We start from the raw sequence: 55852 nt of genomic DNA, 5'->3' as shown, positions 1-55852 counted from the left end.
CGCGGCCGTCGCGCTGGCCGCGACGGGTGAGCGCGCGACATCGCTGAAAGCGATATCGCCGGGCATGCTGCCGGTGCTCGGTATCATCTTCGGCCTGTTCGTCGCCTTTACCGCCGCGCAGGTCTGGGGCGACGGTGACCGCGCCGGCGCCGCGGTCAGCCGCGAGGCCAGCGCCCTGCGAGGCACCGTGCTGCTGGCCGCCGGCCTGCCGGCGGAGCAGGAAACGAAGCTGCGCGGCCTGGTGCGCGCCTATGTCGAACAGGCCGTCGCGCTGGAATGGCCGATGATGGCGCATCAGGAGGTGTCGCTGAAGGTGACGCCGCCGCCGCTCGCCGAAGCCCTGCAGCTCGTCGTCACGATGACGCCGCAGGGTACGGGTCAGGCGAATGTGCAGCGCGAGCTCATCGCCACGCTGGAGCAGGCGCTGGATGCGCGGCGGCAGCGGATCATCGTCAGCCTCGCCGCCGTGAATCCGGTCAAATGGTGGTGCCTGTATCTCCAGGCGGCCTGCGCGCTGCTGGTGATCGGCCTCGTTCATTGCGACAACCGCCTGGGGTCGGCGATTGCGATGGGCCTGTTCGCGACCGGCGTCGCCACCTCGGTCCTGCTGATCGCCGCGCATGACCGGCCGTTCGCCGGCCAGATTTCGATCCGGCCGGAGCCGCTGCTCCAGATCATGCCGGAGCCGGCGGCGAAAAGCTGAAGCGCGCGCGCCTCGTCCGGGCCTCAGTAGCAATACCGCGGATCGACCGGGACATAGCGGCCGTCGGGACGCTGCATGTAGCAGCCGCGCTGATAGGCGTAATAGCCGGAGCGGCGGCGCTCGCCCTCGGAGGCGATTGCCGCGCCCGTGCCGGCACCGACGACGGCACCGATTGCGGCGCCGCGGCCGCCGCCCAGCACGCCGCCGACGATCGCTCCGCCGACACCGCCGATGATGGCGCCGCCCACGGCATCCTGGGCGACCGCCTCATGCACCGGCATCGCCATCGCTACCGCCAGGCATGCCGCGATTCCAGATCCTCGAAGCATCCGCAACCCTCCTGTCCACCGCGGCCACCATAGCCGCGGCGGATCAGGCGAACCAGAACAATCGCCGATGGCCGGCGGAGCCGCCCCTGCCCGACGGAAGATGCCCGCTAGCCGCCTCGGGTCAGATGCTGCTGCAACGCCGTCATGTAGCGGATGGCGAGGCTGCGCGCGTGCGCGATCTCCACGACGAAGCCTCGATCCCGGCAGGCGGCCTTGTCGTTCATCAGATCGACAAGCTCGGGACAGCGAAAGACCGCTTCGTCGTACCAGGGGAAGAACTCGGAATTTGCAAGCTGATCGGCTTCGGCCAGGCCAAGCGTCCGGGCGTGATTTCGCGCCGTGTTGGCGGCATAGGCAAAGCAGCATTCGGCGAAGTTGGCGTCATCCTGCGTGACGACGAAGGATCTGGTTTGCAGGCCGGGCAGCAGCCATTCCGTCATCGTCACGGAGCCGGCCTCGATCGCCGCGCATCGCTCGCGCAGGCCCTTGGGGCCGATGACGAACTCGGCAAGCGTCGGTTGTGACGGTGCCATGCGGGCCAAACGTCCCGGCTCGCGCTCGCAGATGTATTTTCGCCACGCCCAGCGCTTGAGCGGCGGCGCGGCGAGATAGAGCTGCTCGGTGAAGACGCCGAGATGAACCACGACGACCGGCCGGTGCAGAACAGCGACCGGCGGCTTGTAGGGTCCTTCGACGATGCGCAGCTCGAAATCAATCCCTCGCGCGTTGCAGATGCCGGTCCATTGCTCACGCAGCCCGGCCAGGGGTTGGCCGGTAGCGTCATTCATCGCCGCGACGAAAACAAAAGCGTCGAAATCCACCATCAATCCGGGCGTCGATGGATATTGCCCGCTGGTGTTTCCGATGAAGGCGACGTCGACGCAGGCGGGGTGGATGGAATAGGCGCGAAACCAGTCCTTGAGATCGGCGATGACGCTCGCAAGATCGCTCCGCGCCGGCTCGGACATCACCATCTCCGCTGGTCCGCAACGCCGTCGTCATCGCCGGCGCGACGTCCCTCGCTGCCGATCGAGACCGCGATCAGATCCTCGATCTGATCGACGAGGGTGGTGTCGACATAGGCCGGCAATGCCCCGGGCGCGACCGCATCGAGCTCCTCGTTGACCTTTCGGACCAGGCTGGCGACCTTCGGATCGGAATACGTCACTCCGAGGTTGCCCATCATCTCCGCTTTACGCCGCGCGGCGCTTCCACCGGCCTGCTTGAGAATGACGACTGGGATCGACCGGTCCAATGCCATGTTGATCTCGGTCTCCGTCCCGGATGGTTTTCCCTCGCGCGACGGCCCGCCCATGACGACGAGCACGTCGAGCTCGCTGACGAATCGTTCCCGCATGCGACCGAACTCTCCGTCGGGACGACCGGCATCTCCGTCAGACACCACCACCGCCGGCGCGGTGCGACTGAACTGGCTGCTGCCGCGTTTGCGCAGGTAGAATCGCGCGGCGCTTGGGTTTTCCTCGAAGGCCGCCTCGACCACGGGAATGCCCACGCCGGGGCCATGGCCGGACGTCACCCGGAAGTCGCGCCGCACCAGGGCGCGTCCCATCCGTTCACAGAGCGTCCCGATGTCGGACGTCGTGATGGTCCCGCCATCGAGGACACCATCCGGCACCAGCACACCGTCCTCCTGCTTGGCGGTGCCGCCGAATCCGACGATCGGCCTGTTCGCGATCACGGCGATCTGCCGCACCCAGCGTTCGATGTCGGAATACTCCTTGAAGAGGTGCGTCTCGATGCGCATGCGTCTCAAATTCTCGACATACATGGCCTCGACGATCCGGTCGGCAGGATGCTCGGCCGCCTTCACCAGAAGGTGGTGCCAGAAACGGGTACGGGGCACCGCCTTGGCGGCGCTGGACAAAAGCCGGCGCAGGGCCGGGTCGGTGAAGGAGGTGCCGACAAACACCATGCAGCTGCTGCGGTAATCGTCCTCGAACAGGCGCCATATCTCCCGGCGGTGGCGTTCGGCCAGATCGAACTGCTCCTCCAGGAAAACGAGATCCCAGTCGAGATTGTTGGCGTACCGGGAGTGCTCGAAGTCTCCGTTCATCTTGACGATCAGATGGCTGTTGGCAAAATTCTCCAGCAGCGTGCCGTCGTCCGTCACGACGGAGTGCGGGAAATTGCCGCTCGCCAATGCGGCTTCGAACAACTGATCATAATTGGTGGTCCAGATCCGCGACGCACCAGACCGCATCATCGCATAATGATAGGCGTTCGGCCGCTTTTGCTTGCGGTTCGCAAAGCTCTGCTTGAAGCGCTCGTAAACGTCTTGCGAGCGCGCCGATTCGGCGGCGACCAGTTGCAGCAATTGCGGGAGGCTGTACGTCGTTTGCCCCGCCCACAGGCTCATTTTCAACTGTTGCAGGATCGGAAAGTAGTGATCATTCCAGCCGCCGACGCCGGATTGGACGGAAACTCCGGCGCCGGCATAGAACACCAGGCGATCGACCCGGATGGCGCCCTTCAGGGTCGAGGGCATGTTCCGGTGCGACCCGAGCTGTGGGGCGGGCGTGTCGCGCAGAACAGCTTCGAGATCAGCGACGTTGCGTAGCAAGGCACGACAGCCGGTGTAGGCGCGACTGCTCGGCTCGCCGGTCCAGGCGGCATGGTAGTAAGCGACGCCGGTGCCTTGGGTGACGTCGTAATCGCGATCGGAATCGCCGATGTAGACCAGTTCATTCGGCGCGACGTTCATTTTTCCGGCCAGGGCCCGAACCGCCTCGGGGTTTGGCTTGGCGCCCGACGGCGCATCTTTTCCCCAGATCTCGTCGATGACGCCGTGCAGACCGAAATGGGTCACCAGATCGACCAGTTCGGCCGTCTCGCGCGACGAGAGTATCGCGCATTTGATGTCACGCCCCTTGAGATCCTGAAGAAGCGTCTGAACCCCGCTGACGATCTTGCCCTGACGTTCGCAGGCTTTGACCGTCTTGCGATAGAAGTCGCAGATTTCCGTAAGTTTCGCGGCAGCTGCGGGAATATCTGCGTAGGCAAGCGCGATCAGTGCATTGGGACCGTAAAGCGGCAACGTATTGACCGCGATGTCGGGCCGTCCGACCGTCGGCTCATACAGATCGAAAGTTGTTGTCAGCGCCTTCTGGCTGGCGGCGCGGCCGTCGAAGACCGGCCCGTCGAAATCAAGGATGACGCCCCGCAGCGATGCTGGCATGAGACACCCTACCTTCGCGGAATGACCGTACGCAAAATGCCAAGGCTTCTCACGGCAGGATCATGCCTGGATGACACTGGCAAGAAGTTGCCCGACGACCGCATTGGTGACGTTGTTGTGAGCGTCCGTTTGGTTCGTCTTGAGGATATATGCGTCGGCCAGGAACGTGTTGACCTTGCCTCGCTTGGGCGCGAACACTTGGGTGATGTTGTCGGGCTCGCTTGCGCCCGGCTCGAGTTTCTGGGGCCCGTTTGCACCCATCGCGCCGAACTCGTCGCTCGCATCTCCGACGCCTTGGGTGGTGTCACGCGAAAAACGCGATGCGATCGCATAAGCGAGCGTACACGCAAGGTCGTTGTGGGTGTGCGTGATCGCGATTGGCCCGGTCGGCTTGCCGACCACGTTCGGAAACGCTCCCGCGACCTGATGAGACATGGCATTGTGGGAATAGGCGCCCTGCAGGATCGTGAGCGAAAACAGCTCCAGATTCGGCACCGCAGCCCAGCGATTGGCGGCCGCCGTGACCAATCGCCCACCAAAGCTGTGGCCGACCAGATGCACCCTGATCGGATGCGAAGGCGTGAGCTTTCCAAGAACCTTGTCGATCAGGCTGACACCGATGACGCCGGCACGCTTTTTCATCTCGTAGTAGGTGAGCTGGTTGAGGAAGCGGCCGACAGCAGCGCGCGCGCCGGTGAAAAAGCCATGCACGGCACTGCTGAGACCCATGGCACCGCCGACCTTCGGCGCGAGCTTCAGCACGGGTGGCGTGGTAAGGCTGCCGAGCAGAAACTGTGCCTCGGTACGATCGGCGGCGGCGCGCGCTATACGGGTGGCATCGCCCCGAAGTTCCTTGTCGGGCGAGTGTGCATCTACCCCGGCCGCTGCTGCGGCTTGCTTGGCAAGATCGTGCGAGGCGTCGGGGTTCAAGTGCTGGGCAGCGGTGCGCGCGGCGGCGATGGTCTGCGCCGCGGACGGCCCCATGAAACGGGCGAAGTCCGCCAATAACGCGTCGAACTCCTGCTGAGGCAGGTCTGAAGCCGAAGTGCCTCCGGAAGCGGAAAGCGTGCCTGGCGTGCCGACATCCGTGATCGCAGCGGCATCGAAGTCGGTCTGAAACGCCTTGGCGGGCCACAGCACGCCGGCGACGACGATCTTGTCCGCGCGGCCAGCCGGCAGATTGCCGGCGGCGTTCGCCCAGAGGGTCCCGTACAGCTTCGTCGCATCGTTCTTGTCGTTCTTCCAGCCGTGGGACATCACCACCAGGTCCTCGATTCCCGGCTTGCCGAGCAATGCCGTGAGCTGCGCTGCGATGCCCGCGTCGATTGCACCATTCTCGTCAAACTCCAGCCAAATCGACGGAACATTGCTCATGGGCGTCCTCCCTAGACGGATTGCAAAGCGCGCAGCAGATCGAGCAGGCCGGCCCCCTGGAATTCGGGCCGGCGCTTTATATTGGTCGCAGCCGCGACGAAGATGTCCTTCACCTGTTCGGGCTGCCCGAGGAACTCGTTGCGGACCGACAGAAAGGCCGCGATCGCGCCCGAAACGTGGGGGGCGGCCATGCTGGTCCCGGAATCCTCTCGAAACAATGCCTCGTTCGCGGCAGCGCCTTTCATCAAAGCGCAGGAGACGATGCGCTCGCCCGGCGCGACCAGATCGGGCTTCATCCGGCCGTCCGAGGTCGGGCCCTTGGCCGAGAAGAACGAAACACCGAACGTGTGGGGCATGTCGCGATGGGTCGATCCCACCGTGATCGCAAGGCTCGCATTGCCGGGATCCGCGATCGTCCCCATGTGCGCCGCGCGCTCGGCCGCCCCGTAATAGCCGCTGACGACACCGTATCCACCATTGCCGGCCGCGACGACCACGCAGACCCCCGAGTGCACAAGGCGGTCGACCTCGACGCAAAGAGGGCTCTGCCCGGCCGCAAACCATTCGGGATCGAACGGATAGCCGAGGCTGAGATTCACGCCGTGAATCTTCAGGCTCCGTCCGTTGTCGTTGCAGCGCTGAATATAGCCGAGCGCGGCCAGCAGGTTGCTGAGATCGCCCGACTCACCATCGGCAAGCACTTTCAGACTGACGAGCTTGCAGTCGCGCGCCAATCCCGCGATCGGCTTCTTATGCTCGACATTGACCTTGCTGACATTCCCCTTGCTGTCCCGGACCTCCGTCCTGATGCTTATTGTCGCGATTGCCGTCTCGATCCCGGGCAGGTTGTCCTGCTTGCGGCATGTCAGCCCGGCGATGATGCCGGCGACATGTGTGCCATGCCCGTCCTGATCGGTCAGAGCTGCGGCCTGGGACGCATCGGGATCATTCGGATGCGGCTCCGTAAAATCCTTGTGCAGGAGCCCATCCGGAAGCTTGGTGGTTTCGAGCGACTGGAAGTGCGGATGAGTTGCGTCGATGCCGGTATCGGCGACCGCCCAGACAATCCCCTTTCCGCCTGCTTGAAAGGTATTGAACGCCGCGTCGCACTTGATCGTTCGCACCGACTCATAGACGCAACGCTTGATCTCGTGATCTCGCCAGATCTTGTAGATCAGCGCGATCGGCTTCTCAGCCGCTGCCGACGATTGGGAACTGCTCACATCCGCCGGCTTGCAATCCGAGAGAGTGCCGATCGTCTTGCTGGTCAGCCTTGCGAAAACGTAATTATCCGTCCACATCGACTTCTCGATGTCGATATCGTCGGACGGATCGAACATGGCCATCAGCGACGGATCGAAGCGGGATGCGGCGGGCCCGAACGCGGGAAGAAGCTTCATCTGGACCGCCGGGTCCGCCAGCCCGCGCGCCTTGCTGTAGGCCCACAGCAAGACAAGCCGTGCGCCGCCGATTCCCCCCGGAAAACTCCGGTTGAATTCGATGATCACCTTGAACGTAGGCTCCGCGGCAGCGGCTCTTGCTGCGGTCTTCCTCTTCGGGCCGCCATCCATGACGGCGAGCAGATCGGGCGCGATCGAGGTCTTGGTCAGGACTCGCCTGACATCGCCCGCATTAGCCTTTGTCTCGCCAGCCCTTGTGTCGCTAGCACTCGTGTCGCTAGCCTTTTCGCTCGCCGGCTTCTTGCGCACCATACGGAAACTACTCCCGCATCCAGACACGTGCTCGCATCACATGCGGAGCGCGCGCTTTTTGAAATTCATCAGGCTTCCGGCGCTTCGGCGACCGAAAGCAAAAACCGCTTATGTCAATTCGGATGTCGCGACGCTCAATATCCCGTCGTGATACACGCTACAATTGCACGGACGCCAAGTCGTTTCAATCCTGTTTTCGGGAACCAACGCTGTCGCTGCAAGGATGTGAATGCCGTGCTCCATCACGTGTAGATCCAGCGCTGCACGGCTTCGGCGGTGTCGGCGGGCGAGGTGTTGAAGCAGATCGCCGCATTCGGCGCCAGGCGATGGACGAGGTTGAGCACCTTCTCGAATAGCAGCAGGCGCTCCCTCGGCTCACGCAGACCCGCGCCGATCAGGATGCAGCCGAAGCTCTCGTCGCGCAGCGCCGCCGTGACTCCGGCTTCCGCCGTGGCGTCGAGATCGATCAGGCAACTCGTGACCTCGTAGCCGAGATCGCGCAGGCGCAGCAATTGCGCATCGATGTAGGTGCGCACTAGCTCGGGCGTGACTTTCGGGAATGCGCTGTAGTCCGCATTGCCCGGTTCGATGCCGATCGCGAGGACGCGCCTGCTCATGCAAAACTCCTTGCCGGACTTCCCGCATCGCTAACGGAAGGAGCCTTCCTCCCGGTTCCCTCGCGCGCGGTCGCCCTGCGGTCCCGATCCTGCCCTGATTTTCCTGCCGACGCTGTAACCCACTTCACATGTGCCGAGCCGACGACATAACCTGCGGCCATCCTTCGAGACGCCCGCCTCCGGCGGGGCCCTCAGGATGAGGTCGCGTTTCGCGGCGAGATATCAGACCCTCATGGTGAGGAGCCCGCCAAAGCGCGCGTCTCCGGACGATGCTCTGCATTGCCGGGCGAACCGTGGCAGGCCGAGCACGCTCGCGGCGCCTACTGACGCAGCATGATCAGGGGATCGGCGGTGTCGGGGACGCGCCGCCACTGCGCGTTGTCGTCGGCCTCGAACTGCCAGACATCGCCGGACTTCGACAGCAGGATGATCTGGCCGCGTTCGAGCCGCCATTGCGTCGGATTGAACTGTGCGATGGCCGCATCGCATTTCGGCTTGAGGAAGACCTGGAAATTGTCCTGGCCGGCTTCCGTGTTGGTCAGCGTCAGCCCGCACACCGGCTGGCCGTTGCCGCGCACCATCGCCCAGTCCCCGATCATCTGGTCCATCGACTTGGCCATCGACCGTGCGGCGGCAAGATCCTGCAGGATGTAGACGCCCTCGCCCTGGCGCAGGCCTTCGAAGATGCCGGCCTCGACCTCGGTGAAGTCGATCACGGCTTCACCGGTTGCATCCTGCAAACGGACGATGTCGAGACCCCTGACGCTCCAGGCGACGATGTCCTTGGTGAAAGGCAGCGTGGCCTTGCAGGCCGGCTCCAGTTCGAGCTTGAAGCCTTGTGCGGCGGCGTCAGCCTTGAGCGTGACGACACAGGTCTTGCTGCGCTCGGTGGTCGAGAGCTCCCACTGCCCGGGCATCTCCTTCTTCAGGGTCGTCGTATCCTGCGCCAATGCAGGGCTCGTCCGAGCAAGGCTGATCGCGGCAATACATGCCGCGATAGCCAGTGCGACGACCCGAAGAACTCTCATCAGCGTCCCTTGAACGGCGTTTCCGCCACCGGCGTCAACGGCGCCTTGCCGCCGAACCAGGCCTTGAGGTTGTCGACCACGAGTTGGTCCATCGCGTTGCGCGTCACCACCGAGGCCGAGCCGATATGCGGCAGCAGCACGACGTTCTGCATGGACTTGAGCTCGTCCGGCACGGTCGGCTCGGCCGCGAACACGTCGAGACCGGCGGCGAGAATGGTGCCGGACTTCAGTGCCTGGACCAGCGCCGCCTCGTCGACCACAGAGCCGCGCGCCACGTTGACCAGCACGCCGCGCGGGCCGAGCGCCTTGAGCACCTCGGCGTTGATCATCTTTTCGGTCGCGGCGCCGCCGGGCACGATCACCATCAGCGTGTCCACCGCCTTCGCCATCTCGATCAAATCGGGGTAGTGCTTGTAGGAGACGTCCTTCGACGGATTGCGGGAGTGATAGACCACCGGCACCAGCGAGGCATCGAGCCGGCGCGCGATGGCCTGGCCGATCCGGCCCATGCCGACGATGCCGACCTTGCGGTCGCGCAGCGAGCCGACGCTGAGCGGATAGTTCTGGGTCTGCCAGAGGCCTGAACGCACGTAACGGTCGGCCTTGATGAACTCGCGCACGGTGGAGATCAGAAGGCCCATCGCAACGTCGGCGACCTCCTCGGTCAGCACGTCGGGCGTGTTGGTGACGATGATGCTGTGCTCGGCCGCGTATTTGGCGTCGATGTGGTCGTAGCCGACACCGAAGCTCGCCACCATCTCGATCTTCGGCAATTGCGACAGCGAATCCTTGTCGGCGCGCACCGTGTGATAGGTCACCGCCACGCCGCGGATCTTTTCGCGGATCGCCGGCGTCAGCCGCTCGAGGTCACCGCGCGTCTCGGCCTTGTGCACGACGAAATGATCGGAAAACCCGTTCTCGAGGATCGGCCGCACCGGCCCATAGATCAAAAGGTCGATCTTTTCGGACGAAATCGAACCGGTGGTCATCAGTTTTCCTTTCCAAGCGCGCTCTCATGCCAGCGCCGTAAAACGAGGTGGGAAACTAGCGCCAGCACCCCATAGATGACAATCCCGGCCAGCGATAACAGCAGCAGCGCCGCGAACATGCGGGGTATGTTCAATCGATAGCCGGATTCGGCGATCCTGTAGGCGAGCCCGGAGCCCGCGCCGGCCGTTCCCGCCGCGATCTCGGCCACGACCGCGCCGATCAGCGACAGGCCGCCGGCAATGCGCAGGCCGCCGAGAATGTAGGGCAGCGCCGCCGGCAGCTTGAGAAAGCGCAGGGTCTGCTGTGGCGAGGCGCCATAGAGCTGGAACAGGCCGGCGAGATTGCGGTCGACCGAATTGAGCCCGAGCGTGGTGTTGGACAGCACCGGGAAGAAGGCGACGATGAAGGCGCAGACGACGACCGCGGTCTGCTGCTCCAGATAAATCAGGAGCAGCGGCGCGATCGCGATCACCGGTGTCACCTGGAGAACAACGGCATAGGGGAATAGCGAATATTCCACCCATTTCGACTGGTTGAACAGCAGCGCCAGCGCGACGCCGCCGATGCTGGCAGCGACGAAACCCTCAAGCGTGGTCAGGAGCGTGGCGCCGAGCGATTGTGACAACACCGCCCAGTCCTTGATCAGCGTCAGGAAGATGATCGAGGGCGCCGGCAGCACGTAAGGCGGGATCTCCTTGATGCGGACCACGAGTTCCCAGGCAAGAAGCCCCGCCGCGAACACCATGACGGGGAGCACGAAGCGGATCGCGCGTCGTGCGCCGGGCGGTTTCGGGGTGACGGTCGCTTGCGCGTTCATAGCACCAGTTGCCCCGAATAGGACGGCGCCAGCGCGGCCGACACCCGCCGGCAATAGTCGGAATAGGCGGCCGAGGTGCGAAATTCCTCGCCGCGCGGCTCGACCGTCTCGATGCGGATGTCGGCCTGGATGCGGCCGGGCCGCATCGTCATGACCACCACGCGCTGCGACAGGTAGACGGATTCGAACACCGAATGGGTCACGAAGATGACGGTCTTGCCAAGGCTGCGCCACAGCGCGAGCAAATCGTTGTTGAGGCGGAAGCGCGTGATCTCGTCGAGCGCGGCGAACGGCTCATCCATCAGCAGGATGTCGGGATCGGTGACGAGCGCGCGCGCCAGCGACACCCGCATCTTCATCCCGCCGGAGAGCTCGCGCGGAAACGCGTCGGCGAAATCGGCAAGCCCGACGCTGGCGAGCGCCACATCGGCACGCGCGCGCGCGTCCGCCTTCGCCACGCCTGCGAGCCTCAGCGGCAATCGCACGTTCTCGCGTACGCTGGTCCAGGGCATCAGGGTCGGTTCCTGAAACACGAAGCCGATGCCGTGGCCCGGCTGCGGTACGCCCTCGTGACGCCCCAGCCTCACGATTCCCGACGACGGCGCGCTGAGCTCCGCGATCAGCCGCAGCGCGGTCGACTTGCCGCAACCGGACGGACCCAGCAGCGAGATGAACTCGCCCTTGCGCACGGCAAGATCGAGCGGGCCGAGCGCCATGATGCCGTTGTCATAGGTCTTGGTCACGCCGCGCAGGCTGACGGCCAGGGCCGTCAGGCCGGTCTCGACCCCCGTCGAAGTCTTGGCTGACGACATCGACCTTGCGCTACGGCTTGCCGGGGCGCAGTTCGGCGCCGACGCCTTTGTTGACGAAGCGCAGCGTATAGGATTTGCGGAAATCGAGGTCCGCCTTCACCACGCCCGCCTTCACCATCTTGTTGAAGAAGGAGGTGTAGCGCTCGTCGCTCATGGCGCCGATGCCGTCCTTCAAGCTGTCGCCGGAATCGACGATGCCGTATTGCTTCATCTTGGCGACGGAATAGGCGAGCAGTTCGTCGGTCATCTCCGGATTGAGCTTCTTGATCATGGCGTTGCCGGCGGAATTGTCGCGGTAGATGTAATTGTACCAGCCGACCATGGAGGCATCGACGAAGCGCTGCACCAGGTCCGGCTTCTTCTCGACCACGTCGCGGCGGGTCTCGATCAGGGTCGAATAGGTGTTGAAGCCGTAATCGGCGAGCAGCAGAACGTTGGGCTTGAAGCCGGCAGCCTTCTCGACCGCGAAGGGCTCGGAGGTGACGTAGCCCTGCATCGCGCTCTTCGGATTGGCAATGAAAGGCTGCGGATTGAAATTATACGGACGGACGTTCTTCTCGCTGAAGCCGTATTCGGACTTCAGCCACTGGAAATAGCTGGTCATGCCTTCCTTGGAGACGAACAGCGTCAGCGGCTTGAGATCCTCGATCTTGGCGACCTTGGCGTCGGGCTGCGTCAGCATCACCTGCGGATCCTTCTGGAAGACCGCGGCGATGGTGACGACCGGGACGTTGTTGGCGACCGCGTCGAACGACATCAGCGTGTTCGCGGCCATGAAGAAATCGATCTTCCCGGCGATCAGCAGCATCCGGTTGTTCTCGTTCGGCCCGCCGGGAACGATGGTGACGTCGAGGCCGTATTTCTTGTAGGTGCCGTCGGCGACCGCCTGGAAGAAGCCGCCATGCTCGGCCTCGGCGACCCAGTTGGTGCCGAAGCTGACCTTGTCCAGGGTCTCGGCGCGCGCCGCGACGATCGAAACCAAAGCGGCCATCAAGCCCGCTGTTAACGCTCGCCGCAGATGAGAGGGGCTCATGATGGGACTCCGTCGATCGTGGCTGGTCGATGTCGAACCAACGCGATAAAACCGCAAGAAGTTCGGGGACGCGAGCCGGCCGGGCCCGCGTCCCCTGATACCCCAAATTACGTGACAAATTCGGGCAAAGAAACCTCCAAGAAAAATTCCAAGGAAAACTTGATGATGCCGTCCCGCGACTGGACCGAGATCCACTGGGCCGATACCGGCCCAGCGGACGCGTCACGCTGGATCGCGGTGCTGCCGCTGGCGGCGACCGAGCAGCACGGCCCGCATCTGCCGCTCGCAACCGACGTGCTGATCGCGGACGCCTATCTGGCGCGCGTGCGCGAGGTTTTGCCCGCGGACGTTCCGGCGACGTTCCTCCCCGTTGAAACGGTCGGGATTTCCACCGAGCATCTCGATTATCCGGGCACGCAGACGCTGCCGACTGACATTGCGCTGAAGAGATGGACGGGGATCGGCGAGGACGTCGCCGGGCGCGGCGTGAAGAAGCTCGTCATCATCACCAGCCATGGCGGCAACAGCGCGGCCATGATGCTGGTCGCGCAGGATCTGCGCGCGCATCACAAACTCTTTGTGGTGACGACGTCGTGGTCGCGGCTGTCGGGAGCTGACACATTGTTCCCGGCTGATGAAGTGCGCCACGGCATCCACGGCGGCGCGGTCGAGACCTCGATCATGCTGGCACGCTATCCCGATCAGGTGCGCATGGATGCGATCGCGGATTTTCCCGCGAGCAGCATCGCGATGGAGCAGCAATATCGCTGGCTGTCGACGCAGCGGCCGGCGCCGTTCGCCTGGCAGGCGCAGGACCTCAACCCAAGCGGCGCGGTCGGCAATGCGACGCTGGCCGTGGCCGCGAAGGGCGAGCAGCTGATCGACCAGGGCGCCCGCGCCTTTTGCGAGCTGCTGGCCGAGGTCGATAACTTCGACGTGAACAGGCTCGCCAAGGGACCCCTCGGCTAGCTCCCATCCTCCTGGAATCGTTCGGGAAAGAGCCGGATTCCACCCCCGCTTTTGCCGGTTTCGAACCGGACGCGAGGAGCCTCCGTCCAACTGGGCACGCGGGCCACAACGGACCGCCTCAACCCGGATGGAGTTTTACATGTCGATCAAGACCAAGATTTTCGCTGTTGCCCTCGCCGCGCTCACCCTGACCGGCAGCGTCGTGGCCACCACCTCGCAGGCGCAAGCCAAGCCGCTCGGCTGGGGTGTCGGTGTCGGCCTGGGCATTGCTACCGCCGCCGTCGTCGGCTCCGCGATCGCCGCCAGCAACGACCCCTATTACTACGGCTATCACCGCTGCGGCTGGGTCGCCCAATACAACGCTTTCGGCCAGTACATCGGCCGCGTTCGCAGCTGCTACTGATTTGAGTACCTGAGGCCGATCTCAAGTGGATCCGCGTCCGACACGGGCGCCTCATCCACCCCGTGTCGTGCCCCCGACCCCGCCCGGATGTCCCCCGGGCGGGGTCATCCGTTTTGGGGCCCGGGAAATTGTTGCAGTCCCGTCACACCGAGGTGCGAACCATCACCTGCGGCAATCCGCACTAGTTGCTATTGCGAATTAATCGCAATAAGGTTCGCAACAAGCTCAGGGGCTTGGAAGAAGTCGGGTCGGATCGAGGTCATCTCGCTCGATCCCGGCAGCAACCGAGGCCTGATGACAGGGCCGCCGCGAATCGGCAGGGATACATCGCGGCGGGTGGGACACATTCGCTTTTGGGGGCGTGCGTTTTGACGTTGAGAAATCACCGACACCGGTATTTGCGGACGGCCGCGGCGATTGCCTCGGGCGTGCTGGCTCTTCCCGCCGCCGGCCGTGCGGCCGACCTGCCGCTGAAGGCACCGGCCTTGAAGGCGGTCTACGATTGGACCGGCCTCTATATCGGCGCGCATTTCGGTGCCACCCGCGGCACGTCCTCGGCGACACTGACCGATCCCACGCTCGCGACCGACAATCACGTGTTCACCGGCGCGACCGGCGGCGTGCAGGCGGGCTATAACTGGCGCCTCAACTCAGGGCTCCTGCTCGGCGTCGAAGGCGACATCTCGTTTCCGAACTATCTGCCGTCCAACCACGTCGTGTCATCGGCGGCGACCGTGCTGTCGAGCACGGAGGAGCGCTGGGACTATGTCGCAAGCCTGCGCGCCCGGCTCGGCTACACCAGCGGCAACTGGCTGTTTTACGCAACCGGCGGCGCGGCCTTCACCGGCGAGCGTTTTCTTTCGACACCGACCGGCGGCAATGAAGAGAAGGTACTGCACACGCGGTTCGGCTGGACTGCCGGGGGCGGAGTCGAATATGCCTTCGCGCCGCACTGGAGCGCGCGGCTCGAATATCTCTACAGCAAGTTCGACAACGCCAACATCACCTTCCCCTCCGGCGCGCAGTATTCGTCGTCGATGGATTTCCAGAGCCTGCGCATCGGCCTCGATCGCAAGATCGATTGGCCGGGCGTGCCGACCTACAACCCGAAGTCGGATGTGACGGACACCGAGTCTAGCCGCTGGGAGATTCACGGCCAGTCGACCGTGCTGGGGCAGGGCTACCCCGCGTTCCACGCGCCCTATACCGGACCGAACAGCCTGCTCCCCTCCCCGGATTTCCAGCAGACATGGAGCAATTCGCTGTATCTGAATGCGCGGCTGTGGGACGGCGGCGAGGTCTATTTCAATCCCGAGCTGCTGCAGGGTTTCGGCTTCAACAACACGACGGGCGCCGCCGGCTTTCCCAACGGCGAAGCGCAAAAATCCGGCTTTCCCTATCCGCACTTCAACGCCTCTCGCCTGTTCGTGCGCCAGACCTTCGGCTTCGGCGGCGAGCAGGAAGAGCTTGCCAGCGGCCAGCTTCAGCTCGCGAGCAAGGTTGACGTGTCGCGCCTGACCTTGCAGGTCGGCAAATTCTCCGTGGTCGACGTATTCGACGGCAATTCCTACGCGCACGACCCGCGCAAGGATTTCATGAACTGGTCGATCTGGGCGTCCGGCGCCTTCGACTATGCCGCCGACAAGCTCGGCCTCGGCTATGGCGCCACGGCCGAATTGAACCAGAAGCAATGGGCGCTGCGCGCCGGCTACTTCCTGATGGACGCCCAGTCCAACTCGAGCAATTTCGACATGAACATCGGCCGCCGCGGCGAATATGTGATGGAGCTGGAGACGCGCTATTCGCTGTTCGGCCTGCCCGGCAAGCTGCGCACGCTCGGCTTCGTCAACAGCGCCTATTCCGGCAGCTATCGCGAGACGCTGGACAATCCCCTGCTCAACCTCGACATCAGCCAGACCCGCCGCGGCCGCCTCAAATACGGCTACGCGCTCAACCTCGAACAGGCGATGACCGACGACATCGGCGTGTTCGGCCGCTGGAGCTGGAACGACGGCCGCAACGAGATCATGGCGTTCACGGACATCGACCGCAGCCTGTCCGGCGGCGTCTCGGTGAAGGGAGCGAAATGGGGCCGGCCCGACGACGTCGTCGCCATTGCCGGCGCCATCAACGGCCTCTCGCAGGACCATCGCGACTTCATCGCCGCCGGCGGTCTCGGTCCGCTGATCGGCGACGGCCAGCTCAACTACCGCCGCGAACGCGTGCTGGAGACCTATTACGCCTACGCACTGAACAAGGCGCTGACCTTCACCGCCGACTACCAGCTCATCGTCAATCCCGCCTACAACGCGGATCGTGGCCCGGTGTCGGTGTTCTCAGGCCGCCTCCACGGCGAGTTCTGATCGCGCCCTTACGCGGCCCGGATCGCGTCGAGAAACTTCCCGACCTCGACCTTGAGGCGGCTGCTCTCGCCAGACAGCGACTTGGCTGACGCAAGCACGTTCGAGGATGCCGATCCGGTCTGGCTCGCGCCGCGCTGCACGTCGACGATGCTGGCGGAGACCTGCTGGGTGCCGCGCGCCGCCTGCTGCACGTTGCGGGAAATCTCCCGCGTCGCCGCGCCCTGCTCCTCGACCGCCGAGGCGATCGCAGACGCGATCTCGGACATGCGGGTGATAGTGTCGCCGATCGCCTTGATCGCGCCGACCGAATCCTCGGTCGCCGTCTGGATTCCCGCGATCTGCTGGCTGATCTCGCCGGTGGCCTTGGCGGTCTGCTCGGCCAGCGCCTTGACCTCGGAGGCGACGACGGCGAAGCCGCGCCCGGCCTCGCCGGCGCGCGCCGCCTCGATGGTGGCGTTCAGCGCCAGAAGATTGGTCTGGCCCGCGATCTGGCTGATGAGCTCGACGACGTCCCCGATCCGGCCGGCGGCCTTGGCGAGCTCGCCGACATGCTCGTTCGTTCGCCCCGCCTGCTGCACCGCCTCGCCGGCGACGCGCGCGGAGTCCTGGACCTGCCGGCTGATCTCGTCGACCGAGGACGCCATTTCCTCCGCGGCAGCGGCAACGGTCTGCACGTTGGTGGAGGCCTGCTCGGACGCGGCGGCGACGGTCGCGGTGACCTTTTCCGATCGATCGGCCGTGCTCGTCAGCGTTCCCGCTGAGGCCTCCAGCTCCGAAGATGCCGACGCGACGGTGTTGATGACGTCCCCGATCATGGCTTCGAAGTCGCGCGCGATCTGGTCCATGCGCTGGCTGCGACGGAGCTTCGCCTCGGCTTCGGCCGCGGCCGCCTCGTCGGCGGCCTTCTTGGCGGAGAGCGAATCCTTGAAGTGCCGGAGCGAGCCCGCCACCTGGCCGATCTCGTCATTGCGCCCCGTCGCGGGGATCTCGACCTCGTGCCGTCCGGCGGCGAGCGTTCCGATCACGTCAGCGAGCCGGCTCAGCGGCGTCACCACGCGGCTGCGCAGCATCATGGTCACCCCACCGAGCGTCCCGAGCAGCGCCAGCACCGCCACGCCCGCAAGCGCGAGCATGGCCAGCGCACCATCGCGCGCGGCCGCGGCGCGCTCGGCAGCTTCGGCCAGCGCGGCGTCGCGCACGGCGTAGAACATCTGGATGGCCGGCACGATGACCTTCGCCAGCTCCTCGGCGTTGATGCCGTACTTGCCGTCGCCACGGGCCGCGGGCATCTCCTTGTCCACGGCAGCAGCCGCTTTGCCGAAATAGGAGTCCGTCGCCGCCTTCAGCGCGGTGGCGATGCGAGGCGGGCTTCCGAGTTGGTCGATGCCGGCCTCGATGCGCTCGCGGTCGGCCTCGACACGCCCCTGCATACGATCCATCAGCGAGAATTCGGCCGCCGTGATCGGGCGGCGTGCGCTCAGCGCCGGCGACAGCGTCGCGGCGCGGCTGCCGGCCGAGACGCGCAGATCCTGCGCCGTTCGCGCCAGGCTCAACAGCGCGGCAAGCGAGGAATCGGCATTGATGACCTTCGCTTCGAGCCTGTTCATGATCGGCTCGATATCGCCGATGACCTCGGCAACGCCCGGAAGGAAGCCCTTGATCACAGCCCCGTCGCGCGACGCCAGCGGAATGCTCATCGCGCGATCTGCCGCGGTGTAGATATCCTTGAGCCGCCGCGCGGCACGGTCCAGGTTCTCGATCATCGCTCCGGCGTCGTCCAGCACCATGATGGCGCGCCGTGCCCCCTCGAATGCGGCATCGGCCGCCTTCGAGGCCTTCGCGGCGGCTTCGATCTGGGCCTGTGTCGCAGGGTTCTCCTGGAAGATCGGGGAGATGTAGGGGGCACGAAGGCCGGCGACCTGCTGGCTGACCATCAGGGTCGCACCAAAAGCATCGACCGTCTTGATCGCGTCGGAGCGGTTCGTGAAGATGCGCGCCTGGGGTATCAGCACCTCGGCGCCGAGGATGACTGCAAATACCGTCACCGTCAGCATCGACAGCGCAAAGAGCTTCCCGATCCGCATCCTGATCCCCGAATACATTCCTGCAAATGTCGAGAACCTAGCGGGTGGCCACTAAGAGCCCGTTAAGCACGGCATGCCTGTAGTTCCGCGGGGGTCGGCGTCGAGTGCCTTCCGGAACAGTTGGGACCCGAGGTTCCCTCGGAGCAAAGGATGCGACAGAATCACCGGCATTTCGTCCCCGGAATAACTATATCAAGGCCTGCGCCGCCATCTGCGCCACACTCCCTTACCTCGGAACGTCAATGCTCTCGGTCGAACTCGTCATCGTCGTCGTCCTGATCGTCATCAACGGCCTTTTGTCCATGTCCGAGCTGGCCGTGGTCTCGTCGCGCCCGGCCCGGCTGTCGATGCTCGCGGCCAAGGGTGTGCGCGGCGCCGAGCGCGCGCTGACGCTGGCGGCCGATCCCGGAAAATTCCTCTCGACGGTGCAAATCGGGATCACGCTGGTCGGCGTGCTCTCGGGCGCGTTCTCCGGCGCGACGCTCGGACAACGGCTGACTCAATCCCTGGTCGAGCTTGGCCTGTCCGCAGGGATAGCCGACATCGTCGGCGTCGGCATCGTCGTCACGCTCATCACTTACGCGACGTTGATCGTCGGCGAGCTGGTGCCGAAGCAGGTGGCGCTGCGCGACCCCGAGAGCGTCGCGGTCATGGTCGCCCCCGCGATGCACGTTCTGGCGCGGATATCGCTGCCACTGGTTTTCCTGCTCGATCTCTCCGGCAAGCTGATCCTCTCGCTGCTCGGCCGCGGTGGCAAGGCCGAGGAGAAGGTGTCCGAGGACGAGATCCATCATCTCGTCAGCGAGGCCGAAAGCGCGGGCGTGCTCGAATCAGGCGAAAAGGAGATGATCGCCGGCGTGATGCGGCTCGGCGACCGTCCGGTCGGCGCGATCATGACGCCGCGCACGGAGGTCAACGAGATCGACCTGAACGATACGCCGGAGGCCATTCACGAGATCATCGTGAAGAGCCCGCATTCGCGCTTTCCGGTCTCCGACGGCGATCGCGACAAGCCGATCGGCGTGCTCCAGGCCAAGGACCTGCTGATCGCTTATATGAACGAACGCACGCCCGACCTGCGCGCGCTCGTGCGCGAGGCGCCCGGCATTCCGGCGTCGGCGGATGCCCGCGACGTGCTGGCCATCCTGAAAGCCGCGCCGGTTCACGTCGGTCTCGTCTACGACGAATACGGCGGCTTCGAAGGCATGGTGACCACTGCCGACATCCTCGAGTCGATCGTCGGCGCGTTCCATTCCGAAGAGGGACCGCCGGAGCCGGCCTATGTCAGGCGTGCCGATGATTCACTTCTGATCTCCGGCTGGATGCCGGTCGACGAATTCGGCGAGCTGCTCGGCGTCGAGCTGCCGCCGCACCGCTACAACACGGTGGCGGGGCTGGTGCTGCAGCAGTTCAACGTGCTGCCCAATGTCGGCGATGCGTTCGACTTCGCCGGCTGGCACATCGAGGTCATCGATCTCGACGGGCGAAGGATCGACAAGATTTTGGCGAGCAGGCGGGGCGAGCAGGCGGCGGCGTGAGCTGGTCTCGTCGACCCGGCGAAGGCCGGACCCATAACCATACAATTGAGTTTGGCGAAGACTGAGAGTTACGCGGTGCTGCTGCCTGCGCATTGGCGATAAGTCACGCGGTATGCGCCCCGGCCTTCGCCGGGACGACCGCGGGAGCAAGGGTCACGAGCTCGCGTCGGACGCAGAGCCCCTATCCAAACCTCACCCCGATCCGCTTTTCCTTGCGCCAGACCACGGTGCAGGACAGATGGGTTCCGCCGGCCTGGACGACCAGGATGAAATGGTCGGGGATGCCAACGGGGCTGGTGACGTCGAGCGCGGCGCCTGTATCGGAGAGGTTGCGGATGGTGCAGTCGATCGCGCCGCCGCCGAACTCGATCGTTCCGGCCTTCAACACGCGATGCCTTGCCTTGTCGCGCCGCTCGTCCATGGGGACAATCTACACCCAAAGTTGAACCAAGCGTTAAACGCAGCCCTGGTCGCGACGCATTCTCGCGTCAGGTGCTGCGGCCTTGCAAGGTGGACCGGCGCCTACAGCGCCGGCTGGAACGTCTCCGCCCGCGCCATCCGCCAGGCGTCGCGGAAGCGCGGGTCCTCGGTACCTTCGAGCAGCTCGCCCGGACGCAGCGCCGGGTAGAGCTGCGCGAAGGACTTCACGTCGGTCGTCGAGGTGCGCTGGCTGAAATGGATCGGGCGCAGCTGCTGGGGGTGCTCGAGGCCGGCCGCGGCGATCAGCTCGGTCAGCGAGTGCAGCGTCGCATGGTGATAATTGTGCACGCGGTCGATCTTGAGCGGCACATAGAGCGCGCGCGCGCGGGTCGGATCCTGGGTCGCGACCCCGGTCGGGCAGCGGTCGGTGTGGCAGCTCAGCGACTGGATGCAGCCGAGCGAGAACATGAAGCCGCGCGCCGAATTGCACCAGTCGGCGCCGATCGCCATCGCCCGCGCCATGTCGAAGGCGGTGGCGATCTTGCCGGACGCGCCGATCTTGATGCGGTCGCGGGCGTTGATGCCGATCAGCGCGTTGTGGACGAAATTGACGCCCTCGCGCATCGGCATGCCCAGATGATCCATGAACTCCAGCGGCGCCGCGCCGGTGCCGCCCTCGTTGCCGTCGACGACGATGAAGTCGGGATAGATTCCGGTCTCGATCATCGCCTTGCAGATCGCCAGGAATTCCCAGGGATGGCCGATGCACAGCTTGAACCCCGCCGGCTTGCCGCCGGAGAGGCGGCGCATCTCGGCGATGAACTGCATCATGCCAACAGGTGTCGAGAAGGCACGGTGCGAGGCCGGCGAGATGCAGTCCTCGCCCATCGAGACTCCGCGGATCTTGGAAATCTCCTCGGAAACCTTCGCCGCCGGCAGCACGCCGCCATGGCCGGGTTTGGCGCCCTGGCTGATCTTCAGCTCGACCATCTTGATCTGGTCGTGGTTTGCGACGCGCGCGAACGCCTCCGGATCGAAGCTGCCGTCGAGATGGCGGCAGCCGAAATAACCCGAGCCGATCTCCCAGATGATGTCGCCGCCCATCTCTGCGTGATAGGGGCTGAAGCCGCCCTCGCCGGTATCGTGTGCGAAGCCGCCCTTCCTGGCGCCGGCATTCAGCGCGCGCACCGCGTTCGGGCTGAGCGCGCCGAAGCTCATCGCGGAGATATTGAAAACCGAGGCCGAATACGGCTTCGTGCACTCCGATCCGCCGATGGTGACGCGGAATTTCTCCTCGGCATGCATCTTCGGCGAGACCGAATGATGCATCCATTCATAGCCGTCGCGGTAGACGTCCTCCTGGGTACCGAACGGACGCTTGTCGAGTTGCATCTTGGCGCGCTGATAGACCAGCGCGCGGATGTCGCGCGAGAACGGCATGCCGTCCTTCTCGCTCTCGAAGAAATACTGCCGCATCTCCGGACGAATCTCTTCGAGCAGGAAGCGGATATGTGCCGAGATCGGATAGTTGCGCAGAACGGCATGGCCCTTCTGCATGAGATCGCGGACGCCGAGCAGCGTCAGCGCGCCGAAGATCAGGGTAGGGATCAGCAGGATGTCGAAGATCTTGCGGTCGGCGATGCCGATGCCGATCAACAGCGCGGTGACGACCGCGCAGATGGTCAGCACGATGAAACGCGGGGAGAATGGCAGCAGCAGGGTTTCCATGATCCCCTCTTCCGCCAGCGGCAGCCGTTTGGGCGCTGCGGCTATCGGAGATTCCTGCGTCTTGTTGTCGTCGGCCACGATTCCCATCCTCTCGCCAGCATGAGGCGGCACGATACGCCCGCGCCTGTCATACGGATATGACGCTGCCCTTGTTTCAGGCTAGCGAATTCGGGCGAGACAAATCAATCAGCCCGATGGGCGGGCTGCTGCGGTGCAATATGAAATGGTTGAGGATGACGTGGCATTAACCGGTCAGGGCGCTTTACCCACAGCCGTCGTCCTGGCGAAAACCGGGACGACACCGAGAGGGCCTACCGCTCGACGAACGCCTTCTCGATCACGAAATGGCCGGGCTTGTTGCCGCTTCCCTCGACGAAGTCGCGGCCCTCGAACATCACCTTCAGCTCTTCCAGCATCGCCGGGCTGCCGCACATCATGATGCGGTCGGTTGCGATGTCGAGCGGGCCCTGTCCGATGTCGTTGAAGATCTGCTCGGAGTTGATCAGGTCGGTGATGCGGCCGCGATTCTTGAACGGCTCGCGCGTCACGGTCGGGTAGTAGACGAGCTTGTCCGCAAGCAGCTCCCCGAACAGCTCGTCTTCGCGCAAGGAAGCGACGAGCTTCTCGCCATAGGCGAGTTCGGAGACCTGGCGGCAGCCGTGCACCAGCACGATGGACTCGAACTGGTCGTAGACCTCGGGGTCCTTGATCAGGCTGGCGAACGGCGCGAGGCCCGTGCCGGTCGAGAGCAGCATCAGCCGCTTGCCGGGAATGAGGTTGTCGGTGATCAGCGTGCCGGTCGCCTTGCGGCCGACCAGGATGGTGTCGCCTTCCTTGATCCTCTGCAGACGCGAGGTCAGCGGACCGTCCTGAACCTTGATCGAGAAGAACTCGAGCTCTTCCTCGTGATTGGCGCTCGCCATGCTGTAAGCGCGCAGCAGCGGACGGCCGTCGATCTCGAGGCCGATCATCGCGAACTGGCCGTTCTGGAAGCGGAAGCCGGTATCGCGCGTGGCGCGGAAGCTGAACAGCGTGTCGGTCCAGTGCTGGACGGAAAGAACCTTCTCTCGGTAAAACGCGCTCATGATTTTCGATATTCCGAATAATTGCGGTTTTAGAGCAAAAGCGTTGCCCGGCCCCTGAAACGGGGCGGACACCATTGCCATGGCGGAGGATTTCGCCTGTGTGATCTACGCCATTGAGACCAATAATCAACCTCGTTCCGGATGCAATTGATGCCGGTCAAACCGGCATTTGCGGCGGAAATGGTCACATCATTAATGGATCTGCTGTCTGGCGCATGCGGAGGGCAATTTCTTTTCCCGCCGGGGCTCGAATACAGCACTTAATTTCCGTGGCGCTCGCGAGAATTTCATTAAGAATAGCTCTGATTTCCACCCCGGTTTGGCGCCGTTTCCCGCATTTTTGCGGCTTTTAGCGCCAGAGCATCTGGAACTGGCGACAAAGACACATGGCGAGCGGAGATCGGATCTTCGTCCAGGCGATCAGGCGCTATTGCGCGAACCACGGCATCAGGCTCGATGTCCGCGCCGATGGCTGGCTGCTCGCGATGCGCCGGGGCGAAACGCGCCATTTCGCCTTCGGCTATGACATCGGCCTCAACAGCGCCATCGCGCACCGCCTCGCCAACGACAAATCGGCCACCGCCGAGGTGCTGGCGCTCGAGGGCGTGCCCTGCATTCCGCATCTCCTCTTCCTGAATCCGAAGCTGGGCCGGAATGTTGTTGGTGCCGCCTGGCGAGAGGCAATGCTGGTGCTGCTTCACGACAATCCGAAAGGCGTGGTCGTCAAGCCGAACGAGGGGACGTCGGGACGATCCGTCTTCAAGGTGACGACGGAGGTGGAGCTCGACCACGCGGTCGGCGAGGTCTTTTCGATGAACGCAGGGCTCGTGATCTCGCCCTATGTCGCGATCGAGAGCGAGGTCCGTGTGGTGCTGCTCGATGATGAGCCCCTCGTCGTCTACAGCAAGCAGCGTGGCTCGGATTGGCGGCACAATCTCGATGCCGGCGCAAAGCCGGTACTCATGGAGGACGGCGAGGTTCACACGGCCTGCGTCAAGCTCGCGGTCGATGCCGCGCGCGCCATCGGCATTGCCTTCGCGTCGATCGACGTGGTGCGCGTGGATGGCGCCTGGCAGGTGCTGGAAATCAACTCCGGCGTGATGATGGAAGCGCTGGCGAAGCTGCATCCGGAGCTGGTTCAGAAGACGTACGATGCGGCGCTGGATCGGGTGTTTGGCGAAGCACGTTGATTGAATTCTTGCCGCGAAATACGCGCCACCTTCTCCCACAAGGGGCCTGTTGCGCTATTGGCTTTTGGAGCTGAAGACGGCAGGGGAGAAGGAAGAAAGCACTAATTATTCGCGCTCGCCGAATCGTCCATCGCCTTGAAGGCTTCCTCGAGCTGCAGCGAGATCGGCACGTTCATCCGTTCGCCGGTGGGAAGCCTTGCGGTGAACCATTTGTTGTAGAGCGGGACGAGGTCGTGGTTGGAGCCTAGCCTGCGGAAGGTTCGCTCGACCACGGCCGACAGTTGCGGCTCGCCCTTGCGGAACATGATGCCGTAGGGATCGTAGGACAGGTAATCGCCGGTGACGCGGAACTTGTCCTGGGCCTTGTGGCGCACGATCAGACCGAAGAGCAGGATGTCGTCGGTCGCGAACGCATCGGCCTTGCCGTCGGCGAGCATCTGGAACGACTGCTCGTGGTCGGCGCCAACAGCGATGTTCAGCCCCAGCGAAAACTTCTTGTCGGCCGCCTGGATCGCCTGCTCGTTTGTGGTGCCCTTCGTCACCACGATGGTCTTGCCCTTCAGATCGGTCAGCGACTGGACGCTCGACGCCTTCGGCACCATCAGCTTGGTGCCGGCGACAAACATCAGCGGCGAAAATGCCACCCGCCTGGCGCGCTCGGCATTGGCAGTGGTCGAGCCGCATTCCAGGTCGATCTTGTTCTGGAGCACGGCGTCGATGCGGTCGTCCGAGGTGACCTTGACGTAGTCGATCTTCAAGTTGGGATCGTCGACCTCGACACCGATCTCCTCGACGATGGCCTCGCAGAGCTCGAGGCTGTAGCCGATCGCGCGATTGGCCTGGTCGAGGAACGAGAACGGCGGCGAGCTCTCGCGATAGCCGAGCCGCACGGTATGCGCGTTCTTGATGGCCAGCAGCGTCGGGCTAAGCCCTTCGCTGCCGCCGGTCTGGCCGGAGGCACCTGTTGCCAGCAGGCACGCTGCCAGCAACAGGCCGCCCGAAATCGCCGTTGAAAGGCGCATGTCGATTTCCCTTCAATGGCCGGCCATCGCGGGTACTTCGCCAGGAACCATGTCTTCGGGCACGGCGTCGCCGGGGCCCATCGCATGCTCCGGCCCGAGCTCGCCTTCCCATTTCGCAACGACCGAGGTCGCGAGCGTGTTGCCGATCACGTTGGTGGCGCTGCGGCCCATGTCGAGGAAGGTGTCGATGCCCATGATCATGAGCAGGCCCGCCTCGGGGATGCCGAACTGCGACAGCGTCGAGGCGATCACCACGAGGGAGGCGCGCGGCACGCCGGCGACGCCCTTCGAGGTGATCATCAGCGTTGCCAGCATCGCGAGCTGCGTGCCGAGCGGCATGTCGATGTGATAGCTCTGCGCGATGAAGACGCTCGCGAAGGTGCAGTACATCATCGTGCCGTCGAGGTTGAAGGAATAGCCGAGCGGCAGCACGAAGCTCGAGATCCGCGACGAGGCGCCGAAGCGGTTGAGGCCCTCCAGCGTCTTTGGATAGGCCGCTTCCGAGCTCGCGGTCGAGAACGCGATCATCAGCGGCTCGCGGATCAGCTTCAACAGATGACTGTAGCGCGGCCCGATCACGATGAAGCCCACGACAACCAGAATGCCCCACAGGATCATCAGCGAGAGATAGAAGCCGCCCATGAAGACGATGAGCTTCCAGAGCACCAGCAGGCCGTTCTTGGCGACGGTCGCGGTGATGGCGGCCCAGACCGCGAACGGCGCGAACAGCATCACATAGCCGGTCACCTTGAGCATGATGTGGCCGATATCGTCGATCAGCGCCAGGATCGGCTTGGAGCGCTCGGGCATCGAGCCCATCGCCACCGAGAAGAACACGGCGAAGATCACGATCTGCAGGATCTCGTTCTGCGCCATCGCGTCCGCGATCGAGGTCGGGATCAGATGGGTGAGGAATTTCTCGATCGAGAAGGCGGACACCGGCAGGCCGGTCGACTGCGCCTTGTCAGGCAGCGTGCCGGGGAAGTTCGCGCCGGGCTGGAGCAGATTGACCATCACGAGGCCGAGCATCAGCGAGACGAAGGAAGCACTGACGAACCAGCCCATGGTCTTGGCGAAGATGCGTCCGAGCTTGGAGCCCGAGCCCATATGAGCGATGCCGCCGACCAGGGTCGCAAACACCAAAGGCGCGATGATCATCTTGATCAGGCGCAGGAAAATCACCGCAATCAGATTGATGGACGAGGCCCAGTCGCCCCGCGTGTCGGGCAGGAAATTGTAGATCGCCGCGCCCATGATGATGCCCAGCACCATCGCCACCAAGATGTATTGCGTAAACCTGTTCGACATAGACGACCCCCGCTACACCGGCCGCTTCATGATGTCGCAGATATGACGATGACGCAACACGCTTGGCGTGCAGGCGCCGGGGCGGATGTTCCCGTTGCGAAGCTGGCGGCCGCGATCTAGCCTTCATGCAGCGCACAACGAATGCGGCCTGCACGTTTTCTTTGCGGCTGCTGCATCAATAATCGTCAACCAAGCGAAGAGGAAACGCCATGAGCGGCAGCGTCAATCGCCAGATTCTTCTGGTGGAAAAGCCCAGCGGCAAGCTCGGCCCCGAGCACTTCAAGATGGTCGAAGGCGCGCTGCCGGAGCCGAAGGACGGCGAGGCCTTGCTGCACGTGCGTTACATCTCGCTCGACGCGGCCAACCGCGCCTGGATGCACGGCGCGACCTATCGCTCGGCGGTCGAAGCCAACAGCGTGATGGCCGGCGGCGCCATCGCCGAAGTGGTCAGCTCGAAGGCGCCGGGCCTTTCAGCAGGCGACATCGTGTTCGGCGACACCGGCTGGCAGGAATATGCCGCAGTGCCGGCCAAGCATCTCACCAAGATGCCGAAGCTCGAGCCGATGACGCATCTGCTCAGCGTGTTCGGCATCGCCGGCCTCACCGCCTATTTCGGCCTGCTGGAAATCGGCAAGCCGCGCGACGGCGAGACGGTCGTGGTCTCGGCAGCCGCGGGCTCGGTCGGCTCGATCGTCGGGCAGATCGCCAGGATCAAGGGATGCCGCGTGATCGGCATCGCCGGCGGCGCCGACAAGTGCAACTGGCTGACCTCCGAACTCGGCTTCGATGCCGCCGTCGATTACAAAGATGGTGCTGTCTTCAAGGCGCTGCGCGCGGCTGCGCCAAAGGGCATCGACGTCTATTTCGACAATGTCGGCGGCGACATTCTGGAAGCCTGCCTGCCGCAGATGAACAATTACGGCCGCATCGCCTGCTGCGGCGCGATCTCGCAATATGACGGCGCACCGTCCGCGCACGGTCCTCGCGGCGTGCCGGGCCTGATCGTGGTGAAGCGGCTGGTCATGCAGGGCTTCATCGTGATGGACTACATGAAGGAGAGCCAGCGCGCGCTCGCCGATCTCCAGGGCTGGGTGAAATCCGGCAAGCTGAAGGTGCAGGAGGACATCATCGACGGCCTCGAGAACACGCCGAAGGCGCTGATCGGATTGCTCGCCGGCGAGAACCGCGGCAAGCGCATGGTCAAGCTCTGACGACGTAGTTACGTCGCATTTGCGCAGGCATAATCTACTTGCGGTAGAGGCCAAAGCGGCCAAAGATACCGCTCGCGAGGCATCACTCGCGACGATTGCGCTTGCATCACATTTGAAAAACGTCGTCGTTACCGGCAGGGCAGGAATTCACTCAGATGTTCAACACGTTGAAACATGCATCAACGCGCACGGCGTTGCTCGCGGCAGCGCTCTTCGCAACTGCAACAGGCGCGTTCGCGCAAGCGCCGACCGACGCGCAGAAGAGCGCGATACGGTCCGCATGTCGCTCGGACTTCATGGCGCACTGCTCGAGCGTTACCCCCGGTGGCGTGGAAGCGTATCAATGTCTGGCGAAGAACATGTCCAGCCTGTCACCCGGATGCCAGACCGCGGTTCGCGCGGTCGAACCCGCTGCAGCTCCGAAGACCGAAGCCGCTCCCGCCAAATCCGAACCGGCAAAGACCGAAGCGGCGCCAGCCGCACCGAAGACGGAGGCTGCACCCAAGGCTGAGTCGGCGCCTGCCGCGCCGAAGGCTGAATCGACCCCCCCGACCAAGCCGGCCGCCGCAGCGGCCGCCAAGCAGCCGAGCAGCGCGCAGGTTGCCGCGGTCAAGAGCGCATGCCGCTCCGACTATCCCAAGGTCTGCGCCAGCGTGCCGCCGGGCGGCGCGCCCGCGCTCGAATGCCTGGAGAAGAACAAGGCAAAAGTTTCTCCCGCCTGTGGGAAGGCCCTCAGCGCCGCGGCCGGCGGCGGCGCGGCAGCAACGGCAGCGCCCGCGGGCGCAGCTCCTGCAGCGGCGGCAACACCGGCGGCCGCGCCAACCGTGATCGTTCTGCGCCCGCTGCGTCCGCGCGAAGAGCTGTTCATCGTCCGCTCGGCCTGCGGCGCCGACATCCGCACGCTGTGCGCCGGCGTCGCGCCCGGCGGCGGCCGCATCGTGCAATGCATCGCCGGCAATGCCGCGTCGCTGTCGCCCGCCTGCAAGGACGTGCTGGCGCCGTTCGCGGCGCGATAGGATCGACACGCGACTGCGCGCACGGAAGCGCGGATAGCGCTTGGCGGCGTGCGTGAAGGAGCTTCGCACGCCTACGACGACAATCGCGGAATTTGCCGACAATCGATTTCGATCACGACAAGATCAGGAGAACAACATGCGTTCATTGCTGCTTATCGCTTCCGCACTCCTCGCCTTCGCGGCAACCGTGACGATCGAGGCCACCGATGCCAACGCGGTGGTGTGCGCGCGCGGCGTCTATCGCGCCGGCTGCGCCGGGCCGAACGCGGCCGTGGTGGTCCGCAAGCCGGTTCCGGTGGTCCGCTGCACCCGGGTGCTGGTGAACGGGGTCTACGTGAAGCGCTGCGTCTGATGCGCGGATAGCCAAGCCGTTGCGGTTTGGCTATGCTCCGAACGTAATGGTTTCGGACACGCGCCAAACGTGTGTTTGGAGCGAGTTTCGGCGCGCCTTGCCTTGCTGATAATTCCGCTGGCGCGGGAAGCCGGAGCCCATTAGTCTACCCCTAGATAGTAAGTATACTGTCAATTAGGGAGGCAGACGTTGCGGATCGCCGTGATTGGCGGGGGGCCCGGTGGGCTCTACTTCGCCTATCTGTGGAAGAAGCGTCACCCCGAGGATCAAGTCGACCTGTTCGAACAGAACCCGGCCGACGCGACCTGGGGGTTTGGCGTCGTGTTCTCCGACCAGGCGCTGGAATTTTTGCGCGCCGACGACCCCGAGACGGTCGACGCGATCGCGCCGCATATGGAGAGCTGGGAGAACATCACTCTGAACCTGAGCGGCGACAGCGTCGCCATCGACGGGGTCGGCTTCTCCTCGATCGGGCGGCTCGAGCTGCTCAGGTTCCTGCAGCAGCGCGCGCTCGATGCAGGCGTCACCCCGCGCTTCGACACCCAGATCCACACGATCGACCAGCTCAACGGGCATGATCTGATCGTCGCCGCGGACGGATTGAACTCGCTGGTGCGCCGCGCCTTCGAGGGCGATTTCGGCACCTCGCTGTCCTACTCCTCCAACAAGTTCGTCTGGTACGGGACCTCGAAGCGCTTTGACACGCTGTCGCAGACATTCGTCAAGACCGACCGCGGCGCTTTCAACGCCCATCACTACCGCTACTCGCCGACCATGAGCACCTTCCTGGTCGAATGCGACCACGCGACATGGCAGGCCTATGGTTTTGCCTACAAGGACGTCGAGCAGTCCAAGGGCGTCTGCGAGGAGGTGTTCGCGGACACGCTCGGCGGCCATTGTCTCGTCTCCAACAAATCGCTCTGGCGCAACTTTCCGTGGGTCTGGAACGAGCATTGGTCGTTCAAGAACATGGTGCTGCTCGGCGACGCCCTGCACTCGGCGCATTTCTCGATCGGCTCGGGCACGCGGCTCGCGATCGAGGACGCCATTGCGCTGGTCAAGGCGCTCGAATCGGACGCGCATCTTTCGACCGCGCTGCATCGCTATCAGGCGGCGCGCAAGCCGGTGGTGCAGAAGCTCGTCAATGCCGCGCGCACCAGCGCGTTCTGGTACGAGCACTTTGCCCAGCACATGCAGCAGGGCCTGATGGACTTCGCCTACAGCTACATCACCCGCTCCGGCCGCATCGACGACTCCCGCCTGCGCGCGATGTCGCCGGCCTTCATGGCGCGCTACGAAGCCGCAAAGAACGGCGGAGACGAGGCATGAGCAACCAGATTCGCGATCAGGTGCCCGCCGACAGTCCGGGCGCGCGCGAGATCGGCTTTTCCGTTCCACAGGTCTACAACGCCAGCCGCGTGCTGTTCGACAATCTCGGCAAGGGCCGCGGCGACAAGCCCGCGCTGATCGGTCCCGCGGGCAGGCGGACCTATGCCGAGCTGTGTGCAGAGGCTTGCCGCTGGGGCAACGGCTTTGCATCGCTCGGCCTGAAGCGCGGCGATCGCGTGCTGCTGTTCCTCGACGATACGCCGGCCTACCCGGCCGCGTTCTTCGGCGCCGTGCGGGCCGGCTTCGTGCCGCTGCTGATCAACACGCTGACGCCGCCGGATCTGCTGCAATTCTATCTCGCCGATTCCGGTGCCGCCGTTGCGGTGGCGGACGCCGAGTTCTGTGCGCGGTTCAACGCGGAAGCCTGCAAGGACACGAATCTGCGCACCCTGATCGTCGTCAACGGCGCGGCGGGCGATCACGCCGCGCCGAGCGCCGTTGCTGCCGCCGGCTGGCTCGCGCAATTTCCGGCCGAGCTGACGGAAGCCGACACGCATCGCGACGAGATGGCGTTCTGGATGTACTCCTCCGGCTCGACCGGTCGGCCCAAGGGCATCGTGCATCTCCAGCACGACATGGCCTACAGCGAGGCGGCCTTTGCGCAGAACGTGTTGAAGCTGGCGCCCGGCGACATCTGCTTCTCGGTGCCGAAGATCTTCTTCGCCTACGGCTTCGGCAACTCCGTCACCTTCCCGTTCTCGGCCGGCGCCGCGACATTGCTGCTGCCGGGCCAGCCGAAGCCCGCGTCGATCTTCTCGGCGATCGAGCAGTACAAGCCGACGGTCTTCTTCGGCCTGCCGACGCTCTACACGTCGCTGACCAAGGCCGAGGGCGCGCACGAGACCGACTTCGCCTCGCTGCGCATCGCGCTCTCTGCCGCCGAGGTGCTCTCGGCCGACGTCTTCAATGGCTGGAAGACGCTCACGGGCCTGGAGATCGTCGAAGGACTCGGCTCGACCGAGGTGCTGCACATCTACCTCTCCAACCGCCCCGAGCGGAAGAAGCTCGGCGCCGCCGGTCTGCGCGTGCCCGGCTACGAGGTCGCGCTGCGCGACAAGGACGGCCGCGACGTCGCCGACGACGAGGAAGGCATCTTGTGGGTCCGCGGCGATTCCAACACGCCGCTGTACTGGAACCGGCCGGACAAATCCGCCGAGACCATCCGTGACGGCGGCTGGATCTACACCGGCGACCGTTTCGTCCGCGATGCCGACGGATTCCACTTCTTCCGCGGCCGTGCCGACGATCTCATCAAGATCTCCGGCCAATGGGTCTACCCGCTCGAGGTCGAGCTCTGCCTCGCCGATCACCCCGACATCCGCGAATGCGCGGTGTTCGCGGCCGAGCTGCCCGACCGTCGCATGACGCTGAAGGCGGTGGTTGTGATGAACAGCCGCGCCGCCGACCAGCGCGAAGCGACGCGGCGGTTGCAGGACTATGTGAAGGGCAAGCTGCTGCCTTACAAATATCCGCGCGAGGTGATCTTCATCGACGAGTTGCCGAAGACGGGGACGGGAAAGATCGACCGGCAGGCGCTGCTGCGGATGTGAGGCGACTGCACAGCCTCACTCACACCGCCCTCACCCCGCCTTTCCCAGATGCTCCAGCGCATCCTCCGCGCGTAGCGGCACGCGTGACGCCTCGTTGTTGAGATCGACGAGCTGGACCAGCAGCCCCATCAGCGCCTTGCGCTCAGCGGGCTTCAGCGGCTCCAGCATCCGCGCCTGCGCGCGTTCGACCGCGGGAATGATCTCGCGCAGGATCGCCGCGCCGGACTTGGTCAGATAGAGCAGCTTGATCCGCTTGTCCTCGGGTGCCGGTTTGCGCTCGACAAAATCCTTGGCCTGAAGCCGCTCGATCACGCTGCCGAGCGTCGAGCGGTCGAAGGCGATCACCGCGGATAGCCGCGTCGCGTCGATGCCGGGATGGGTATGGATCGCGATCAGCGCCGCGTATTGCACCGGCGTGAGATCGAACGCCTTGCACTCCTCCATGAAGATCGAGACCGCGATCTGCTGCATGCGCCGGAACAAATAGCCCGGCGCAGCATAGACCGCGTCTATCGTGATGGGCGGTGCAGGCTTACTCGGCATCGGCCTGCTTTTCCGGCGCGGCGTTGGCGAACGCCGCAAGCGCCTTGGCTGCGGCTTCCGCCCTGAGCAGCCGTGGATAGGCCGAGACGTCGACGCCGAAGCGGCGGGCGTTCGCGAGCTGCGGCACCAGGCAGAGATCGGCGAGCGTCGGGGCTTCACCGAAGCAGAACGGTCCCGGCTCGTCCCTGATCAGCGTCTCGCAGGCCGAGAGCCCCTCGCGGTTGACCCACGCCGCCCACTCCTGGACCTTCTCCTCGGCAAGGCCGAGCTCGCGCAGGCGCGCCAGCACCTTCAAATTCTGCACCGGATGGGTGTCGCAGGCGATCGCCAGCGCGAACGCCCTGACCTTCGCGCGTTGCAGCGCATCCTTCGGCAGCAACGGCGGATTGGGATGGGTCTCGTCGAGCCATTCGATGATCGCGACCGATTGGGTCAGCACAGTACCCGTATCATCCTCCAGCGCCGGCACCAGGCCTTGCGGATTGATGGCCAGATAGGCGGGCGCGCACTGCTCGCCCTTGCGAAGGTGATGCGGCAGATGCTCGGCACCGAGGCCCTTCAGGTTCAGCGCGATCCGTACCCGATAGGCGGCGCTGGAGCGGAAATAGCCGTGCAGCTTCATGGGAAGCCTCCCTGTCATTCTTGTTCGTCAAGTTGACGCTACCTAGATCGTCAGTATACTGTCAATCAACAAAACGAACGGGAGCCGCACCATGGAAGCCGTGACCAAGACGCCCGAACGCGAGGCCTTCTACAAGAAGATCGACGGCGAAAATCTCACCGCGCTGTGGACGGTGATGGGCGATCTGATCACGCCGGAGCCGAAAAGCGCCTGCCGGCCGCATCTGTGGAAATTCGACGTCATCCGGGACTACATGACGGAGGCCGGCAAGCTGATCACCGCCAAGGAGGCCGAGCGGCGCGTGCTGGTGCTCGAGAATCCCGGCCTGCGCGGCCAATCGAAGATCACGACCTCGCTCTATGCCGGCGTGCAGATGGTTGTCCCCGGCGACGTCGCGCCCGCGCACCGCCATAGCCAGTCGGCACTGCGCTTCGTGCTCGAAGGCAAGGGCGCCCACACCGCGGTGGACGGCGAGCGCACCGCGATGGAGCCTGGCGACTTCATCATCACGCCGTCGATGACCTGGCATGATCATTCCAACGAGACCAGCGAGCCGATGTTCTGGCTCGACGGCCTCGATATTCCGCTGGTGCAGTTCTTCGACTGCTCCTTCGCGGAAGGATCGAAGGAAGACCAGCAGAGGATCACCAAGCCCGCCGGCGACAGCTTTGCGCGCTACGGCCACAATCTGCTGCCGGTCGACGTGAAGCGAAGCTCGAAGACCTCGCCGATCTTCAGCTATCCCTATGCCTATACCCGCGAGGCGCTGGAGAAAGCCCGCGCGAGCCAGGAATGGGACGCCTGTCATGGACTGAAGCTGAAGTTCAGCAATCCCGAGACCGGCGATTTCGCGATGCCCACCATCGGCACCTTCATCCAACTGCTGCCAAAGGGCTTCAAGACCGCGCGCTATCGCGCGACCGATGCGACCGTGTTCTGTCCGATCGAGGGACGCGGCCGCAGCCGCATCGGGGACGCTGTTTTCGAATGGGGCCCGCGCGATCTGTTCGTGGTGCCGAGCTGGCAGTGGGTGACGCACGAGGCGGACGATGATGCCGTGCTGTTCAGCTTCTCGGATCGGCCCGTGCAGCAGAAGCTGGATCTGTTTCGCGAGGATCGCGGGAATGCGTGAGGCACCGCTCTCGTAGGGTGGGCAAAGGCCCTCTTGCGCCGTGCCCACCACGCCTTCGCGAGTGATGAGAGGATGGTGGGCACGCTTCGCTTTGCCTACCCTACGGCAGCGGTGATTTTGGCTACCGCCAGTGCAGCAACCTGGTCTCCAGCCAACCGATCACCTTCCCCACCGCCAATCCAAACACCGACAGGATCACCACGCCCGCGAGCAGTTGATCCGTCTGCATCAGATTGCCGGCCTGGAGCACGAATGCGCCGATGCCGTATTGCGCGCCGATCATCTCGGCGCTGACGACGAGCAGCAGCGCCACCGAAGCGGTGATGCGGAAGCCGGCGAGGATCGCGGGCAGCGCGCCGGGCCAGATCACCTTGCGCACGATGGTGGCGAAGGGGACATTGAAGCTCTGCGCCATGCGGATGAGGTTGCGCGGCACGGCATCGACGCCGCTATAGACCGAGATCGCGGTCGAGAAAAAGACCCCGAGCGCAATGGTCGCGATCTTCGGCTCTTCGCCGATGCCGAGCCAGAGGATCAGCAGCGGCAGCAACGCGATCTTCGGGATCGGAAACAGCGCCGAGATGAAGGTGATGCCGACGCTGCGCGCAAGCCGCGACAGGCCGATGGCAAAGCCGACGACCACGCCGGCCGCGGTTCCCAGCAGCCAGCCCACGCCGATCCTCAGCAGTGACGCCGAGAGATGCTGCCAAAGCGCGCCGGAAACGGCGAGTTGGTAGATGGCCCGCGCGATCGCGGATGGCGCCGGCAAGAACAACGGATTGACGAGACCGGTGCTGCCGGCCGCCTGCCAGATCGCGATGACGAGCGCGAGCGCGATCCAGCCGCCAAAACGGCTGCTGGCGGGCACGAAGCCCGCGCCGCGGAACCGGACGCGCCGGGCTGCTTCATCTTTCACAGATGTTCCCGCCGGAGCGCGATCAAGCATGCTGCACCTCGCGCTCGGCATCGATCGCCTCGTTGCGGATCAGCGACCAGATCTGGTTCTGAAGCGCGAGCAGCTTTTCGCGGGCTGCGATTTCACCGCGTTCGGCGCGCGTCATCGGCACGCTCACGACCTCGCGGATGCGGCCGGGACGCCGCGACAGCACCACGATGCGGTCGGCAAGCCGCGCCGCCTCTTCGAGATTATGCGTGACGTAGACCGCGCCCATGCCGCCATCGGCGAGCAGGCGGACGAAATCCTCCATCAGGAGCTCGCGGGTCTGCGAATCCAGCGCCGAGAGCGGCTCGTCCATCAGGAGAATGGCCGGCCTGACCGCGAGCGCGCGCGAAATGCCGACGCGCTGGCGCATGCCGCCGGAGAGCTGCTTTGGATAGGTTTTGCGGAAATCGGTCAGGCCGGTGCGGCGCAGCGCATCCTCGACCAGCGCGCGGCGCTGGGTGGCCGAGAGTGGGGTGTGCAGCAACGAAAATTCGACGTTCTCCTCCACCGTCGCCCAGGGCAGCAGCGCAAAATCCTGAAACACGAAGGTCAGCGGATTGAGACTGTCCGCCGGCGGCGATCCGCGCAGCTCCGGCGCACCGGACGTCGGCTGCAGCAAGCCGCCAAGGATCGACAGCAGCGTGCTCTTGCCGCAGCCCGACGGCCCGACGATCGCCACCACCTCGCCGGCGCTGACCGTGAACGAGACGTCGTCGAGCACGGCGAGATCGCCGAAGCGATGGCTGATGTGGTTGGAGATCAGGTCCATAAGGTACGTTCTACTCTCAATCCGCCTTCACATATTCCTTGGCGATGATCGCATCCGCGTCAAAACCCTTGTCGGCAAAGCCCTGCTCCTGGAGCCATTTGATCTGGTTGTCGACGTTCTTCACGTCGAGCTTGCCGTCGGGATCGATATAGGCGCAATTGCCGACCACCTGCTCGACCGGCAGATTGGTGTACTTTGCGATGATCTCCAGCAGCGGCTTTGTCTTGTCGTTGATCGGCGCCACGCCGTTCTTCATCGCGGCGAGGATGACGTCGTGATATTCGCGATCGGCTTTCGCCAATGCGCCGAGCAGCTTCGTCACCAGAACCTTGTTGGTCAGCGTCTTCGGCGAGGCGAACACCGCGCCCAACTGCCAGGGCGTCTCGTCGCCGACCCAGCCCAGGAATTTCGCGCCGCCGTCGTCGATCAGCTTTCGCGCGGTGGAAATCGGCAGCAGCGCCGCATCGACGGTCTCGCCCTTCAGCGCGGCCGCCGCGTTCGACAGCGATTGCAGCGGCACGATCTTCACGTCGGCGAGCTTGAAGCCGTATTTGTCGGCGAGCAGGCCAAGCGAATAGTGAAAGCTCGATCCGACCTGCGTCATCGCCACGCGCTTGCCCGCGAGATCCTTCGGCGTCTTCAGTCCGGCCGCATAAGCATTGTTGCTGGCGAAATAGCCGATCAGGGGATAGCCGGCCTTCTCGCGGCTCATGCCGCCGATCACCTTCAACGTGCCCTTGCCGGCGAGATTATAGAGACCGGCCGTGAAGGCGGTGACGCCGAAATCGATGTCGCCCGACGTCGTCGCGACCGCGATCGGCTGGGCAGCGTCAAAAAACTTCAGCTCGACGTCGAGGCCGGCCTCGCGGAAATAGCCCTTGTCCTGCGCGATGAACACCGGCGCGGAGGACGACAGGCGGAGCACGCCGATCCTGGCCTTCAGCGCGTCCTCGGCCCGGACCGTGCTCGTCGCCATGATTGCCAAAAGGCCCGCAAGCGCAAGCCGCATCATCCCGATCATCCCGTTTCCTCCAATGGTTCTTTTGGTCGTTCTTGCAGTCCGTTACAGGCCCCCGGGGACGGGCTGGTCCCGTCCGATAAAGGCGCCCTGTTGTTTCAATGTTTCCTGCAATTTTTCAATGGGGATGTCACGGGGTATCCGGTTTCCGGAGAGCGCCAGCGCTGCCGCGGAACCGGCGGCCTCCCCCATCGCGAAACAGGCACCGGAGACCCGGGCCGCCGACTGGCCCTCATGGGTCATCGAGGCGCAGCGGCCGGCGACCAGGAGGTTGTCGACGCCCTCGGGCACCAGCATCCGATAGGGCAGCTCGTTATAGCCGCGCGATTCCGGGATCGGCGGGAAGGTGAAGACGACATCGCCGGGAACATGAGCCTCGATCGGCCAGCCATTGACGCCGATGGAATCCTCGAACGAGGCGCATCCGAGCACGTCCTCGCCGCTGAGCTGGTAGCCGCCCTTGATGCGGCGGGTCTCGCGGATGCCGAGCTGCGGCGGCAAATCGACGATGTAGGACTTTTCAAACCCCGGCACAGTGCTGCGCAGGAATTCGAAGGCGGCGAGTGCCTGCTTGCGGCCCTCGATCTCGCCGCGGGTGAGGTCGTCGGGCTCGATACCGTTGATGGCATGGCCATCCTCGCGCGCGACCTGCGTGAAATTCACCCGCCATTCGATGCCGGATTTCTGCGGTCGCACGATCGCGCTCTTGCGCGGGAATTTGTGCGTGCCCGCGGCAAGCGCCTTCTCCATCAATTGCGGAATGGTCCGCCACGCATCGCCAGCCCTCTCGGGATCGATGCCGTTCAGGCGCAGCATCATCGAGGGGTACATCGGATGGCCGTGCTCGTCGCCGAGTTCGAACGGCGCGCCGGCCCAGACGGCGAGATCACCGTCACCCGAGCAGTCGATGAAGATCTCCGAGCGAACCGCCTGCCGGCCGGCCTTGGTCTCGACCATCAGCGCATCGATGCGGCGGTCGTCGCCCATCACCACGCCGGCACCAAGGGCATGGAAGAGGATGTGCACCTTGTGGCTGGCGAGCAGTTCGTCGGCCGCGATCTTGTAGGCCGCGGTGTCATAGGCCTGGGCGAAAACCTTGCCGAGGATCAGATGTGGCGCGTTCAGCCCGTTCAGGCGATCGATCCGCGCCAGCAACTCGGACGCCATGCCCTGAACCAGCCGATGCGCCTCGCCGTAGACATTGCCGTGCAGGCCGCAAAAATTGGTAACGCCGGCGGCAGTGCCCATGCCGCCGAGGAAGCCGTAACGCTCGATCAGCAGCGTCTTCCGCCCTGCCCGCGCGGCTGACGCCGCTGCCACGATGCCGGCCGGCCCGCCGCCGAGCACGACGACTTCATATTCGCCGTAAAGCGGCACCTGGCGCGCTGGTTCTTCGATCGTCATGGCCCGCATGGCGCGTCCTATCCCTGAAAATCCTTGCTTGGGCCCGACTATGAATTAACGCGGCCCGAGCTACAATCCACCAAAATAGGCGATCAGCTTTCGCGAATCGAGAAAAGTCGACATGGACATCCTCGTGAACCTCCAGGCCTTCCTCGCCACCGCGGATGCGGCCGGCTTCTCCGCCGCCGCGCGAAAGCTCAATGTCTCGACCTCGGTCGTGGCCAAGCGCGTCACGCAGCTGGAGGCACGGATCGGCACGCCGCTGTTTCACCGTTCGACCCGGCAATTGCGGCTGACCGAAGCCGGACAGCGCTACGTCCATCGCGCCCGCGGCGTCGTAACCGACGCCACCGATCTGCTGTCGCGCATGGGCGAGAAGGGCCACGATCTCGTCGATCACCTCCGAATCAAGGCGCCGACCTCGCTGACGGTGGCGCGCCTCGCCGACGCCTTCAGCGCGTTCCAAACCCAGAATCCGCGACTGAAGCTCGAGATCGTGCTGATCGATCGGCCGGTCGATCCCGTCGCCGAGGGTTTCGACATCGCCATCGGCGCCTTCCCGCATTCCTTTGGCGGCGTCATCGACGAGCCGCTCTGCGCGCTGAAGCGGCTGCTCTGCGCTTCGCCGGCCTATCTGAAGAAGCACGGCACACCAAAACATCCGCGCGACCTCGTCGAGCACCGCTGCCTGAGTTTTCTGCCGACCGGCCCGGAATGGATCTTCGACGGACCGCGCGGCCGCATCAGCATCCAGGTCAGCCCGCTGCTCTCCTCCAACGAGGGACACGTGCTGGCGCGCAGCGCCATTGCCGGCAACGGCATCGCGTTGATGTCGCATTACCTCGTCGCCGATGCCTTGCGCGACGGCACGCTCAAGCCCGTGCTGCGCGACTTTCCGATTCCGGAATTGTGGGTCAAGGCAGCAATCCCCGAGCGGCGGCGCAACGCCGCTGCGGTTCAGGCGCTGCTCACCCTGCTGAAAACGTCACTCGCATCGTCGCTGTAGGCCGTGTCGCGGCGGTTTCTCCCGCAGCGCGAACCTGAGAGAAGGGCCGCCATGGATTCGATAGCCGTGAAATTCGCCCTGCCCGTCTTGACCATCCTCGCGCTGTCGGCGACTCCCGCCGCAGCCGTCGAGCAGAACTGCCGCTTCATCCAGGCCAAGGCCGATCGCGAGGCCTGCTACAGACGGCAGGAGCAAGAACTCGCGGCGAAGCGCAAGCCCGCGGCGCCGGCCGGCGAGAGCAAGACGCTCCAGTCGCTGCAGCAGATGCGGCAGGACGACGACGCCGTTTACCGCAGCATCAACAACATCTGCCGCGGCTGCTGACCCTCAGCCTTTTCCGTCGCCCCAATTCGCCGCCCGCTTCTCGGCGAACGACGCCAGTCCCTCGGCCGCCTCCGCGCTCTGGCGCTTGACCGAATGCAGGTGCACGAGCCGCGTATAGGCGGCGTCATCCACCGCCATCCCGCCGAACGAGCTCTCAAGCGCGAGGCGCTTGGTCTCGGCCATCGCCTCCGGTCCGTTGGCGAGCAATTGCTCGACCACCTTGGCCCCGGCGGCCTCGAGATCGGCGAGCGGCACCACCTCATGCACGAGACCGATGCGGCGGGCGTCCTCCGCACCGAAGCGTTCGCCGGTCAGCGCGTAGCGGCGGACTTGCCGCACACCGATGGCATCGCAGAGCTGCGGTATGATGATCGCGGCGGTCAGGCCCCAGCGTACCTCGGTAATGGAGAACAGGGCGTTGTCCGCCGCGATCACGACGTCGCAGGCCGCGATCACGCCGGTGCCGCCGCCAAAGCAGCCGCCCTGCACCAGTGCGACCGTCGGGATCGGCAGCGTGTTGAGCCGCTGCACCGCCTCGAAGGTCGCACGCGACGCCGCCTCGTTGGCATCAGCCGATTGCGGCCGCACGCCGTTGATCCATTTGAGGTCGGCACCGGCCTGGAAATGCTTGCCGTTGCCCCGGAGCACGACGACGCGCAAATTGGGCTTCTTGCCGAGATCGTCCATGGCCGCGAGCACGCCCGCGATCAAAGCGCCGTCATAGGCATTGTTGACCTCCGGCCGGTTCAACGTGACGGTCGCGACCCCACGCTCATCCAGGGTCCACAGGACGGGACTGTCGGTCATCGGTGCTCCTCCGCTCATTTGTTTGGCGCGCACTATGGCCGAGGCTCTACGCGTTGATCCATATCTTTCCGGCGTAGGGCGGCCGCGTCCATCGCATGGCGGCTTGTGTCATGCTGGCGCCGGGCGGTACCGAGAAATCAGGGACGGGACATATATATGCGCATCTGCATTTTCGGCGCGGGCGCCGTCGGCAGCCATATCGCGGTTCGGCTGGCCCGCGCCGGCCACGAGGTCAGTTGCGTGATGCGCGGCGCGCATCTGGAAGCCGTCCGGGCCAATGGCCTGAAGCTCCGCGTCGGCGATTCCGAGGTCAGCGCCAAGGTGAACGCTTCCGGCGATCCGGCCCAACTCGGCCCCCAGGACGTCGTGATCTCGACGCTGAAGGCGACCGCGCTGACCGGGCTGGTCTCCAGCATCAAGCCGCTGCTGCAAGACGACACCGCGATCGTGTTCGCGCAAAACGGCATTCCCTGGTGGTATGGCATCGGCCTGCCGCCGCGGCATCCGACCCCGCCGGACATTTCGTTCCTCGACCCGGGCGGGCGCTTGCGCGCCTGCATCCCGAAGGAGCGGATCATCGGCGGTGTGGTGTTCTCCTCCAACGAGGTGACCGCACCCGGCGTGGTGCATAACCTCACGCCGGACCGCAATCGCCTGCTGATCGGCGAATGCGACGACCGCAATTGCGAGCGTATCACGAAACTCCGCGGCGTCCTGAACGACTCCCGGCTGGACTCGCCGCCGGTCGCCGAGATCCGCGAGGCGATCTGGTCAAAGCTGCTGACCAACATGTCGCTGTCGGTGCTGTGCCTGCTCACCGGCCAGACCGCGCGCGGCGTGCGCGACGATCCCGCCTTCACGGACGTCATTCCGCGCATGCTGAACGAGGCCAACGACATCGCGCAGCATTTCATCCCCGAGGTCAAGCGCGTGACCCGCAGCGGCCCTGCTCCCAACCACAAGCCGTCGCTGCTGCAGGATTACGAGCTCGGCCGCGCCATGGAGATCGACGTGCTCGTCAAGGCGCCTGCCGCCTTCGCGCGCGCCGCCGGCCTGTCGACGCCGACGCTCGACCTGATCGCCGCGCTGGCGATCCAGAAGGCGCGGGACAAGGGGCTCTATTCGGCTTAACTCTGGGCGTGATCTTTTCGGAAAGCCGCTGCACACTTTTCCGGATCATGCTCTAGCCTCAGCCGAGGCCGTCGATCCAGGCCGCAAGCGTGTCGAGCACCTCGGTAAGCGCCTGCTCGTTGCTGCGGCCCGACTTTTTCAGCACCACAAAGGAGTGATCGCCGCCCTCGACCTCATGCAGCGTCGCCTTCGCCCCGAGTGCCGCGATGACGGGCTTGAGGATGCCGAGATCGGCGAGCCCATCGCGCGTGCCTTGCAGGAACAGCATGGGGATTGCGATGCCGGCGAGGTGCTCGGCGCGCTCGGCCGACGGCTTCTTGTCGGCGTGCAGGGGAAAGCCGAGGAACGCGAGCCCTCTTACGCCCGGCAACGCCGCCTTGGACTGCGCCTGCGACGTCATGCGCCCGCCAAAGGACTTTCCGCCGGCGACGAGCTTCAGTCCGGGGCACAGCCGCGCCGCCTCCGCGACCGCCGTGCGGATCGCAGCGTGCGCGACCGCCGGCTGGTCGGGGCGTCCCTGCTTCTTCTCCATGTAGGGAAAATTGAAGCGGAACGTCGCAATGCCGCGGTCTGCGAGACCCGCGGCGACCTTCTCCATGAACGCATGCTGCATGTCGGCACCGGCACCATGCGCCAGCACGTAGCAGGCACGCGCATTGTCTGGCTGCGTCACGATCGCCGAGACCACGCCGATGCGCTCGATGTCGAGCTTGAGCTCTTTGGTTTTGACAGCCACAATCAGCAATCCTGACAGACGCGTCTCCGGCCGCCTTGGTAGCGTCACCGGCGCAGCCTGAAAACACAATAATTGCCGCCAAAAGCTGGCCTACCAAGCCGGAAAGCCGCATCGACCGAGGTGACCATGTCCTACCGCTCCTCCTGGATGACCGAAGATCTCGAAATCTTCCGCGACCAGTTCCGGAAATATCTTGCCAAGGACCTGGCGCCGCATGCCGAAAAATGGCGCGAGCAGAAGATGGTCGATCGCTTTGCCTGGCGCGGGCTCGGCGAGATGGGCGCGCTGCTCGCAAGCGTGCCGGAGGAATATGGCGGCCTGGGTGCGACCTTCGCCTATGACGCCGCGGTGCTCGACGACCTCGAAAGCACGGTGCCGGAGCTGACGACCGGCGTATCCGTGCACAGCGCCATCGTCGCGCACTACATCCTCAACTACGGCTCGGAGGAGCAGAGGAAGCGCTGGCTGCCGAAGATGGCCTCCGGCGAGATGGTCGGCGCCATCGCCATGACCGAGCCCGGCACCGGCTCGGACCTGCAGGCCGTCAAGACCACCGCCAGGAAACAGGGCAATGCCTACGTCATCAACGGCCAGAAGACGTTCATCACCAACGGCCAGGCCGCCGACCTCGTCATCGTGGTCGCGCGCACCGGCGATGTCGGCGCCAAGGGCATTTCGCTGATCGTGGTCGAGACCGCAGGCGCGGACGGCTACAAGCGCGGGCGCAACCTCGACAAGATCGGTCTGCACGCCTCCGACACGTCCGAACTGTTCTTCGACAACGTCGCGGTGCCGCCGGAAAACCTGCTCGGCAATGAGGAAGGGCAAGGCTTCGTGCAGCTGATGCAGCAATTGCCGCAGGAGCGCCTCGCGCTTGCGGTCGGCGCCGTCGCCTCGATGGAGCGAGCGGTCAAGCTCACCACCGAGTACACCAAGGAACGCAAGGCGTTCGGCAAGCCGCTGATGGACTTCCAGAACACCGCGTTCACGCTCGCCGAGCGCAAGACCGAGGCGATGATCGCGCGCGTTTTCGTCGACTGGTGCATCGAGCGCCTGGTCGCAAAAGACCTCGACACCGTCACGGCCTCGATGGCGAAATACTGGTGCTCGGACAAGCAGGTCCAGACCGCCGACGAATGCCTGCAGCTGTTCGGCGGCTACGGCTACATGCAGGAATACCCGATCTCGCGCATCTTCATCGATTCCCGCATCCAGAAGATCTACGGCGGCACCAATGAGATCATGAAGCTGCTGATCGCCAGATCTTTATGAATCGTGTCGTTGTAGCTCAGTTCATCGCGCGCGCCAGTCGCGCGGCCGGCAGCCGAAACGCTGCTTGAAGCGCCGCGTGAAGTGGGACAGGTCCGAGAAGCCCCAGTCGAACGCAATGGTGCCGATCGCACGGCCGCCCAGAGCCGGATCCTTCAGGTCGGCCGCCGCGCCTACGAGGCGGCGGTCCATCACATAGTCCGAAAACGTCGTGCCCGAGCGCTCGAACAGCTTGTGGACGTAGCGCTCGCTGATGCCGACGGCGCCGGCGACCATTGCGACCGTCAGTCCCGGCTCGCACAGCCGCTCGTGAATGGCGCGGCGCAGCGCCAGCGCGGTGGCGTCGGCAAAACTTGCGGCTTCCGCCGTCTGCGCCCGCGAGCGGCGCGACAGGCTGAGCGCAACGAGATCGAGCAGCACGTCGAACAGCCGAACGCCGTCCTCCTGCGCCATCCGCAATGCGCCGGCATTCAGGGAGCGCGCGGTCTCGACGATGAGATGACCGACATGAGGATCGTCGGACACGCGCTCGGCCCTGAAATCGAACGACGGCGGCAGCCGGTCGCGCAGGGCGCGCGACGGCACCCAGAACGAAGCAACCTCCAGGGTCGGACCGCGATCGTGCAGCAGCGTCACCTCGCGGTCGCTGTCGACGATGCCGACCTGACCGCGCGACAGGCTGACCTCGCGGCCGTCCTGGAGCATGCGGCATCGCCCGGCGAGCTTGAAGTTGAGATAGAAGCAGCTCTCGCGCGATGCCGCGATATCGGCACGCGAACGATTGACGGTGTGCTCGGGAAACAGCACCCGGTTGATTGCGCCGGTGCCGAGCCCGATCGTCTCCACCTTGGCCGGGAAGCGCGACGTCGTCGCCGATTCCGGCGTCAGGTTCATGAATGCCTGGCAGATCGCCTCGCGGTAATAGGAAAACTGCTCGTCCGGCCGCGTCTCCGCGGTGTTCCAGATGACGTGCCGCGGCCGGCTTGTGGAATTGACCTGTTCCATCAGTTCGCTCCGAGACCAATCCGGTTCAGCGCCAGACAAGCGCGCGGCATCGCGACCGGTTCAATATGGCGGCACCAACGACCGACGCTCAGTCGGCAAGGCCATCGCCCCGCCGATCTAACCAGCCTTCCGAGGGAGCCACAACATGTCGACCTACGTTCTCGTTCACGGCGCCTGGCACACCGGTGCCGAGCTCGAACCGGTCGCAGCGCCGATCCGGGCCGCCGGCCATCAGGTCTACCTCCCGACGATCAAGGGCAACCGCCCGGGCGATGCCAAGACGACGGGACTGAAGGAGGCGATCCAGTCCATCGCCGACTATCTCGCCGAGAACAATCTGACGGAAGTGATCCTGCTCGGTCACTCCTATGGCGGCATGGTCATCACCGGCGTAGCCGACCTCGTGCCCGAGCGTATCCGCCGGCTGGTCTACTGGAACGCCTTCGTGCCCAACGATGGCGAATCGCTCAACGACATGGTGCCGCCGCACTATGTCGGACTGTTCGACATGATCGCGGCCGAGCGCGGCGACGGCTCGGTGGTGCTGCCCTTCCCGATCTGGCGCGAGGCCTTCATCAACGACGCCGATCTCGAGCTGGCGCAGCGCGCTTATGACATCCTCAATCCGCATCCGCTGAAGACCTTCAGTGACAAGATCGCGCTGAAGACCAATCCGGCCGGGATGCAGCCGGCAAAATCCTACATCAACTGCACGGAAGACACCGCGCTGCCGCACGGCTACCCGTGGCACCCACGCCTGTCGGAGAAGCTCGGCCTGTTCCGCCTGGTGCAGGTGCCGGGCAGCCACGAACTGTGCTTCTCGGATCCGGCGCGCCTCGCCAAGGCGATCATGGAAGCAGGCCGCGACTGAGCCGTTCCAGGCGATTGATCGCGCGGCCGCCGTCGCCACTCACCTCATCCGCCTGTCGGCGGCGACGAAGTCGATGAAAGTCCGCACCTTCGCGGAGAGATATTTGCGGCTGGGATAGACCGCGAAAAGCTTTCCTTCGAAAAGGACCTGCCCGGGCATGACATGCTCGAGGCGGCCAGCGGCAATGTCTTCGGCGACCAGCCATTTCGGCAGGAAGGCGAGGCCCATGCCTTCCAGCGCAGCCATGTGCAGCAGCGTTTCGTTGCCACTGCGCAGCACCGGATTGAGCTTGACGGTCTCGGTGCCGTGCTCGCCTGCAAAGGAAAAGCTTTCGCCCGGGTAAAGTGCATAGTGCAGCAGGGATCGGCCGGCGAGATCGGCCGGCTTGGTCGGGCGCCCCGCGCGATCGAGATAGGCCGGCGCACCGACCATATGGAAGGCCACCTTGGTGATGGGACGCGCGATCAGCGCCTCGTCGGGTGCGCCGGTCGCGCGCAGGGCGAGATCGAATCCCTCCTCGACCAGATTGACCATCCGCCCGCCGAGATCGACGTCGAGCCGCACGTCCGGATAGCGGGCCTGGTAGTTCGCCAGCACGCCCGCGAACATCGCATTCGCCATCCACACCGGCGCGGTCAGCCGCAGCGTACCGTGCGGAACGACGGTCGCATTGCTGACGGCAGCCTCGACCTCGTCGAGCGAGTCGAGCATCTGCCGCGCCTGCTCGAAATAGAGCACCCCGCTCTCGCTCAGGCTGACGCGCCGGCTGGTGCGGTTGAGCAGCCGCGTCCCCAGCCGCTTCTCGAGCTGCATCACATGCTTGCTCGCCATGGCAGGCGAGATGCGCAGGCGCTGTGCCGCGGTCGCGAAGCTCTTCAGCTCGGCGACCAGGCAAAACACCCTCATACTGACGAGAGAATGCATGAGATCATCAACACCACGGAAATGAACCAATCCCGGAGCGCATAATGATCAAATGCGAGGAAACTATCAAATAGTGGCAACCCTCAAATTTTGGAGAACCAACGTGTCCACCACCGCCTTCGAGACTGCCTCACCCGACCGCGCCCTTCGCATCGGCCTCTGGACCGCACAGGGCCTGATCTTCCTGGTCTTCACCTCGGCCGGGCTGGTGAAGCTGCTGACGCCCATTCCCGAGCTTGCCGCGATGATGCCCTGGGCCGGGCAGTATTCCGAAACGTTCGTCCGATGCATCGGGCTGATCGACCTTGCCGGCGGGATCGGCATCCTGCTTCCGGCGCTGACGCGGATCCTGCCGCGGCTGACGGTGCTGGCCGCGCTGGGCTGCACGGTGTTGCAGGTGCTTGCGCTCGCCTTCCACATCTCGCGCGGCGAGGCGCCGGTCACGCCGCTCAACGTCATCCTGCTCGCGCTCAGCCTGTTCGTGCTGTGGGGACGCGGCCGCAAGGCGCCGATCGCGGCTCGACAATTTTGAGCGGCAGGACAGCCCGGCCATGACCTCCGCCAACGGATGGTCCCGCAGAGGCCTGCTCGCCGGCGCGTCGACCCTCACGGCCGGCGGCATCGCCGCGGCCAAGGAGGATCGCCTCATTGAGGGCGTCGTGATCCTGATCGACAGCAACGAGCCCTATGTCATGGGGCATGCGATCAGCTACTCGGCAACCTCGCAAGGCATTTTGCCGACAGGGGTGCGAGACTGCTGATCGAGGTCGTCGCCAACGGAAAGGGCATCGACGTCTTCCGGGCGGACAAGACCCCGCTGGTCGAGCCGCTCGCGACGCTGCGGCAGTCGCTGCCCAACCTCAGCTACAGCATGTGCGCGTCGTCAAAGGCGATCGCGGAAACCAAGGAGCGGGTCTCGATTCCGCTGATATCTGGTGCCAGCCTCGTCCCCTTCGGTATCGGCCGCGTGGTCGATCTGCAACTCGAGGGCTGGGCCTATATCCATGCGTGAGAGGCCTCGTGCACCCGGCATGACACTGTCCAGGCGAACGCTGCTGATGGCGGCGCCGGCGATCCTCGCCCCTCCATGTCCAAGCCGCGCGCAGGGCGACGATCCCGCCTGGCCGCCGGTGTTCGAGGCCGGCCGCAGCCAGTTTACCGTCGTGCGGCCTCGCGCAACGATGCCGCAGCTCAGGCTACAGGACCTGCATGGAAAAGACGTCGTGCTGACGGCGCGGCAGGGGCGGATCACGCTCGTCAATTTCTGGGCCACGTGGTGCGCGGCCTGCCGGCTCGATCTGCCTGTGCTAGCAAGCCTGGCGGGATCGCGGCCGGACCGGCTCGACGTCGTCGCGATCTGCACCGACACGAAGGACCTGCACAAGATCCGCGCGTTCCTCGGCGGTCTCGCCGTGCAAAACCCTGACCTGCTACGTCGATGCGTATGGCACGACGGCGGAAGCCTCAGCCTCGGTCTTCACGCTCGTCGGCATGCCCGTGACCTATCTGGTCGGCGCAAGCAATCACGTCGAGGGTTACATCACCGGCGCCCCCGACTGGCTCTCGCCAGCGGGCGCGCGGCTGCTGCAATTCTATCTCGAGCAAGCCTGATCCGCTCAATTCGGGTGCCACCAGCGGCCGCCGATGACGACGCCCTCGGAGACGATCTTGCGGTCACCGATCAGGTGCTCGCCGACGACGTCCTCATAGTCGAACTGGCCTCGGCTGACCGAGATCAACGTGGCGTCGCCGACGCTGCCCGGCTTGAGGCTGCCGAGCTCGGGACGCCGCAGCGCCATTGCCGCGTTCACCGTCGAGGCGGCGACCACGTCGGACAGCTCCATGCCCATGCACAGGAATTTCGACATGGTCGTCACCTGGTCGAAGGCCGGACCGTCGATGCAGAGCTGATGGATGTCGGACGAGATGGTGTCCGGATAAAAGCCGTTGGCGAGCATGGCGCGCGCGGTCTTGAAGGCGAACGAACCCTTGCCGTGGCCGATGTCGAACAGCACGCCGCGCTCGCGCGCGTCCAGCACCGCACGCTTCACCGTGCCCTGCGCGGTCGCGGGCGTGTTGGGGAAGGGGCGGAACGCATGGGTGAGCACGTCGCCGGGACGCAGGCGCGCCAGCACCTCCTCATAGCTCGGCGGCGGATGGTCGATATGCGCCATCAGCGGCATGCCGACCTCGTTCGCGACTTCCAGTGCGATGTCGAGCGGCACGGCCCCCGACGTGCCCGAGGAATGCAAGCCCACGCGGACCTTGATGCCGACGATGAGGTCGCGATTGGCATCCGCGACCTTGGCCGCCTCGATCGGATTCATCAGCCGCAGCTCCTCGCTCTCGCCAACCATGATCCGGTGCGAGAAGCCGAAGATGCCGGCATGCGAGACGTGCAGGTAAGCGAGGATGCGGACCTGGCTCGGCTCGATCACATGCTTGCGGAAACCGGCGAAATTGCCGGGCCCGGCGCTGCCGGTGTCCACGGCCGTGGTGACGCCGGAGAGACGGCAGAACTCCTCGGCGTCGATTCCGAGCGAGGTGCCGCCCCAATAGACATGGGTGTGAAGATCGATCAGTCCCGGCGTCACGATGAGCTGCGAGACATCGCGCACGTCGGTGCCCGGATCAGCCTTGAGCCCGGCGCCCACGGCAGCCACCTTGCCGCCCGAAAATGCGACATCCGTCACGGCGTCGAGCTTTTGGGACGGGTCGACCACACGGCCGCCGCGCAGGATCAGGTCGAAAGGCATCATGGTCTCCGGATGGGGCAGTGAGGCACGGCCGACAGGTCGGCGAGGCCAGGAAGGAAGTCTGTTGCTTCTAGCAATTCCTGCGCCGGAGGGCCTGCCAAATGGCGGCCATTACCCATGACAAAATGGCGATCCCGGCATGACTCGAACATGCGACCTACGGTTTAGGAAACCGCCATTTGGGCATAACCCTGCCCCACTTAGACGAACAACGCCCAACACCTAAAAGCACAGAAGCCCTCAGTTTTCCTGGCTTTTTTGCCCAAGTTAGGGTAAGTTACAAACATAGGCTAACAGGGTATAACTGGTCCTCTTCGTTACCCAGACGTTACCCATGCTAGGATTGGCAATGGGCAAGACGTTGACGGCAGCAGCCGTAAAGAATCACCGCCCCGGCAAAAAGCGCCGCGAAATACCTGACGGTGGCTGTCCGGGGTTACATCTTGTAGTGCAGCCCAGCGGAGCCAAATCTTGGGCGTTGCGCTATCGCCGACCAGACAAGCGCACAGCAAAATTGGTTCTAGGTTCAGTGTTCGAACGTGACGGTCAGGAGCCGGATACGGAGCCGGTGATAGGCGGCCATCTTACTCTCGCCGCCGCGCACCGCTTGGTAGCAGAGCTACGCCACCAAATAGCCCAGGGTCGTGATCCCGGCGCTACCCACATGGCCGAACGAGAACGCCGTCGCGCTGCGAGTTTCGATCGCGCGACGAATACTTTCAGTACGGCTGCAAGGGATTTCATCGAACAATACGCGAGAAAGAAGATCCGCCGCTGGGAAGAACCAGCGCGGCTCCTCGGTATTCGGCCGCAGGATCTAACTCTTATTTCAAAGGGGCTCGCAGATCGATGGGATAAGAGGCCAATCGCTGAAATCGACGGCCACGATATTTACGCCGTGATTGATGAGACGCGGCGGAGCGGCGCACCCGGCTTAGCGCGGCGAAGCGAAGGACCGACCGAATCGCGCGCGCGTGCAATGTTAAGCTGTTTATCTCGGATGTTCAGGTGGCTCGTACAGCACCGTAGGATCGGCCTAAATCCATGCAATGGCGTCCACCGGCCGGACACGCCGAAGGCGCGAGACCGCGTCCTGATTGATGCCGAAATTGTCAAGTTCTGGTCGGCTGCTAATGCCGAGCGTGTGGAATTTGGCGCACCGCTTAAGCTCCTGCTGCTGACCGGCTGCCGACTCAATGAGGTAGCCGGGATGACATCGGGCGAGCTAAGCGACGATTGCATGACTTGGAACATTCCGGGCACGCGCACCAAAAACGGGCGAGCGCATTTGGTTCCTCTTGCACCACTTGCGCGGGAGATTCTGGCAGGCGTCAGAGAGACTGCAGCGAGAGAAGGTTACATTTTTTCGACCACAGATGGAGTATCTCCGGTGGGGGGCTGGTCAAAGATCAAACTCCGACTGGACCGCACAATGAAGATTCCGCATTGGCGGCTTCATGATCTGAGGCGCACCGCAGCCACCGGAATGGCCGAAATTGGTATCGCTCCACACATCGTCGAGGCTGCGTTGAACCACGTCTCCGGAGCAAAGGCCGGGGTTGCTGGCACGTACAATCGCGCGACTTACGCGCAGGAGAAACGCGCGGCTCTGGAGCGTTGGGCGAAGCACGTGCAAGGCTTGGTAGGCGACAAGCCAAGCAATGTTGTGGTTATTCCGATCAAGAAGCGGAAGCGGCCATGAACAAACGAGTAAACAAGACTGATGGTCTATCCTTAAAGGATGTAGTTGATTTAAAAAGTATTGCAATTGAACGGGAGCGGCAGGATACGATGTTCTGGGCTCAAAACAGCGAGCTCATGCCCGACTTCAAGATCAAGCGAACCGAAAAGAAAGCACCTTCCCCAAAAAGGGCGGAGATGGAATCAATCTTCCGCGAGCGCGCACCAGCAACACAGTTTTGGGGCGAAATCATCCATGTGCCCGGCATCACGGTAGAGGAAAAAGCCGCTGCTCTTAAGGCGCAGCGAGGCCGCAAGCTGCCACAGAACGTGTGGCGCAAACTGTTGCTTGATCTAGTAGTTGATATCACCCCCCGGGACAAACCAGTGCCCGAAACGTTGATCGCGTTGCTGCGTGACGAACTTGAACTGCCAAAAAATCACGACGTAGGCGGTTGGCCATTGACCGCCGGAATGCGTCGCGACAGTGGCGGGTCGGATCACGGGGCGCGGGAATGCGCCTCTCTCATTGACTGTAAGTACATCGATGCAATGCTCACGCACAAGGACGAAACTACACGCCTTAAGGCCGTTCCCATGCCGCTCAATGAGTTGCGGCGGAAAGTGAAAGCCAAGTTGGGGCGCGCGCCGGCCACGAAGACCTTACGCGAGTGGCGCCAAAATTTGGATTATTGGGACTTAACGCAACAACACTGGCAGGCGCAGTTCGGGGGCGGGGACAAATAAATTTCTTGCCCTCTGCGGGGGCATAAGAATCATATGCCCCCGGCTACCAAAGGCGCCGTGCGTGGGCAACGTTGCTAACAACGTTTACACGCACAGGAGCCACACCATGCCAAACACACCGCCGCGCCAAATTCCGGAAGCGCAGCCCGCTCTGGACCAGCTAGTGCCAGACCCCCTCGTCGCTAAGGAGTTTGGTGGCGTCAGCCTCATGACGTTGTACCGCTGGACCAATGATCCAAAGCTGGGGTTTCCGCCACCAGTAAAGATTCGAACAAAAAATTTTCGGTCGCGCCTCGCCATCGAGGAATTCAAGGCCAGGATGATGCACAGCGCCGTCAGCCAGCGCGTATTGACTAAGTGAAACCTCATGGCACGCAAAAGCAACGACCCCGCTGCGAACGGGGTCGAGGGCATTGCTGTATTTTCTGAGAATACCGCAGGTATAGCCCATAATCGGCCTGCCGCCAAGGCCCCCGTAATCACCGGCATTCGGCGTAGGGCGGGTGGTAAGGCCGACTGGTTGGTATCGATCAAGGACGTCTGTACTGACGTCCCCATCAGGGATCGGAAACTGCGTAGATATCGAAGGTTCTGCGCCGCCGTCAGTTACAGGTTTGGCGTCACCTTCGATCCGATGGCACAAGCTGATTGGACGATCATCGTCGAGGCGGCGATCGCTGCCGAAGGCGGTATGTCATGAGCGCAGGCACCTCGTCCGCTCTCAGCGTCGCGCTCGATTACATTAAGCGAGAATGGGCTGTCGTTCCGATCGACCATAAGCAAAAAGCGCCGAAAATTAAAGCATGGGAAAAACTGTTTATCACGGCGGAGAATGCCGCCGAGTTTTTCAACGGCGCTAAGCAGAATATCGGCGTTCAGCTAGGGGCCAAGTCAAAAGGCTTGGCCGACGTCGATCTGGACTGTGCCGAGGCCGTCAAACTGGCCCCCTACTTTTTGCCGCCGACCGACGCGGTGTTCGGCAGAGCGAGCAAACCGTCGTCACATTATCTGTACATTATCGACGATGCGCCGGGAAAGGGGACCGAGCAACTCAAAGACGAGAATAAGAAAACCATCATTGAATTACGCATGGGCGGTGGGGGCGCAGCCGCGCAGACGGTCTTTCCGGGGAGCACACACCCGAGCGGAGAAACGATCCAGTGGGATAAAAACGGGGCACAGGCTAAGTCAAACTACCAGATGCTAAAGCAGGCAATGACGAAGATAGCGATTGGCGCGATTCTAATGCGTCAATGGCCAAAGGGTAGTGGCCACGAGGCCGCGCAAACGGTCGGCGGCGTTCTAGCACGCTGCGGCTGGGATGCGGAGGACATCGGTGACTTCGTTGGCATCCTAACACGCGTGGCTGGCGAACTACCGACCGAAGACGACAACAAACGAACAGCAAAAAACGCCGCTGAGGCTCACAGCAACGGGCAGCATTCATTCGGGTTTCCTAAGCTCGCCGAGGACTGGGGCGAGAAGTCGGCCAAGGCAATCGCAAAGATTCTCGGATACAAGAGGGAGAACTCCGCGCACGTAAGAGCTTCGATCGGTAGTATTGCGTGGCGCGAAAGGCGGGTCGACGGCTTGCCGCGGCCAAGCATGCACAGCGCGCGTTTGGCCATAACGGCGCTCGGTATCGAGTGTCGGCACGATATTTTCCATCACAAGATTCTTTTTGGTTTCCGCGGCGACAACATGCAGCATGAGATGCAGTCGCTAGTCGGAGAGGTCACGGACGATAGCATTATCATGCTTCGCCAGCTCTTGTCGGATCACTTCGGAGTCGATTTCCTTAAAAACCCAACCATCGATGCGGTGATCTCGCTGGCGAACCAGCATCGCTTTGATCCGGTTCTGGACATGCTGGCGAAGGCAGAGGCCGAGTGGGATGGTAAACCACGTCTCGACCGCATGGCTGTCGATTACTTCAACACTGACGACACGCTATTTAATACGACCGCACTCCGCATCACCATGATTGCCGCCGCGCGTCGTGCGCGCCACCCTGGATGCAAGTTCGACGAGATTACGGTAACGGAATCTCCGGAAGGCTACGGTAAGAGCGGTGCGTGGCGCGTACTGGCTGGCGAGGATAACTTTAGTGACCAGAGCATTCTAGGCAAAAACGGTCGAGAGGTGCAGGAGCAGCTTTCATCGATCTGGATACATGAGAATGCTGAACTCGCCGGTTTGGGCAAGACGGAAATCGAATCCGTTAAGGCCTTCGCCAGCCGTCAAGAGGATATCGCTCGCCCTGCATATGGTCGCTTTATCTACAAGCAGCCACGGCACAGCATCGAGGTTGGCACCACTAACGACGACGAGTATTTGCAGTCGCAGACGGGCAACCGTCGGTTCTGGACACTCAGAATACGCAGGGCAATCGACCTAGATAAGTTGCGGCAGGACCGCTTGCTGTTGTGGGGCGAGGCCGCAAGACGCGAGGCACTCGGAGAAAGTATCCGGCTCGACCAGAAGCTTTGGGCCGTCGCCAGCATGGAGCAGGAAAATCGCCGCATCAAGGATGGCTGGGAGGATATCCTGGCGAATATTCCGGAGGAAGTTCCGCTGCCTTTCGCGAGGGACAGCGAACCTAACACGTGCCAGATCATTCACTTCTCCACCAACCAGGAGAAGGTAAGAAGCGCGGACATCTTGACACACGTGCTAAAAATTCCAGCCGAGCGACATAGCTCAGCATACGCAATGCGCGTCGCGAGGATCATGAAGCGGCACGGCTGGCAGCGCACCTCGAACGGCAAGGTCAGCATAAACAGCGAGCAGGTTCGCGGATGCTTTCGCCAGCGCGACGGGGTCTTGCCACTGCCAGAGACCCAGTAATGGCCCAAGGGTTAGTATGCAAATAACCGCCCCTAGCCGCCCAGCCGGGGGGTTATATAGTGCTGGCGACGCCGATGAGCGTGCCGGCGGGGCACCACAACGTTTTCACCCACCCAACCCAACAAGTCTCACCAAAGGGTGGCTGGGGTGGCTAGGGCGGCTATTTGCTTGCGGCCAGTGGATAAATCGCAATTGTGGCGGGCTGGCGAGGGTGGCTATTAAGCCCTGGGCAGAGACCAGCGCTGCACCCTCTACTCGCCCCGCGGTTGCCAAAACCGCCGGCCTACGACAGTTTCTTTAGCAACCCCAAGTGCTTATGTTGCTTTAACGGACTGGTCCCGCTCTACGGGTAGCATGCGGGTAGCAAAACCGTTGGCCAGGCTGAAGGCCGCCCGGACTTCCCTAGTGCTTCAAACTTGGGAGCCCTACTTGGGTTGGGCCAACCACGAAGCAAGCGCTCAGCGGGGCTCTCAAAGCCTCCCATGGTCAACGCGGCCCCGACTACAAAAGTGCCCCTTCGAGCCCGGCGTTGCCTTATCCTGGGTAGGCGTTATTTCGGCGGCCGAGGTAGTAATGGTGCCCCTCGCGGTGTCGTACGGGATGAAGCGAACGTCCCCCCTCGGCAGTGACACTCGCCGTACTTCCATGGGAGCTGCCGGCCTACATGGGACCTGCTGGCCCCTGATTTCGCGGCAGCAAACCTGGATTAAGTAAATCAAAGATACGCCAAGCCAAAACGCTGAAAACCAATGCTCTGAGTCATTAAGCGATCCATTGGATTCGCCCAAGAGGGGATCAAATCAAACCTTCGCGTCGATTGTAGAAGGACGATGAAATTGAGCTAATCAAGGGAAAGAGCGGGCTGAGTAGCTCGTGATCGATCGCAGATCCCACACGCGTATTCGTGGGGAGGTGCATTCCAGGCTGCGGCGTCGAACTGCGGGCCCGGCTCGGGTGGCTGACGCGCTTTGATTGCTCAACGAGGATCGTGACCGAAAGATGCAGTTGGAGGGGCATCGATCCACACAAACGAAAACGCCGCCTCGGTTTCCCGAAGCGGCGTTTTCGTATTCGAACAT

General features: G+C 63.9%; 51 protein-coding genes and 2 pseudogenes (1 of these 53 cut by a window edge). 25 read left to right on the top strand and 28 right to left on the bottom strand.

Annotation, left to right across the window (positions count from 1 at the left end; translation table 11 throughout):
• A protein-coding gene (locus OC450_RS31775) for a DUF4239 domain-containing protein (RefSeq protein ID WP_211386243.1) crosses the window boundary here: on the top strand, positions 1-703 show its 3' portion. It extends 86 nt beyond the left edge of the window; only the last 703 of its 789 coding nucleotides appear in the window; the start codon falls outside the window, past its left edge; the stop codon is at positions 701-703.
• Between the two features lie 23 nt (positions 704-726).
• On the opposite strand, the gene OC450_RS31770 is transcribed toward OC450_RS31775, so the two are convergent.
• From OC450_RS31770 to OC450_RS31720, 11 genes are all read right to left on the bottom strand, one after another.
• A complete protein-coding gene (locus tag OC450_RS31770) occupies positions 727-1032 on the bottom strand; it encodes a YMGG-like glycine zipper-containing protein (RefSeq protein ID WP_211386242.1) in 306 nt (101 codons plus the stop codon).
• A 107-nt stretch (positions 1033-1139) separates the two neighbouring features.
• Positions 1140-2000 carry a hypothetical protein gene (locus OC450_RS31765; protein ID WP_262049328.1) on the bottom strand — a complete coding sequence of 287 codons (861 nt, stop codon included), beginning with the start codon at positions 1998-2000 and terminating at the stop codon, positions 1140-1142.
• The gene (locus OC450_RS31760) at positions 2000-4228 is read right to left on the bottom strand and encodes an HAD hydrolase-like protein (RefSeq protein WP_262049327.1); all 2229 of its coding nucleotides are present in this window, start codon (positions 4226-4228) and stop codon (positions 2000-2002) included. The genes OC450_RS31765 and OC450_RS31760 overlap by 1 nt, the downstream gene beginning before the upstream one ends.
• A gap of 60 nt (positions 4229-4288) precedes the next feature.
• The gene (locus OC450_RS31755) at positions 4289-5602 is read right to left on the bottom strand and encodes a hypothetical protein (protein WP_211386239.1); all 1314 of its coding nucleotides are present in this window, start codon (positions 5600-5602) and stop codon (positions 4289-4291) included.
• A gap of 11 nt (positions 5603-5613) precedes the next feature.
• Positions 5614-7314, bottom strand: coding sequence for a S8 family peptidase (locus OC450_RS31750; protein ID WP_211386238.1), 1701 nt, complete (start codon positions 7312-7314; stop codon positions 5614-5616).
• A 242-nt stretch (positions 7315-7556) separates the two neighbouring features.
• On the bottom strand, positions 7557-7931 hold the full coding sequence (locus OC450_RS31745; protein WP_262049326.1) for a hypothetical protein: 375 nt from the start codon (positions 7929-7931) through the stop codon (positions 7557-7559).
• Between the two features lie 320 nt (positions 7932-8251).
• Positions 8252-8959, bottom strand: a complete 708-nt coding sequence (locus tag OC450_RS31740) for an AprI/Inh family metalloprotease inhibitor (RefSeq protein ID WP_211386236.1) — start codon at positions 8957-8959, stop codon at positions 8252-8254.
• The gene (locus OC450_RS31735; protein ID WP_211386235.1) at positions 8959-9948 is read right to left on the bottom strand and encodes a 2-hydroxyacid dehydrogenase; all 990 of its coding nucleotides are present in this window, start codon (positions 9946-9948) and stop codon (positions 8959-8961) included. The genes OC450_RS31740 and OC450_RS31735 overlap by 1 nt, the downstream gene beginning before the upstream one ends.
• Entirely contained in the window at positions 9948-10766 is an 819-nt protein-coding gene (locus OC450_RS31730) for an ABC transporter permease (protein WP_256805523.1), read from the bottom strand. Before OC450_RS31730 ends, OC450_RS31735 begins: the two co-directional genes overlap by 1 nt.
• On the bottom strand, positions 10763-11578 hold the full coding sequence (locus OC450_RS31725) for an ABC transporter ATP-binding protein (RefSeq protein WP_262049325.1): 816 nt from the start codon (positions 11576-11578) through the stop codon (positions 10763-10765). The genes OC450_RS31730 and OC450_RS31725 overlap by 4 nt, the downstream gene beginning before the upstream one ends.
• Positions 11579-11588: 10 nt before the next feature.
• Positions 11589-12611, bottom strand: coding sequence for an ABC transporter substrate-binding protein (locus OC450_RS31720; RefSeq protein WP_211386232.1), 1023 nt, complete (start codon positions 12609-12611; stop codon positions 11589-11591).
• 162 nt (positions 12612-12773) lie between these two features.
• Here OC450_RS31720 and OC450_RS31715 point away from each other — a divergent pair, with 162 nt between their 5' ends.
• The 3 genes from OC450_RS31715 (at position 12774) to OC450_RS31705 (ending at position 16346) form a co-directional block, all read left to right on the top strand.
• On the top strand, positions 12774-13580 hold the full coding sequence (locus OC450_RS31715; RefSeq protein WP_262049324.1) for a creatininase family protein: 807 nt from the start codon (positions 12774-12776) through the stop codon (positions 13578-13580).
• 139 nt (positions 13581-13719) lie between these two features.
• Positions 13720-13983, top strand: coding sequence for a hypothetical protein (locus OC450_RS31710; protein WP_211386230.1), 264 nt, complete (start codon positions 13720-13722; stop codon positions 13981-13983).
• Positions 13984-14381: 398 nt separating this feature from the next.
• A complete protein-coding gene (locus tag OC450_RS31705; RefSeq protein ID WP_262049323.1) occupies positions 14382-16346 on the top strand; it encodes a carbohydrate porin in 1965 nt (654 codons plus the stop codon).
• Between the two features lie 8 nt (positions 16347-16354).
• Here the strand turns inward: OC450_RS31705 and OC450_RS31700 are convergent, their stop codons facing one another.
• Positions 16355-18430: a methyl-accepting chemotaxis protein gene (locus tag OC450_RS31700; protein WP_262049322.1), complete on the bottom strand. Its 2076-nt coding sequence runs from the start codon at positions 18428-18430 to the stop codon at positions 16355-16357.
• A 242-nt stretch (positions 18431-18672) separates the two neighbouring features.
• On the opposite strand from OC450_RS31700, the gene OC450_RS31695 reads away from it, so the two are divergent.
• A complete protein-coding gene (locus tag OC450_RS31695) occupies positions 18673-19968 on the top strand; it encodes a hemolysin family protein (protein ID WP_262049321.1) in 1296 nt (431 codons plus the stop codon).
• Positions 19969-20149: 181 nt separating this feature from the next.
• Here the strand turns inward: OC450_RS31695 and OC450_RS31690 are convergent, their stop codons facing one another.
• The 3 genes from OC450_RS31690 to OC450_RS31680 all read right to left on the bottom strand — a co-directional run bounded on the left by OC450_RS31690 (position 20150) and on the right by OC450_RS31680 (position 23201).
• Positions 20150-20389, bottom strand: a complete 240-nt coding sequence (locus tag OC450_RS31690) for a PilZ domain-containing protein (RefSeq protein WP_256805517.1) — start codon at positions 20387-20389, stop codon at positions 20150-20152.
• A 101-nt stretch (positions 20390-20490) separates the two neighbouring features.
• Positions 20491-22203 carry an FMN-binding glutamate synthase family protein gene (locus OC450_RS31685; protein WP_211386225.1) on the bottom strand — a complete coding sequence of 571 codons (1713 nt, stop codon included), beginning with the start codon at positions 22201-22203 and terminating at the stop codon, positions 20491-20493.
• 224 nt (positions 22204-22427) lie between these two features.
• Positions 22428-23201: a ferredoxin--NADP reductase gene (locus OC450_RS31680; protein ID WP_256805516.1), complete on the bottom strand. Its 774-nt coding sequence runs from the start codon at positions 23199-23201 to the stop codon at positions 22428-22430.
• A 386-nt stretch (positions 23202-23587) separates the two neighbouring features.
• On the opposite strand from OC450_RS31680, the gene OC450_RS31675 reads away from it, so the two are divergent.
• Entirely contained in the window at positions 23588-24391 is an 804-nt protein-coding gene (locus OC450_RS31675; RefSeq protein ID WP_262049320.1) for a RimK family alpha-L-glutamate ligase, read from the top strand.
• 101 nt (positions 24392-24492) lie between these two features.
• Here OC450_RS31675 and OC450_RS31670 read toward each other — a convergent pair whose 3' ends face one another.
• Positions 24493-25413, bottom strand: coding sequence for an amino acid ABC transporter substrate-binding protein (locus tag OC450_RS31670; RefSeq protein ID WP_211386222.1), 921 nt, complete (start codon positions 25411-25413; stop codon positions 24493-24495).
• A 12-nt stretch (positions 25414-25425) separates the two neighbouring features.
• Positions 25426-26721, bottom strand: a complete 1296-nt coding sequence (locus OC450_RS31665) for a dicarboxylate/amino acid:cation symporter (RefSeq protein WP_211386221.1) — start codon at positions 26719-26721, stop codon at positions 25426-25428.
• A gap of 209 nt (positions 26722-26930) precedes the next feature.
• On the opposite strand from OC450_RS31665, the gene OC450_RS31660 reads away from it, so the two are divergent.
• The 5 genes from OC450_RS31660 to OC450_RS31640 all read left to right on the top strand — a co-directional run bounded on the left by OC450_RS31660 (position 26931) and on the right by OC450_RS31640 (position 32239).
• Positions 26931-27932 carry an NADP-dependent oxidoreductase gene (locus OC450_RS31660; RefSeq protein WP_262049319.1) on the top strand — a complete coding sequence of 334 codons (1002 nt, stop codon included), beginning with the start codon at positions 26931-26933 and terminating at the stop codon, positions 27930-27932.
• Positions 27933-28087: 155 nt separating this feature from the next.
• Complete coding sequence (locus OC450_RS31655; RefSeq protein ID WP_262049318.1) at positions 28088-28948, top strand: cysteine rich repeat-containing protein; 861 nt, start codon at positions 28088-28090, stop codon at positions 28946-28948.
• 136 nt (positions 28949-29084) lie between these two features.
• Complete coding sequence (locus OC450_RS31650; protein WP_262049317.1) at positions 29085-29300, top strand: hypothetical protein; 216 nt, start codon at positions 29085-29087, stop codon at positions 29298-29300.
• Positions 29301-29489: 189 nt separating this feature from the next.
• Positions 29490-30629 (top strand): FAD-dependent monooxygenase, encoded by a 1140-nt coding sequence (locus tag OC450_RS31645; protein WP_211386217.1) that lies wholly within the window; start codon positions 29490-29492, stop codon positions 30627-30629.
• Positions 30626-32239: a benzoate-CoA ligase family protein gene (locus OC450_RS31640; protein WP_262049316.1), complete on the top strand. Its 1614-nt coding sequence runs from the start codon at positions 30626-30628 to the stop codon at positions 32237-32239. The genes OC450_RS31645 and OC450_RS31640 overlap by 4 nt, the downstream gene beginning before the upstream one ends.
• Positions 32240-32269: 30 nt before the next feature.
• Here the strand turns inward: OC450_RS31640 and OC450_RS31635 are convergent, their stop codons facing one another.
• Together OC450_RS31635 and maiA are read right to left on the bottom strand one after the other, a co-directional pair.
• Complete coding sequence (locus tag OC450_RS31635; RefSeq protein WP_262049315.1) at positions 32270-32782, bottom strand: MarR family winged helix-turn-helix transcriptional regulator; 513 nt, start codon at positions 32780-32782, stop codon at positions 32270-32272.
• Positions 32772-33404, bottom strand: a complete 633-nt coding sequence (gene maiA / locus OC450_RS31630; RefSeq protein ID WP_256805511.1) for a maleylacetoacetate isomerase — start codon at positions 33402-33404, stop codon at positions 32772-32774. The genes OC450_RS31635 and maiA overlap by 11 nt, the downstream gene beginning before the upstream one ends.
• Positions 33405-33495: 91 nt before the next feature.
• On the opposite strand from maiA, the gene gtdA reads away from it, so the two are divergent.
• Positions 33496-34536 carry a gentisate 1,2-dioxygenase gene (gene gtdA, locus OC450_RS31625; RefSeq protein ID WP_256805510.1) on the top strand — a complete coding sequence of 347 codons (1041 nt, stop codon included), beginning with the start codon at positions 33496-33498 and terminating at the stop codon, positions 34534-34536.
• 121 nt (positions 34537-34657) lie between these two features.
• Here the strand turns inward: gtdA and OC450_RS31620 are convergent, their stop codons facing one another.
• Genes OC450_RS31620 through OC450_RS31605 form a run of 4 tightly spaced genes read right to left on the bottom strand, consistent with a single transcriptional unit; the run spans position 34658 to position 38679 of the window.
• On the bottom strand, positions 34658-35482 hold the full coding sequence (locus tag OC450_RS31620) for an ABC transporter permease (RefSeq protein WP_211386212.1): 825 nt from the start codon (positions 35480-35482) through the stop codon (positions 34658-34660).
• On the bottom strand, positions 35475-36248 hold the full coding sequence (locus OC450_RS31615) for an ABC transporter ATP-binding protein (RefSeq protein WP_211386211.1): 774 nt from the start codon (positions 36246-36248) through the stop codon (positions 35475-35477). The genes OC450_RS31620 and OC450_RS31615 overlap by 8 nt, the downstream gene beginning before the upstream one ends.
• 16 nt (positions 36249-36264) lie before the next feature.
• Positions 36265-37269, bottom strand: a complete 1005-nt coding sequence (locus OC450_RS31610) for an ABC transporter substrate-binding protein (RefSeq protein ID WP_211386210.1) — start codon at positions 37267-37269, stop codon at positions 36265-36267.
• A gap of 42 nt (positions 37270-37311) precedes the next feature.
• Entirely contained in the window at positions 37312-38679 is a 1368-nt protein-coding gene (locus tag OC450_RS31605) for an FAD-dependent oxidoreductase (protein WP_211386209.1), read from the bottom strand.
• A gap of 112 nt (positions 38680-38791) precedes the next feature.
• Here OC450_RS31605 and OC450_RS31600 point away from each other — a divergent pair, with 112 nt between their 5' ends.
• On the top strand, positions 38792-39676 hold the full coding sequence (locus tag OC450_RS31600; protein WP_211386208.1) for a LysR family transcriptional regulator: 885 nt from the start codon (positions 38792-38794) through the stop codon (positions 39674-39676).
• Between the two features lie 51 nt (positions 39677-39727).
• On the top strand, positions 39728-40000 hold the full coding sequence (locus tag OC450_RS31595; protein WP_262049314.1) for a hypothetical protein: 273 nt from the start codon (positions 39728-39730) through the stop codon (positions 39998-40000).
• Between the two features lie 3 nt (positions 40001-40003).
• Here OC450_RS31595 and OC450_RS31590 read toward each other — a convergent pair whose 3' ends face one another.
• Positions 40004-40807, bottom strand: a complete 804-nt coding sequence (locus OC450_RS31590) for an enoyl-CoA hydratase-related protein (protein WP_211386206.1) — start codon at positions 40805-40807, stop codon at positions 40004-40006.
• Positions 40808-40963: 156 nt separating this feature from the next.
• On the opposite strand from OC450_RS31590, the gene OC450_RS31585 reads away from it, so the two are divergent.
• A complete protein-coding gene (locus OC450_RS31585) occupies positions 40964-41938 on the top strand; it encodes a ketopantoate reductase family protein (RefSeq protein WP_211386205.1) in 975 nt (324 codons plus the stop codon).
• A 58-nt stretch (positions 41939-41996) separates the two neighbouring features.
• Here OC450_RS31585 and OC450_RS31580 read toward each other — a convergent pair whose 3' ends face one another.
• Positions 41997-42674, bottom strand: a complete 678-nt coding sequence (locus OC450_RS31580; protein WP_262049313.1) for an alpha/beta family hydrolase — start codon at positions 42672-42674, stop codon at positions 41997-41999.
• 126 nt (positions 42675-42800) lie between these two features.
• Between OC450_RS31580 and OC450_RS31575 the strand changes: the two genes are divergently transcribed.
• Positions 42801-43946 carry an acyl-CoA dehydrogenase family protein gene (locus OC450_RS31575; RefSeq protein ID WP_211386203.1) on the top strand — a complete coding sequence of 382 codons (1146 nt, stop codon included), beginning with the start codon at positions 42801-42803 and terminating at the stop codon, positions 43944-43946.
• A gap of 21 nt (positions 43947-43967) precedes the next feature.
• Here the strand turns inward: OC450_RS31575 and OC450_RS31570 are convergent, their stop codons facing one another.
• On the bottom strand, positions 43968-44948 hold the full coding sequence (locus tag OC450_RS31570; protein ID WP_256805505.1) for a helix-turn-helix domain-containing protein: 981 nt from the start codon (positions 44946-44948) through the stop codon (positions 43968-43970).
• 145 nt (positions 44949-45093) lie between these two features.
• Between OC450_RS31570 and OC450_RS31565 the strand changes: the two genes are divergently transcribed.
• Positions 45094-45819 carry an alpha/beta hydrolase gene (locus OC450_RS31565; protein ID WP_211386201.1) on the top strand — a complete coding sequence of 242 codons (726 nt, stop codon included), beginning with the start codon at positions 45094-45096 and terminating at the stop codon, positions 45817-45819.
• A gap of 39 nt (positions 45820-45858) precedes the next feature.
• Here the strand turns inward: OC450_RS31565 and OC450_RS31560 are convergent, their stop codons facing one another.
• A complete protein-coding gene (locus tag OC450_RS31560; RefSeq protein WP_262049312.1) occupies positions 45859-46743 on the bottom strand; it encodes a LysR family transcriptional regulator in 885 nt (294 codons plus the stop codon).
• A gap of 103 nt (positions 46744-46846) precedes the next feature.
• On the opposite strand from OC450_RS31560, the gene OC450_RS31555 reads away from it, so the two are divergent.
• From OC450_RS31555 to OC450_RS34355, 3 genes and pseudogenes are all read left to right on the top strand, one after another.
• A complete protein-coding gene (locus OC450_RS31555; protein ID WP_262049311.1) occupies positions 46847-47275 on the top strand; it encodes a DoxX family protein in 429 nt (142 codons plus the stop codon).
• 19 nt (positions 47276-47294) lie between these two features.
• Positions 47295-47755: pseudogene (locus OC450_RS31550) on the top strand (DsrE family protein).
• A pseudogene (locus OC450_RS34355) lies at positions 47748-48104 on the top strand (TlpA family protein disulfide reductase); the annotation flags it as partial. The pseudogenes OC450_RS31550 and OC450_RS34355, both read left to right, overlap by 8 nt.
• Before the next feature lie 255 nt (positions 48105-48359).
• Here OC450_RS34355 and OC450_RS31540 read toward each other — a convergent pair.
• Complete coding sequence (locus OC450_RS31540; protein WP_211386196.1) at positions 48360-49499, bottom strand: amidohydrolase/deacetylase family metallohydrolase; 1140 nt, start codon at positions 49497-49499, stop codon at positions 48360-48362.
• Between the two features lie 349 nt (positions 49500-49848).
• On the opposite strand from OC450_RS31540, the gene OC450_RS31535 reads away from it, so the two are divergent.
• The 5 genes from OC450_RS31535 (at position 49849) to OC450_RS31515 (ending at position 54773) form a co-directional block, all read left to right on the top strand.
• Complete coding sequence (locus OC450_RS31535) at positions 49849-51201, top strand: tyrosine-type recombinase/integrase (protein ID WP_262049310.1); 1353 nt, start codon at positions 49849-49851, stop codon at positions 51199-51201.
• Positions 51198-51926: a hypothetical protein gene (locus OC450_RS31530; protein ID WP_262049309.1), complete on the top strand. Its 729-nt coding sequence runs from the start codon at positions 51198-51200 to the stop codon at positions 51924-51926. The genes OC450_RS31535 and OC450_RS31530 overlap by 4 nt, the downstream gene beginning before the upstream one ends.
• A 106-nt stretch (positions 51927-52032) precedes the next feature.
• Positions 52033-52287 (top strand): hypothetical protein, encoded by a 255-nt coding sequence (locus OC450_RS31525; RefSeq protein WP_262049308.1) that lies wholly within the window; start codon positions 52033-52035, stop codon positions 52285-52287.
• Positions 52288-52293: 6 nt separating this feature from the next.
• Entirely contained in the window at positions 52294-52626 is a 333-nt protein-coding gene (locus OC450_RS31520; RefSeq protein ID WP_262049307.1) for a hypothetical protein, read from the top strand.
• Positions 52623-54773: a VapE domain-containing protein gene (locus OC450_RS31515; RefSeq protein ID WP_262049306.1), complete on the top strand. Its 2151-nt coding sequence runs from the start codon at positions 52623-52625 to the stop codon at positions 54771-54773. Before OC450_RS31520 ends, OC450_RS31515 begins: the two co-directional genes overlap by 4 nt.
• The last annotated feature ends 1079 nt before the right edge of the window (positions 54774-55852 follow it).

Source organism: Bradyrhizobium sp. Bra78 (assembly GCF_024519855.1).
Taxonomy (GTDB): Bacteria; Pseudomonadota; Alphaproteobacteria; order Rhizobiales; family Xanthobacteraceae; genus Bradyrhizobium; species Bradyrhizobium japonicum_G.
This window is presented reverse-complemented; position numbering and strand designations above follow the sequence as displayed.

What these genes read in the sequence shown, in the direction of transcription:
- OC450_RS31770 (WP_211386242.1), bottom strand. Translation starts at nt 1,032, where the DNA reads ATGCTTCGAGGATCTGGAATCGCGGCATGCCTGGCGGTAGCGATGGCG.
- OC450_RS31765 (WP_262049328.1), bottom strand. Translation starts at nt 2,000, where the DNA reads ATGTCCGAGCCGGCGCGGAGCGATCTTGCGAGCGTCATCGCCGATCTC.
- OC450_RS31760 (WP_262049327.1), bottom strand. Translation starts at nt 4,228, where the DNA reads ATGCCAGCATCGCTGCGGGGCGTCATCCTTGATTTCGACGGGCCGGTC.
- OC450_RS31755 (WP_211386239.1), bottom strand. Translation starts at nt 5,602, where the DNA reads ATGAGCAATGTTCCGTCGATTTGGCTGGAGTTTGACGAGAATGGTGCA.
- OC450_RS31750 (WP_211386238.1), bottom strand. Translation starts at nt 7,314, where the DNA reads ATGGTGCGCAAGAAGCCGGCGAGCGAAAAGGCTAGCGACACGAGTGCT.
- OC450_RS31745 (WP_262049326.1), bottom strand. Translation starts at nt 7,931, where the DNA reads ATGAGCAGGCGCGTCCTCGCGATCGGCATCGAACCGGGCAATGCGGAC.
- OC450_RS31740 (WP_211386236.1), bottom strand. Translation starts at nt 8,959, where the DNA reads ATGAGAGTTCTTCGGGTCGTCGCACTGGCTATCGCGGCATGTATTGCC.
- OC450_RS31735 (WP_211386235.1), bottom strand. Translation starts at nt 9,948, where the DNA reads ATGACCACCGGTTCGATTTCGTCCGAAAAGATCGACCTTTTGATCTAT.
- OC450_RS31730 (WP_256805523.1), bottom strand. Translation starts at nt 10,766, where the DNA reads ATGAACGCGCAAGCGACCGTCACCCCGAAACCGCCCGGCGCACGACGC.
- OC450_RS31725 (WP_262049325.1), bottom strand. Translation starts at nt 11,578, where the DNA reads ATGTCGTCAGCCAAGACTTCGACGGGGGTCGAGACCGGCCTGACGGCC.
- OC450_RS31720 (WP_211386232.1), bottom strand. Translation starts at nt 12,611, where the DNA reads ATGAGCCCCTCTCATCTGCGGCGAGCGTTAACAGCGGGCTTGATGGCC.
- OC450_RS31715 (WP_262049324.1), top strand. Translation starts at nt 12,774, where the DNA reads ATGATGCCGTCCCGCGACTGGACCGAGATCCACTGGGCCGATACCGGC.
- OC450_RS31710 (WP_211386230.1), top strand. Translation starts at nt 13,720, where the DNA reads ATGTCGATCAAGACCAAGATTTTCGCTGTTGCCCTCGCCGCGCTCACC.
- OC450_RS31700 (WP_262049322.1), bottom strand. Translation starts at nt 18,430, where the DNA reads ATGCGGATCGGGAAGCTCTTTGCGCTGTCGATGCTGACGGTGACGGTA.
- OC450_RS31695 (WP_262049321.1), top strand. Translation starts at nt 18,673, where the DNA reads ATGCTCTCGGTCGAACTCGTCATCGTCGTCGTCCTGATCGTCATCAAC.
- OC450_RS31690 (WP_256805517.1), bottom strand. Translation starts at nt 20,389, where the DNA reads ATGGACGAGCGGCGCGACAAGGCAAGGCATCGCGTGTTGAAGGCCGGA.
- OC450_RS31685 (WP_211386225.1), bottom strand. Translation starts at nt 22,203, where the DNA reads ATGGGAATCGTGGCCGACGACAACAAGACGCAGGAATCTCCGATAGCC.
- OC450_RS31680 (WP_256805516.1), bottom strand. Translation starts at nt 23,201, where the DNA reads ATGAGCGCGTTTTACCGAGAGAAGGTTCTTTCCGTCCAGCACTGGACC.
- OC450_RS31675 (WP_262049320.1), top strand. Translation starts at nt 23,588, where the DNA reads ATGGCGAGCGGAGATCGGATCTTCGTCCAGGCGATCAGGCGCTATTGC.
- OC450_RS31670 (WP_211386222.1), bottom strand. Translation starts at nt 25,413, where the DNA reads ATGCGCCTTTCAACGGCGATTTCGGGCGGCCTGTTGCTGGCAGCGTGC.
- OC450_RS31665 (WP_211386221.1), bottom strand. Translation starts at nt 26,721, where the DNA reads ATGTCGAACAGGTTTACGCAATACATCTTGGTGGCGATGGTGCTGGGC.
- OC450_RS31660 (WP_262049319.1), top strand. Translation starts at nt 26,931, where the DNA reads ATGAGCGGCAGCGTCAATCGCCAGATTCTTCTGGTGGAAAAGCCCAGC.
- OC450_RS31655 (WP_262049318.1), top strand. Translation starts at nt 28,088, where the DNA reads ATGTTCAACACGTTGAAACATGCATCAACGCGCACGGCGTTGCTCGCG.
- OC450_RS31650 (WP_262049317.1), top strand. Translation starts at nt 29,085, where the DNA reads ATGCGTTCATTGCTGCTTATCGCTTCCGCACTCCTCGCCTTCGCGGCA.
- OC450_RS31640 (WP_262049316.1), top strand. Translation starts at nt 30,626, where the DNA reads ATGAGCAACCAGATTCGCGATCAGGTGCCCGCCGACAGTCCGGGCGCG.
- OC450_RS31635 (WP_262049315.1), bottom strand. Translation starts at nt 32,782, where the DNA reads ATGCCGAGTAAGCCTGCACCGCCCATCACGATAGACGCGGTCTATGCT.
- maiA (WP_256805511.1), bottom strand. Translation starts at nt 33,404, where the DNA reads ATGAAGCTGCACGGCTATTTCCGCTCCAGCGCCGCCTATCGGGTACGG.
- gtdA (WP_256805510.1), top strand. Translation starts at nt 33,496, where the DNA reads ATGGAAGCCGTGACCAAGACGCCCGAACGCGAGGCCTTCTACAAGAAG.
- OC450_RS31620 (WP_211386212.1), bottom strand. Translation starts at nt 35,482, where the DNA reads ATGCTTGATCGCGCTCCGGCGGGAACATCTGTGAAAGATGAAGCAGCC.
- OC450_RS31615 (WP_211386211.1), bottom strand. Translation starts at nt 36,248, where the DNA reads ATGGACCTGATCTCCAACCACATCAGCCATCGCTTCGGCGATCTCGCC.
- OC450_RS31610 (WP_211386210.1), bottom strand. Translation starts at nt 37,269, where the DNA reads ATGATCGGGATGATGCGGCTTGCGCTTGCGGGCCTTTTGGCAATCATG.
- OC450_RS31605 (WP_211386209.1), bottom strand. Translation starts at nt 38,679, where the DNA reads ATGCGGGCCATGACGATCGAAGAACCAGCGCGCCAGGTGCCGCTTTAC.
- OC450_RS31600 (WP_211386208.1), top strand. Translation starts at nt 38,792, where the DNA reads ATGGACATCCTCGTGAACCTCCAGGCCTTCCTCGCCACCGCGGATGCG.
- OC450_RS31595 (WP_262049314.1), top strand. Translation starts at nt 39,728, where the DNA reads ATGGATTCGATAGCCGTGAAATTCGCCCTGCCCGTCTTGACCATCCTC.
- OC450_RS31590 (WP_211386206.1), bottom strand. Translation starts at nt 40,807, where the DNA reads ATGACCGACAGTCCCGTCCTGTGGACCCTGGATGAGCGTGGGGTCGCG.
- OC450_RS31585 (WP_211386205.1), top strand. Translation starts at nt 40,964, where the DNA reads ATGCGCATCTGCATTTTCGGCGCGGGCGCCGTCGGCAGCCATATCGCG.
- OC450_RS31575 (WP_211386203.1), top strand. Translation starts at nt 42,801, where the DNA reads ATGTCCTACCGCTCCTCCTGGATGACCGAAGATCTCGAAATCTTCCGC.
- OC450_RS31570 (WP_256805505.1), bottom strand. Translation starts at nt 44,948, where the DNA reads ATGGAACAGGTCAATTCCACAAGCCGGCCGCGGCACGTCATCTGGAAC.
- OC450_RS31565 (WP_211386201.1), top strand. Translation starts at nt 45,094, where the DNA reads ATGTCGACCTACGTTCTCGTTCACGGCGCCTGGCACACCGGTGCCGAG.
- OC450_RS31560 (WP_262049312.1), bottom strand. Translation starts at nt 46,743, where the DNA reads ATGCATTCTCTCGTCAGTATGAGGGTGTTTTGCCTGGTCGCCGAGCTG.
- OC450_RS31540 (WP_211386196.1), bottom strand. Translation starts at nt 49,499, where the DNA reads ATGCCTTTCGACCTGATCCTGCGCGGCGGCCGTGTGGTCGACCCGTCC.
- OC450_RS31535 (WP_262049310.1), top strand. Translation starts at nt 49,849, where the DNA reads ATGGGCAAGACGTTGACGGCAGCAGCCGTAAAGAATCACCGCCCCGGC.
- OC450_RS31530 (WP_262049309.1), top strand. Translation starts at nt 51,198, where the DNA reads ATGAACAAACGAGTAAACAAGACTGATGGTCTATCCTTAAAGGATGTA.
- OC450_RS31525 (WP_262049308.1), top strand. Translation starts at nt 52,033, where the DNA reads ATGCCAAACACACCGCCGCGCCAAATTCCGGAAGCGCAGCCCGCTCTG.
- OC450_RS31520 (WP_262049307.1), top strand. Translation starts at nt 52,294, where the DNA reads ATGGCACGCAAAAGCAACGACCCCGCTGCGAACGGGGTCGAGGGCATT.
- OC450_RS31515 (WP_262049306.1), top strand. Translation starts at nt 52,623, where the DNA reads ATGAGCGCAGGCACCTCGTCCGCTCTCAGCGTCGCGCTCGATTACATT.